Genomic DNA, 40446 nt, shown 5'->3' with positions numbered 1-40446 from the left:
CGCCGGCGGATGCGGGTAACCACTTGGCATTGCAACTCCTAAGATCCATGTTGTTGCAATGACCGTATGAATTTGCCCGCCGAATTCCGCCCTGCGATCACGCTCGGCGCGCGGGGTCAGACCGCGAAGGCGCGTCGCAGCGTCTGAGCATGCAATGCCCGGTTCTCCTGCGAGACAACCCAATCCGGTACCACAGAGTCGAAGCCGTTGAAGGTGGCGGCGATGACGTGCAGGCTGGCCGGGACGTAGGCGTGCAGCAACCGGTTCGCGTAGTCGATGGCCTCGTCGCGGCAGGGGTCGACGTCGGAGCAGCTGACGAACGCGGGCGGCAGTCCCTCCAGGTTCGCGCGGTGCGCGGGGACAAGTTGACCGGTGGCCGTGGCATGGCCGAGGTAGTGGCTCCACGCCCGGCTGACGGCCGGACCGTTGAGCCCGGGGGTGCGCTGAAATTCCCGCCGCGACGGGGTCGCGTCAGAGTCGAGCATCGGCTGATGCAGGATTTGCACGGCGATCCGCGGCCCCTCGGCGTCGAACACGCGTTGGGCCACCCCGGCGACCAGCGCGGCGCCGGCATCCCGGCCCATCACGGCCAGGCGAGCGGCGTCGATGCCCAGTTCGGCCGCGTGCTCGATCGCCCACCAGAGTGCCGCATCGACATCGTCGAGCGCGGCCGGGCAGGGGTTCTCCGGCGCAAGGCGGTAGTCGACAGAGACGAGCAGGCAATCGGCGTCGCGGGCCAACTCCACACAGTGCGCGTGGTCGGTGTCCAGGTTGCCGGTGACGAATGCGCCGCCGTGGGCATAGATCAGCAGCGGCGCGCCGGTAGCGGTTGCACCCCGGTAGAGCCGTAGCTGTAATTCGCCGCCGTCCGGGCCCGGGATCGATCGCGACTCCACGCTGACTCCGGTGGTGTCGACGGCGGCCGCACGCTCGGCGGCGGTGCGATCGGCACGTTCCCGCTCGGCCGGCAGGCTGTCGGCGCTGAACTCGACCATGTCCAGGGTCGCGGCGGCGTCCCTGAGCTCGGGATCAATCCGGCCCAGGCCCTGCGGCCGCGTGAGATTCGTTTGTGTCATGCCCTCTGATCTTCCGGCTCGACCTGTGACGGACTTGTACGGCTAATCGAGAACCGTACCGCCGTCGACACCCTCGCCGGGCAGGGCCTTGACGGTAGCGGGCAGGCCATACAGCGCGGTCGCGTTGCCGCGCATGATCCGCTCCCGCTGCTCGCGCGGGAACCGGTTGATCGCATACAGCGGGGAGTCGTAGCTCCAGTGGGGGTAGTCCGTCGAGAACATCAGGTTGTCGCCGAGGTCCATCATCTCCAGATACTCGCGGAACTGCACCGTGTCGGCGTCTTCGAGCGGTTGGGTGGTGAACCGCACGTGTTCGCGCACATACTCCGACGGACGCCGGCGTACGTGCGGCAGGTCACCGCGGCGAGCCTCCCAGATCCGGTCCATGCGGGTCATCACCGGCATGGCCCAGGTGAAGCCGCCCTCGATGAACACCATCCGCAGCTCGGGATGACGGTCGAACGCGCCGTCGAACACCAGGCTCATCAGATGCGAGACATACAGCAGCGGCCAGGACGCGAAGAAGTCGTGCCAGTGCGCGGGGTTGCCCACCGGGTAGAGCGGAATGAGCTCGAACGGCGTCTGCCCCATCAGATGGGTGGCCACCGGTAGGCCGTTGCGCGCCGCCGCCGCGTACAGCGGGTCGAAATGCGGGCTGCCGAACGGGATTCCGCGAGTCTGAGGGGTCATCAGCACCTGATGCAGGTACGGGTGGCCCGCCCACCGTTCGACCTCACGCGCCGCCTGCTCGGGCGTCTGTGCGCTGACGCTGATCGACCCGCGCCAGCGGCCGTGCCAGTTGTGCCGATCCAGCCAGACATCGGCCAGCCAGTCGTTGTAGGTCGACTTCAGCACATGCTCGGCCTGCGGCAGCTGCGCGTCACACATCGGCTCCAGCGACGCGATGCTCACACCGGCGTCGACCAGCAACTGCTTGGCGGCATAGTCGGGGTCGCTGCCGGCGAATCCGCCGCCAGGCGGGGCCGCGTCCAGCCGCATCGACATCGTCTTGTAGGAGTCCGGGGTGTCATAGAAATGCGGCACCGGCGTCACCGCATTGCCGGTCGGCCAGATCTTGTCCACCCAGTCGGTCGGGGCGTAGGACTTCAGCACATCGGCGGAGACCGGCAGTGGGTGCACGTCGGTGTCGACGACGGTGACCGCGACGTCCCGCGCGGTGTGCGCCTCGGACCGTTCCACGATCGTCATAATCCGCTTCCCTCACTCACCCTCAACCCGTACAGCTCACTTGCATTGCGCCACAACACTTTTTCCCGTTGTTCGGGATCCAGCCCGTCGACCACGTCGTCGGGGCCGGACGTCGACCAGTGCGGGTAGCTCGACCCGTACATCACCAGGTCGTCCTTCCCGGAGAAGTCCATCCATCGCCTCGCGTGCGTGGTTTGGGCCGGGCCGTCGAACGCCGACGAGCAGAACCGGACGTGGCCCGGCAGGTATTCGCTGGGATAGCGGTCCACCCACGGCGTCTGGTCGCGCATCGACAGCCAGAACGTGTCCAGCCGCCACATCAACGGGGTGAGGATGTCGTAACCGCCGTCGGCGAACACGAACTTGAGCCCCGGGTGCCGGCCGAAGGCACCCTCGACGATCAACGTGGCCAGGTGCACGAAGTAGTTGAGCGGCATGAAGGACGCGTAGCCCGGGTAGGTGTGGGCGTGCCCGGCGAACGTCGGCGGGTGGTCGACGCCGTTGCCGCCGTTGATGTGCACCGCTACCGGCAGCCCGTGCGCGGCGGCGGCCTCCCAGATGGGTTCGAACATCGGCTTGCCGTACGGCTCGCGAGACTGCAGCGGCACGCCGACCTGTACCAGCTTGGGATGCCCTGCCAAGCGTTCGATCTCGGCGACCGCGCCCCGGGGATCTTCCGGGTTGACCCGGATGGTCCCGCGGAATCGGTCGCTCACGTCCGGCTCGAGCCACCGGTCCAGCAGCCAGTCGTTGACTGCGGCGCAGATGCGGCTGTTCAGCAGGTAGTCGGCGATATTGCCCCGCGTCAGCGGGTTGAGGATGGCGTAGCTCGCCGGACCCTCGTCGAACAGGTGGCGGCTGAGGGTGTCGGGGTCCGATCCCGGGTAACCATCGCCGTACAGATCGGCGCGGTAGTCGCCGCCGGGCGCCTGATACCACTGCTGTTCGACGTCGGGGATGGACCGCAGCTTATGGGCTGCGGGGAGATACCGCCGGATCTCGGCGTTGTACCGGAAATGCGGTTGTACGTTGGTGTCGATGATCATGCGTTGAGATACACCTGTCCGTCGGTCACGTCGACCTGGTAGGTCCGCACGCGCCGGCTCGGATCGGCCACATTGCGTCCGGTGGTGATGTCGAATTCCCAATTGTGCCAAGGGCATCGGATGATCTGGCCGTCGCGAACCCGGCGCACGCCGTCGGGTTCGTCCGGCGCGGGTTCGTTGGTGCCGCCGACCAGGCCCAGGCACAGGGGCGCGCCCTCGTGCGAGCAGTAGTTCACGATCGCATGCAGCGCGCCGCTCACGTTGTACACGCCCACCCCGAATTTTCCGACGTCGACCAGTTTCATCGCACCCGGCGGTAGCTCGTCGATGGAACACACGAATCGGCGTTGCGGCACTCCGGCACCACCGCCCTTCCGCCCCACGCATTGTCTAGGTTGCTATTTATATTATGATAGCGACATTCACTGTCCGGCCCGCGTGCACGGGCAAACTCGGTTGCTCAGGGAGGAGCGCTGATGACGCTCAGCACCGATCAAGAGGGCGCCCCCGTCGCGCTCGACTTCACCGGCGAGAACAGCCCGTACCCCTTCTTCGAATACATGCGCCGCACCGACCCGGTGTGGCACGGCGGACTGATGGACACCGAACAGGTGCCGGAGGAGTTGCGGCCCAGCGATGAGTGGGTGTTGTTCGGCTACGACGACGTGTTCCGCGGCTTCCGCGACGACGCGACGTTCACCTCGGCCAAATACGACGACACCATCGGATTGGTGATGGGACACACCATCCTGGCGATGGGCGGCAAGGAGCACCATGACCATCGCAGCCTGGTGGCCAAGGCGTTCCGGGCCACTGCTTTAGAGCGCTGGGAGCCGTCGGTCATCGGGCCGGTGTGTGACCAGCTGATCGACGAGATCAAGCAGGATGGTCACGCCGACCTGGTGAAGGCGTTGACCTTCGAGTTCCCGACCCGGATCATCTCCGAATTGCTCGGGCTGCCAAGGGAAGACCTCGACATGTTCCGTCGCCTTTCGATGGATCTCATCTCGATCTCCACCGACATCATGGCCGGGTTGACCGCGGCCGCTGAGTTGCACGGGTACTTCCTCAACCAGGTCGAGCAGCGCCGCCGCAAGCTCACCGACGACATCATCGGCGACCTGGTGGCGGCCGAGATCGACGGCGAGAAGCTGACCGACGAGGCCATCATCGCGTTTCTGCGCCTGCTCCTGCCGGCCGGGCTGGAGACCACCTACCGCTCGTCGGGAAACCTGCTGTATGCGCTGCTGACCAATCCCGAGCAGTTGGACATGGTCCGCCAGGACCGGTCGCTGATACCGGTGGCGATGGAAGAAGGTTTGCGTTACGAGACCCCGCTGACCATGGTCATGCGCACCACCACCCGCGAGATCGAATTGGGCGGCAAGACGATTCCGGCGGGCGCGCAGATCGACATGTGCATGGGCTCGGCGAACCGCGACGAAACCCGTTGGACCAACCCCAATATCTTCGACATCCGCCGCCCGCGCCAGGCCCACATCGCTTTCGCCGGCGGCATACACATGTGCCTGGGCATGCACCTGGCCCGACTGGAAACCCGGGTGATGCTCAACAGCCTGTTCGACAGGGTCGACGATCTGAGATTCGTCCCCGACGACGGCACCGGCGTCGAATCCAAGATCGTCGGACTCGTGTTCCGCTCCCCCAACAAGCTTCCCGTCACCTTTAGCCCCCTGAACAGTCGAGCATGAAAAGCCGCGCGGCGATCCTGCACGGTATCGGCGGCCCCTGGTCGGTCGAAGACTTCGAACTCGACGCACCGCGGGCCGGCGAGGCCCTGGTCGAAATGGCCGCGGCGGGACTGTGCCACTCCGACGACCACATCCTCAAGGGCGACATGTCGGCGCCCAACGAGGTGATGAAGGCCATGGGATTGCCGACCATGTTCCCGATGATCGGCGGTCATGAGGGTTCGGGCATCGTGCGCGAAGTCGGCCCTGGCGTCACCGAATTCGAGGTGGGCGACCACGTGGTGATGTCGTTCGTCGCCGTGTGCGGCCAGTGCCGCTGGTGCGCCACCGGCATGGAGTACCTCTGCGACACCGGGATGGGCACCATGGTCCCGGGAATGCCGACCGACGGCACCTTCCGTCATCACACCGCCGACGGTAAGCCGTTGGGCCACTTGGCGAAAGTCGGTGCATTCGCCAAACACACTGTGGTATCGGTGAATTCGCTGATCAAGATTGAGCGCGAGCTGCCGCTGGTGCCCAGCGCCCTGCTATCCTGCGCGATTCCGACCGGTTACGGCTCGGCCGCCAACCGGGCGGGGGTACGCGGCGGTGACACCGTCGTCGTCATCGGGGCCGGCGGCATCGGCACCGGAGCGATCCAGGGCGCCCGCATCAACGGCGCGGCGCAGATCATCGCCGTCGACCCGGTCGAGTTCAAACAGAAGTCGGCCCTGCAGTTCGGCGCCACCCACAGCGTCGCGTCGGTGGCCGAGGCCACCGACCTGGTCCGCGGTCTGACCTACGGGGTGATGGCCGACTCGGTGGTGGTCTCGCCGTCGCTGATCACCGCCGACGACGTGCGCGACGCCGTGGCACTGACCCGCAAGGGCGGCACCTGTGTGCTCACCGGCATGACCTCGCAGCTGACGCATTCGGTCAACATCAACCTGCAAGACTTCATCCTGATGAACAAGACGTTGGCAGGCACCATCTTCGGTTCCTGCAACGGCAAGGCCGACATCACCCGGCTGGCCCGGCTCTACCAGACCGGGCAGCTGCAACTCGACGAGATGATCACCCGGCGCTATCGCCTCGACGACATCAATCAGGCCTACGCCGACCTCTTGAACGGTGAAATTGTGCGGGGCGTCATCGATTACGGGCTTTCGTAGTTCCCTTTGCCGCCGAGTGGGAATCTCACGACGCGACGCGCCGGTGGGGCGTCGTGGCGTTCACCCTCGCGGACTAGGCGTCGGTCGCCTGCTGCTTCGCCTTGTGCAGTTCCTGCAGCTTCTTGAGCCGCATCAGCTTCTCGACCTGTCCGTAGGCGTCGATCGGGCTGTGCAGCGAGAGTCCGCCGTCGGCGTGCAGCACTTGTCCTGTCACCCAGGACATTTCGAGAACGCCGACGATCGCCTGCGCCACGTCACCGGGCTCCCCCAACCGGCGCAGCGCGGTCCGCTTCGACATGCCCTCGACCCAGGCGGGCCACTTCTCGGCATCGGGCAGCATCGGGGTTCGGGTGACGCCGGGCCCGACGGCGTTGACCCGGATGCCGTGCACACCCCACTCGACGGCCGCGACCTTCACCAGCATGTCCAGGCCGGCCTTGGATACGCAGTAGGCACCCATGTCCCGGTCCGCGACCGTCCCGCTGATGCTGGACACCACGACGATCGAGCCTTCCAGTTCGGCATCCACCATGGCCTGCGCGGCCGCCCGGATCGTGTGGAAGGTGCCGGTCAGATTGACGGCCAGCACCCGTTGCCATTCGGCGGGGTCGATGGCCAGCAGCAGACCGGACGAACCTATACCGGCCGACGCCACCACCCGGGTGGGCACCCCGTGCTCGCGCACGGTTTGCTCCATCGCCGCCGTCACGGCATCGAGATCGCTGATATCGCAATCGATGTCGCCGCCGGCGACATCCCACACCACGACGTCATGGCCGGCGTCGCGCAGCATCACGGCGGTTTCCCGACCGATCCCGGACCCGCCGCCGGTCACCAGGGCCACCGAGGCGCTCACGCCGCGGGTCCGATCAACTCGACCAGCACACCGTCCGGCGCGGTGATCACCGCCATCGGTACGGTCTTGCCCGCCGGGGCGGGCATGGTGATCTGCCGGACGCCGTCGGTGAAGCCCAGGTCCGCCAGCGTGGACAGGGTCGAGGCCACCTCGCGCTGCAGGGACAGGAGGAAGAAGCCGTGCCGCGGCCCGGACGGCTCGCGGGGGGCCTCGTCGGCGCCGGGCAACTCCACCAACTCGACGATGCCGCCGTCGGGCGCCTGCGGGTCTCCCAGGAAGATCGATCTCAACTGATCGGTCTTGGCACCGAACAATTCCGGCCAGTCACCGGTGAAGGTGTGATCGAACAATTCGGTCAACCCCAGCCCGTCCCTCCAGAAGCGCAGCGAGCGCCCGACATCGGCGGTACAGATGGCGGCGTGATGAACACCCAGCACGAAATCCCCTTCCGGTAGCGCATCCAAGTATTACCGCCTCCGGCACGATCGCCGGACGGCGACCCTAACCCCGGGCCAGTGTGGCCAGGGTGCGATCCCAGAGTTGGCCGGCCAGCACCGGGTCGTAGGCCGCGCGGTTGGCCTTGCAGACCTTGTGCTTGGAGTAGTACTCACCTGACTGCCAGTCGACACCCGGGGTGCTTGACGCAAGCCACACCAGTTGTGCGGCGCCCTGGTCCGGGGTGGCGGTGAAGCGAGCCGTCACCGGGACCCGGTTCTTCATGAACAGCAGGAACCGCGATCCTGAGGCGTCACCGAAGTTGGAATTGACATACCCCGGGTGGAACGTCGCCGCCGACACCCCGCTGTCGTGGTAGCGGCGGTGTAATTCCTTGGTGAACAACACTATTGCCAATTTGGTGAGGGCATACGCCACGCTCGGACGCCGCGTCGCGGTGCGCTCCAGATCGCCGATAGTGACCCGGGGCAGCATCCGTTGCGAGGAGCTGGTGGTGTTGACGACGGTCGCGCGGGAGTCGACGAGCAGGTCCAGCAGCTGCGTGGTGAGCAGGAAGGGCGCCAGGTAGTTGACCTGGTAGGTCTTCTCGAGACCATCGGCGGTCATCGTGAGCTCCCGGCACATGCCGCCGGCGTTGTTGGCCAGCACGTCGATGCGGGAGTACTCGCAGCGGATCTTGTCCGCCAATGCCCGCACCTGGGACAGCTCCGCGAAGTCGGCCACGTAGCAATCCGCACCGAGTTCCTCGGCCACTCTGGTGGTCTTGCTCTGCGAGCGGCCCACCACGACGACGTGTGCGCCGCTGCGCGTGAGCTGCCGCGCGGCCGCGGCGCCGATACCGTCACTGGCGCCCGTGATCACAATCGTCCTGCGCGTCATATCGATCGCATCCTAGGACAGCGTGTACCGGACCGGCAGGTGCTTGAGACCTCCCACGAACGTCGCGGCCACGAGTTGCGGATCGCCGGCCAGCTCGATGGACTGCAGCCGGGGCAGCAACTCGGTGAAGAAGCTGGCCACCTCCATTCGGGCCAGCGCCGCTCCCATGCAGAAGTGCACGCCATATCCGAACGCCACATGTTTGTTGGGCTCGCGCCCGACGTCGAAGTGGAACGGCTCGTCGAACACGTCCTCGTCGCGGTTGGCCGACACGTAAGACAGCAGCACCGATTCGCCGGCCGCTATGGGCACCCCGCGCACCGCGGTGTCGTGGGCAGCGGTCCGCATGAAATGCCGGACGGGCGTGACCCAGCGGATCATTTCCTCGGTGGCCCGCGGCATCAGGTCGAGGTTCTCCCGCAGCCGGTGCAGCTGGTCGGGGTTTTCCAGAAGCGCATGCAGCCCACCGGAAATGGTGGCGCTGGTAGTGTCGTGACCGGCGGTGGCGACGATCAGGTAGTAGGACACCGTCTCGATATCCGACAGCGGTTCGCCGTCGATGCGCGCGTTGGCGATGGCGGACGCCAGATCTTCGGTGGGGTGTTCGCGGCGCGCGGCGGTGACACCGTTGAAGTAGGTAAACATGTCCAGCAGCGCCGGCAATTGGTCCTCGGCCGTGGCGCCGCGCTTGTATTCGCTGTCGTCGCTGCCGAACAGTTCCTGTGTCAGCTTGAGCATGCGCCGGAAGTCAGTCTCCGGTATCCCGAGCAGCGACATGATCACGTACAGCGGGAAATTGACCGCAACCTCCTGGACGAAGTCGCACTGCGGGCCGGCCGCCTGCATCTTGTCGACGTACATCCTGGCCAACTCGTCGACGCGAATCTTGAGCGCGCGCATGGCTTTCGGGCGAAACCAGTCCGAACCGATGGCACGCACCACCCGGTGTTGCGGGTCGTCGAGATGGATGAGGGTGCGCACGCCGGAGGCCGTCTGCAACTCGTCACCCTCGATGGTCGCCAGTACCGGCCGCGGCCAGTTGGTGAACAGCTCGTTGTTGCGCTCGATGTCCATGACGTCGGCGTACCTGGTGATCGCCCAGAAGGGGCGGTAGCCCGGTGCGTCGACGCGGCACACCGGCGCCTTGGCCCGCAGATGGGTGAGAGCCGCATGCAGCCGACGCTCGTCGGTGTAGGCCTGAGGATCCGCCAACAACTTCGCGGCCTCATTCATGGTGGGGGCGCTCACCGGCGAAACTCCTTCAGCGCCAGGCGGATACAGTCATTGGAGGCTGCGTAGAAGATCGGCAGCACCCGGTCCGCCACGCCCTCGCACCTGGCGCGCAGGGCGGAGCCGACCTCGTTGGCCTGGCTCACCACCGCGAACGTCGCGAGCATCTCGTCGTCGATCAGCGATCCCATGGTGTTCCACTCACCCTCCTTGGAAAGGCGGTGCAGCTCCTCATGCAGGTCACCCCACCCGTGCAGCTCGAGCACCTTGCGGTAGGCGGGGGTGGAGCCGTAGAACGCGATCTGTTTTCGGGTAGCCGCCATGGCGGTTCTCAGCTCGTCCTCGTTGGTGCCGGTGGCGACCATCACCTCGGCCGACACCTCGAAGTCGCTGCGGTCGCGACCGGAACGCTCGAGTCCGCGCCGCAGGATCGGGAGCGTCACGTCGGTGAGGTAGCGCTTGGACACCATCGGGTGACCGAGATGCCCGTCGGCGACCTCGCCGCACATTTCGGTCATCGCCTCGCCGACCGCGGCGAGAAAGACCTTCGGCAGCGGGTACGGGTTGGGCTCCGGGGTGAACATCGGGGTCATGATCTTGTGGGTGTAGAAGTCGCCCTCGAACCGGAGTTTGGTGCCGTCCTTCCAGGCCGACCAGATCGCCTGCATCGCGGCCACGAACTCGCGCATCCGCCGTGCCGGATGGCTCCACGGCATGCTGAACCGCTTCTCGATGTGAGCCTGAATCTGGGTGCCCAGCCCGAGGACGAACCGCCCCTGCGAGTAGGCCTGCAGGTCCCAGCCCAGGTTCGCGACGGTCATCGGGTTGCGGGCAAAGGCCACGGCGATGTTGGTGCCCAACTCGATCCGTGAGGTGTGCTCGGCGGCCAGCAGCAGCGGCAGAAACGGGTCGTGGCTCGTCTCGGCGGTCCACCCGCCGTCGTAGCCCTGCGCTTCCAGGGCACCGGCCGCCTCGACCACCTGATCCAGCCGGTTGGGTATGCCACCGTCGATCTTGAGGCCCCCACACACCATAGGGGGAAAGCTACAGTAAGCAATTCGGTAGGGTCAACGTCAACGCGGCGCTACAGTGAGCACTTCAGCAGACACCGAGCGCCCAGTAGCGAGTGAGGACCACAAGCATGGCCAACTCCCAAGACTGGCAGGAGACCCTCGACGACCTCGACCGTCGCCGCCGGCACTCGCGCGGCATGGGTGGGCCCGAGCGCCTCGACAAGCACCGCGGCAAAGGCAAACTGGACGCGCGGGCCCGTGTCGAGCGGCTCCTCGACCCCGGTACGTTCCGGGAAATCGGCACCCTGGTCGGTGGCGACGTCGCCGCCGACGCGATCGTCACCGGTTCGGGCCTGGTGCACGGAAAGCCGGTGCTGGTGGGCGCGGAGGACTTCACGACGCTGGCGGGAACCATCGGGCCCGGCGGCAATTCCAAGCGCTACCGGATTGCCGAACTGGCTGTGCGCGACCGGGTTCCGTTGGTGATGCTGCTCGACGGCGCGGGTTTCCGGCCCACCGGCGGCCACTACGGGCGCACACCCACCGACCTGCTGGCCCAGACGCAGTGTTCGGGGCGGGTCCCGACGGTTGCCGCGGTGCTGGGGCCCTCGGCCGGACACGGTGCCCTGGTGGCCCCGGTCTGCGACTTCCGCATCATGAGCCGGCACGGGACCATCTTCACCGCGGGGCCGCCGGTGGTGAAAGAGTCGACGGGAGAGGACATTTCGAAGGAGGATCTGGGTGGCCCGGACGTGGCCCTGCCCAGCGGAGTGATCCACAACGTCGCCGAGGACGACGAAACCGTGCTCGACGAGATTCGCCGCTACCTGTCCTATTTCCCGGCGAGCGCCTGGTCATACCCGGCCAGCCTGCCCCCCGACGACACAACGGCGCCGCGGCCGACTCCGGAGTTGCTCAACATCGTCTCCCGTGACAATCGCCGCGTCTACGACATCCGGGCGGTGCTCGACGTGGTCTTCGACCGGCCCGACTGGTTCGAAGTGCAACCGTCATTCGGTAAAGCGATCATCTGCGCACTGGCGCATCTGGGCGGGCACCCCGTCGCCGTCGTCGCCAACCAGCCGCAGGTGCTGGCCGGGTCGATCGACGCCGCTGCCGCAGACAAGGCCGCCCATTTCATCCTGGTGGCCGACTCTTTCCACCTGCCCATCGTCTTCATGGCCGACAACCCGGGAATGCTGCCCGGCAGCCGCTCCGAGCGCAGCGGCGTGCTGCGCGCCGGCGGGCGGATGTTCGCCGCACAAACCGCCGCCACGACGATCAAACTGCATCTCACGTTGCGCAAGGCCTACGGCTTCGGCTCGATGGTGATGTCTTTGCTCGGCTTCGACCACCAGTCGGCCACGTTCGCCTATCCCGGCGCCACGATGGGAGCCATGAGCGCGGCCGCACTCAGTCGTGCCTCGCACGCGGGTGAGGACCTGACCGCCAAGCTGCGCGACGCCGAGTTGCAGGCTTCGTTCCGCTCGGCCGAAGGCTTCGGGTTCGACGAGCTGATCGACCCGCGGGAGACCCGCGACGCGCTACTGGCCTCGCTGCAGCGCGCGCTCTCGTCCCGGCAGATCGCCGCGGAGCCAGTCTCCCGCACGGTGATCCTGCCCTAGCGTTCGGTTGCGCGAGCAGACGCAAAAGCCCCGGGGAGCGGCCGCTCCCGGGTGCTTTTGCGTCTGCTCGCGCCGCTACCCGCGGTAGGCCGCGACGACGGGCTGTAGCTCCTCGGGCGTGGCGCCGTGCAGGATCACCGCGTCGGCGCCGTAGTCGAATTCGCGGCGAATCCGCTGGGCGCACTGCTGCGCGGACCCCGTGGCCGAGGGCTCCAGCCATTCGTCGGGAATCAGCGTCGCGATGTGCTCGATCTGTTCCGACGTGGCCTTGTGATCGATCCCACCGGCAATCGACGTGACCACCGGGTCCTCGCGAAACCGCTGCAGCACCAGGGGATCCCAGTTGTTGGTCTGCACCAGCAGATCGCCGTAGCCCTGCAGGTAGGTCGCCAGCCGGGCGACGGTCTTCTTCAACCGCAGCGGCTCGGGCAGGTGATCACCGACGGTGGCGAAGCACGACCACACCCGCACGCTGTCCGGGTCGCGGCCCGCCTTCTCCGCCGCCGACTTCACCGTCGCCACACAGCGCTGCAGCGTCTCGGGCGTGAAGTAGGTATGCAGGATGACGTCGTCGAATGCCCGACCACCCAGCGCCAGCGTCTTGGGACCGAAAGCCACCAGCGCCAGCCGGATGTCCTCGTCGAAGTCCCGGTCCAGGAACAGGATCGGATACTTGCCCATCGGCCCGTCGTGGTTGAAAATCACCTCGCCGTGCCACAACCGGCGCATCACGTGAGCCCAGTCCTCCATCTGCGCCGTGGTGACCGCCGGAATGCCGAACGCCCCGTAGATCGCGGCGATGCCGCGCCCGATCCCCAACGTGAACCGGCCACCGGAGAGCCGGTGCATGGTAGTCGCCCACGATCCGGTGATCAGCGGATGGCGCGTGTTGTGATTCGTTGCGGCAGTGGCGATCTGCATGCGGGTGGTGACCGCGCACGCCGCTCCGACCAAAGACGACGCCTCCTTGACATTCCAGCGTTCCGAGATGAACGCGGTGCCGAAGCCGAGCTCTTCGCCGCGGCGCGCCTCGTCCATCAACGTCGCCGGCCCCTCACCACCCGCCCCGGCCAGCAGGTAGTAGCCCAGTTCGTCGAGCACCCGTTCAGTCACGTCCAAACCCCTTGCTGGTAGCCGCAATTCCAGACTTCGGCGATCCTGCCATCGACGACGCGGAACACCTCGATGCTGGCGACGTTGGTTTCCGCGTCGTTGGCCAAGATGGTCGAGTCGTAGACGATGGCGACGTGCTCGCCGTCATCACCGGCAACGACGATATTGAGGTCGAAGTGCAGCGAGTCACACACCTGCCACATGTCGGCGACGCGTTGCACCGCCTCGTCGTGGGTCAAACAGTGCGCCTCACTGACTCCGTGCCGGATCACGTTGTCAGCGAACAACTCTGCGGCTAGATCTAGATCGTGTTCGTTCCAGACCACCAGGTTGTAGAGCTCCACCACCTCGCGTGCGGTGCGCACCACGCCCATTAATCGGCCGTCCGCGCCGACACGTCGTCTCTGACCTCACGCAGAAACCGCTCGGAGATCATCTGCACGCGCCGGGAGAACACATGGCTGACGTGGCCGCCGTCATACCAGTGCAACTGGCCGCCCCACTTCTCCTGCAACACCAGCGCCGGCTCCAGCATCGCCATCCGGTCGTGCCGGGCGGCGACGATCAGCCTCCGTTCCGGCGGTGGCGCCGGATCGGCCATCAGCGGATCGATCACCGTGGTTAACTGAGCGACCACCTCGGACTGCAGCAGCCGCCGGTACTCGCTGTGTGACGAACCTGAGCGCCCGAGGTGTCGTGCGATCATCCCGTTGAGCCCCAGAATCGGGGTATACAGCGCCACCGCGTCCACGTTCCGCTCGAGGTGCGATACCAGCGCGGCGACCGGGCTGCCCATCGAAACCCCGGCCACCACAACGGCACTGGCCTGCCGTCGTGCCCACCGCACCACGGCGCGGATCTCCGACACCGACCGCATCATGCCCGCGACATTGCCCAGTGGATCCATGTCCGGATAGCTCGGCCAATAGCCGCGCCGGCTGCCATGTCCGGGCTGGATGGGCATCGCGACATTGAATCCCAGCCCGCGGTACACCCGGTCGATGCGCGACATCAACATGTCTTCGGCCCCGCCCTGGCCGGCACCGTGAATCCAGATCAACCAGGGCCGCGGGCCATCCGGGCCGGGTGAGCGATGCCGGCACAGGTGTACGGCCGCCCGGGACGGCCCCCCGAATCCTTCGTCGATCAACGTCTGCGGCAGCGCGGGTTCATGCTCGAAGGACATACGCTCGTAGGACAGTCCGGCGATCCGGCGGCGCTTGATGGCGCGCACCCGCAGCGGAGCCGGTTCGGCGTGGGCGCCGTCGAGGCCCAGCGCCGACAACTCTTCAGCCGCCGCAGCACATGCCTCCAAAGATCGGACGTTGCGTGGCACGCTGCCCCCGAGCACCGAAAATCCGGTCAGCACAAGCTCATCCAGGAACACCTCGCCGAACTGACGCACACCGCGCGGACCTGCCGGCTCCAACCGGGTCGACTCGGTGAAACCGGCCACCGTCCGCGGCAGCACCATGCCCAGTTCCCGGGTGATACCCAGCCCACGCATCGCCCATGACATGACTATTCACCTACCTCAACTTCAAGCCGGTGTCGCCGGTGGCCGCGATCTCGTCGCAGCGCCACCGCCGGCAACGGCTTCAGTCATCTCGCTCCTTGCGCCACCAGATGGTGGTGCCGAACTGCTGAAATCTATACTGTAACGAGTTTAGTATCAGACGGCGGGAGGTGTCGGGCATGTTGATTCCGTTCGCCGGGAAGGTCACCGGTTGGTTCACGATCAACTGGTCGCCGGAATTCCCGGTCGGTGAAGTCCGGCCGCTGCGACCCCCGACGAGCTGCTCAAGGTTGGGCTGAAGGGACTTTGGATGACGGACACAGCCAGCGAAATCCGGGGCGGCTTCCCCGACGTCAGGCCACTGGACGCGCCACCCGGGCTGGAGCGCTACATCACCGCGCTGCGTCGGCTGCAGGACCTGACCGTCTCCACCAAACCGGACGTCGCGGCCTGGGACGCCGCTACTGAGCACCTGGAAAGCGCCTGCGCCACATTGGAATCTCATCGGGTGCCCGATATCGAGGTGCCGGCCGGGCGCGTCCTGGAAATCCCCGGTCTGGGCCATCCGCTCATGCCGCCCTGGACCCTCACCGAGATGAGCTCCGACAAAGTCAGCATGCAAGGACACTTCACCGCCTCCCATGTCGGGGGCAACCACGCCGTGCACGGTGGCATGATTCCGTTGTTCTACGACTGGCTGTTCGGCATGGTGGTCACCGGCGCGGACATCCGCCCCACCCGCACGGCGTACCTGCATGTCGACTACCGCAAGATCACCCCGATCGACGCACCGCTGAGCGCCCACGGCCGCGTCGACCGAATCGAGGGCCGCAAGGTGTTCATCGCCGCGAGCATGACAAGCTCCGAGGGTGCGGTACTCACCGAAGCGAGCGGGCTGATGGTCCGCCTGCTCCCCCACCAGCCCTGACGTCGAAGGATCGTTGTGCCTGAATTCACTGTGCCTGCTGTCGCCGCGGCCGTCGCCGCCGCGATACCCGACCGCGAACTGGTGATCCAGGGTGACAAGCGCTTCACTTATGCGCAGATCGTCGAGCGCTCGAACCGACTGGCCGCCTACCTGCACGCGCAGGGACTCGGCTGCCACACCGAGCGATCGCAACTGCCCGGCCACGAAGCCGGCCAGGACCTGCTGGGCCTGTACGCCTACAACGGAAACGAGTTCGTCGAGGCCCTCTTCGGCAGCTTCGCGGCCCGGGTCGCCCCGTTCAACGTCAACTACCGCTATGTCAAGAGCGAGCTACAGTACCTGCTGGCGGATTCGGCGGCGAGCGCGTTGGTTTACCACGCGGCGTTCGCGCCGCGGGTGGCCGAGGTGCTGCCCGATCTGCCGAACCTGCGCGTGCTGATTCAGATCGCCGACCAGTCAGGCAACGAATTGCTGGACGGCGCAGTCGATTACGAGAGCATCGTGGCAAGCCCCGCGGAGCCGCCGCCGGTGCGGCACTCACCCGATGACCTCTATGTCCTCTACACCGGCGGCACGACCGGCATGCCCAAGGGTGTGCTGTGGCGCCAGCACGACATCTTCATGACCTCCTTCGGCGGCCGCGACCTGATGACCGGGCAGTTCGTGAGTTCCGTCGACGAGGTGGTGGCCCGGGTGACCGCCGGTCCGGGCACCAAGGTCATGGTGTTGCCGCCGTTGATTCACGGCGCCGCGCAGTGGACCGTGATGATGGCGGTGACCACCGGACAGACCATCGTCTTCCCCACGGTGGTGGACCATCTGGACGCCGAAGATGTGGTGCGCACCATCGAGCGCGAGGGCGTGGCGGTGGTGTCGGTGGTCGGTGACGCGATCGCCCGCCCGTTGGTCGCCGCGATCGAGAAGGGGATCGCCGATGTGTCGTCGCTGTTCGTCGTGGCCAACGGTGGCGCCCTGCTGACGCCGTACGTCAAGCAACGCCTGATCGATGTCCTGCCCAATGCGATGATCGTCGACGGAGTGGGGTCTTCTGAAACCGGCGCCCAGATGCACCACATGTCGACGTCGGGCGCGGTGTCGACCGGAACTTTCAACGCCGGCCCGGACACATTCGTTGCGGCGGAAGATCTTTCGTCGATTCTACCGCCGGGTCACGACGGCATCGGCTGGTTGGCGCAGCGCGGCTATGTTCCCCTGGGTTACAAGGGCGACGCCGCCAAGACCGCCGCGACCTTCCCGGTGATCGACGGTGTGCGGTATGCGGTTCCCGGCGACCGTGCCCGCCATCATCAGAGTGGACACATCGAATTGCTGGGCCGGGACTCGGTCACCATCAATTCCGGCGGCGAAAAGATCTTCGCCGAGGAGGTCGAGAGCGCGATCGCGTCGCATCCCGCGGTGGCCGACGTGGTGGTGGCCGGCCGGCCCAGCGAGCGCTGGGGCCAAGAGGTGGTCGCCGTCGTCGCCCTCGCCGAAGGCGCCCAGGCCGAACCGGAGGAACTGGTGGCCCACGCCGGTCAGTCGCTGGCCCGGTACAAGTTGCCCAAGGCCGTCGTATTCCGCAGCGTGATCGAGCGCAGTCCATCCGGCAAGGCCGACTACCGCTGGGCGAAGGCGCAGGCGCTGAACCCGTGACCGATCTGCGACACGCGTTGCCAGGTGGCTGGTTGTTGGAGTCGTTCGTGTCTCGTGATGACCGGAGCGCCACCGTACGGTACCCGTTCGGCGAGCACCCGTCCGGGCTCATCATCTACACCGACGACGGCCACATGTCCGCGCAGTTGACACCCGGCGCGGGCGGCGAATTCGTCTCCTACGGAGGCCGATTCGTGGTCGACGAAGCCGCAGCGACGGTCACCCACCACGTGCTGATCGCGACGATGCCGGAGTTGTTGGCACAGCCGCAGATTCGGCACGCGCGGGTCGACGGCGACCGGTTGACGCTGTCGGCGACCGTGACCTCTCATGGGTCCACCACGCACAGCACCCTGGTCTGGCGCCGAGGCGCCGGCCTTTAGCGCAGGACTCGGACCGGCACGTTGCTCCAGCCGGCCACGTTCTGCATGTTGACCCGCCTGCAGCCGGCCCAGTCGACCTCGTAGCGGGGCATGAGTATTGCGAATTCTGTGATTTCGACATTGTCCAGCCGGCCGATGGTGCCGTTGCCGCGGGGCGCCCGCGTTGCGGCCGCCACCATCGCCTGCCCCTGAGGGTGTGCGGCAGACGGCGGTTTACTCGCCGGAACGGGGGAAGTTCAGCCGTGCGAATAACCCGAGCGAGGCGGTGCGCGGCTCGATCCGGTCGGCTCTCCAGACCGTGGCCTCGTTGGCTGCACGCAACGGCAGTCCACTGACGTCCGTGGCTATCGGAGACTGCGGAGCTACCGCTCAGCGCCACTGCACAGGCCGGATGAGCCGCGGGCCGCGGGTCACCTGCATGAGATAGGCGCTACCCAGGGCCAGGCAGATAGCGGCGGGGATGAGCAGCGCGTAGCCGCCGAATCGCGCACCGGCCAGTATCCCGGCCACGCCACCGCCCAGGAACAGCAGCAACGTCACGGCGAGGATCGCGGCTTTCCATCCGTCGATGCCGTGCTTGCGGCTGCGGCCGATCATGAGGCCGAGATCGGTGATGGTGCCGGTGAAGTGGGTGGTGCGCACGGCCATACCGCGGAAGCTGGAGGTCAGGCCGTTCTGCAGACCGAGGGCCGCCGCAGCCAGCAGCGCCTGGATCCCAGTGGTGACCGCGCCTTCTTCCACACCTGCGGCGGCAAGCAACAGCAGTACCGCCTGGATCGTCAGCACGACGGCGTGGCGCACGCCCCGCGGCGCCCGGGTGGAGGACAACAGCGCACCCGCGACGGCCGCTCCCACCAGAAATCCGGCCAGGATGGCGATGAGCACGTGGCTCTCGTACCGCCAGGGGTTGGCCGTGTCCATGCCGAGCTGGGTGGTCACTCCCGTCAGGTTGCCCACCGGCACGGCCAGGATCATCAGCGCCACCGCGTTCACCCAACCGGCGTTGAATGCCAATGCCGCGCAATACCCGAGCAGGCGCCCCTGGGGCGTCACAGCCTGAGGGGCAAGTGCCTGACCTTCTCCGGTGATGTCGGTGCGCATTGGGTTCCTCCCCGTTGATCGGCTCCATCGGTGTGGCCGTGAGCCGATGTCGATGCTTGCGGAGCGGCCTTGAAGGATTCTTGGGCGGCTCTTGGCGAGGCAGGAAAATTGCCGCGGCGAGTGTGGACCGGCGCATTGGTGGGAACCGGAGGGTATGGCCCGTTCCGACACCGACGGCGCGCCGAGGACGGAGCGCAAACACGCGCCCGACCCCGACGACCCCAGCAAGCCGGACTCTCCCGACGACCTGACCAAGGCGTCCTGGTTGTTCGCGCTGCGCAAGACCGCCTACGAGTTCAACAAAGACCAGTGCCTCGACCTGGCCGCCGGGCTCACCTATTACGCCGTGCTGTCGCTGTTTCCAGCGCTTCTGGTGCTCGTCTCGCTGCTCGGCGTCGTCGGTCAGGGTCGCCGCACTACGGACGCCCTGCTCGAGGTGGTGGGCGGTGTCGCCCCCGCATCCGCGGTCGACATGTTGCGCCAGCCGATCCAGCAGGTGGTCGACAACCCTTCGGCCGGGCTCGCCCTGGTGTTCAGCGCCCTCGCCGCATTGTGGTCGGCGTCGGGGTATGTCGGCGCATTCGGGCGGGCGATGAACCGTGTCTACGAGATCGGTGAAGGGCGCCCGGTGTGGAAGTTGCGCCCGCTGCAGTTGGTGCTGACACTGGCCGGCCTGCTGCTGGCCGCCGCGGTGGCTTTCATGCTGGTGATCAGCGGTCCGGTGACCAAAGCGGTCGGGCATGTCGTCGGTTTGGACAGCGCCGCCCAAACCGTCTGGGCGATCGCCAAGTGGCCGGCGATATTGGCGATCATGGCGCTCGTGGTGGCGATCCTCTACTACGCCACGCCCAACGTGCAGCAGCCGAAATTTCGCTGGCTCAGCATCGGAGCGGCAGTGGCCATCGTGGTGTGGGCAGTGGCCTCAGCCGGATTCGGCTTCTACGTCAGCCACTTCGGCAGTTACAACAAGACCTACGGCGCCCTGAGCGGCGTCATCGTATTCCTGCTGTGGCTGTGGATCACCAATCTGGCGTTGTTGTTCGGCGCCGAACTCGACGCCGAACTCGAGCGGGGACGCCAACTGCAGGCCGGGATCGAGGCCGAACACGAATTGCAGCTGCCGCCCAAGGACACTCGCGTCCTCGAGAAGAGCGAGGCCGCGCAACGCAAAGACATCCGGCGCGGGCGGTGGCTGCGCCGCACCCGGGGCCGACGCGAATGACGGTGCTCAGAAGGCGTAGCGCACCCGGCAGGTCGGCAGTTTGACCGCAAGCAGATCGGTCAGCTCCTGCACCCAGCGCCCCTTCCACGGGGTCTTGTAGCGGACATTCCACTGGCCGCTCTGGCTTCGCTTGAGCTGCTGCAGGTCCGGCCGCCACAGCAGCTCCTCGCCTTTGGGATGCCAGCCGAGGTTGACGTCGTGCAGACCCTCGTTGTGGGTCAGGAAGATGATCTCGGCGGCGAGTTGCGCTTTGGTGCGGGCATTGGTGCCATCGGCCACCTGGTCGAACAGCTCGGCCCAGTCGTCCAGCCAGCCCTCATGCACAACCACCGGGCTGAGGTTCAGGTGGACCTCGTAACCGGCTTCGACGAAATCGTCGAGTGCGGCGATCCGGTCGGCCACCTTCGAAGTGCGGATATCGACGACGCGGGACGTCTGCTGCGGCATCAGGCTGAACCGCACCCGGGTGCCACCGCCGGGGTTGTAGTCCAGAAGTTGCCGGTTGACCAATTTGGTGGCAAAAGTGGCTTTGGCGTTCGGAATTCGGCTGAACAGCTCGACCAGGTCACGAACGTTGTCGGACACCAGAGCGTCGGCCGAGCAGTCGCTGTTCTCGCCGATGTCGTAGACCCAGTCGACGGGGTCGCACTGGTTGGGAACCGATTTCATCCCCTGGCGGGCGGCGTGGCGCTCCAGGTAGCCGGTGATCTTCTCGATGTTCGCGAACACCGTAATGGGGTTGGCATAACCCTTGCGGCGTGGGACATAGCAGTACGAGCAGGACATCGCGCACCCGTTGGAGGTCGACGGCGCGATCCAGTCACTGGAGCGCTCGTTGCGGCGCGCCGACAGGCTCTTTTTCTCCCCCAGGACCAGCACTTCGCGTTTGATCCGCACCCAGTCCTGCACGTTGCCCTCGTTGCCGTAGAGACCCGGAATCGATTGGTGGGTGGGGACCTCGATGCGTTCGGCGTCGGGGAAGCGGTGCAACACCTGACGGGCGCGGGCGAAGCGCTCGATGTCGGGCTCGTGGTAGATCCGGCGGATGTCCAGTAGGCGTTCGGCCAGAGCAGCCAAAGTCATCGCACGGTGCAACGCCGGTGCCACCGCCGCTGTTCCCGTCGTCTACCGTCGAAGGCATGGCCGAAATCTCCGGAAAAGATCGAATTGACGACGTCGCCGCCGGTGATGTCATCGCCGTCGACCGCGGATCGGGTGGAAAGCCGTACAAGGTCGTCTTCAAGGACCCCACCGACTCGGGCTACGTTGTCACGCTCGAAGGCGACAACGGTGAAACGTTCCAAATTGACCTCGCAGCCGGCACCGAGGTTGCCAGGTCACTGGGATCGAAATGGGAGTCCGCGCAAAGCCCGACGTCGCACGCCTGAGTTCCCCGCCGAGCAGACGCAAAGGCACCCGAAACGGCGCGGTTTTAGGGGCCTTGGTGTCTGCTCGCCACAGGTGGTGCGTAGTTCGGCTTGCCCAGGCCCAGCACGTGCTGGGCGATCATGTTGCGGAACACCTCCAGCGTGCCGCCGTAGATTCCGGCCAGCGGAGCGAAGCGATAGAGATATTCCGACGCCCCGTCGTCGGCGGCGCCGTCGGTTTCGACCGGAAGCACCGAGGCCGGTCCGGCGATATCCATCAGGTCCGGCCCGATGTCGCGCATGGTCTGCGCCTGGGCGACCCGGCCGAAGATGCTGGGCGTCGACAGCGCCGCCTCCAAGCGAGCCGCGCTGCGGCCCAACCGATATGCGACTGATCCGTCGTCGATCGGGCGTACACCGCCGGCATCGCGGTGTCCGGCCCGGGCGGCCACGGCGTCCAGCGCCGCCGACATGAACCCGGTCTGGTGCTGCATGATCGCGACGTCCTGCAAGCCGTCGGGCGCCGCGGATACGGCGCCGTGCTCGGCATCCAGCGGCCCGCGCAACACCGTCCACCCGCCATTGACTTCACCGAGCAGATATTTGTCGTCGACGCGGACATCGCTGTAGTACACGATGTTGGTCCGGTCGCCGTCGACGGTGCGGATCCCCTGGATCTGAATGCCGGGGAGATCGAGCGGAACCAGGAACATGGTCAGGCTCTTGTGCTTTCGCGCATCCGGGTCGGTGTTGGTGATCAGGAAGACGTACTGGCAGTTGTGTGCGCCGGTGGTGAACATCTTCGAGCCGTTGATGATCCAGCTCGACCCATCCGCCTCCCGCACCGCGCGCGTCTTGCACGTCGCGATATCCGAGCCACCCTCGGGTTCGGTGTAACCCAAGCACATTCGCACCTCACCGGTGAAGACCTTCGGCAGCACGTCCTCGACGAGTTCCGGTTTGCCGAAGGCCGCCACGGCCCGTGCCACCATTGCCGTGGTCCCCCAAGTCACCCACGGGGTATGCACGCGACGCTTCTCGAGTTCCCAGATACGGCGCCGGACCCGGGTGAAACCGCCGTCGTGCAACGGCTTCCACTCCTTCTCGAGATATCCGGCGGCGCCGATGGCCAGGTGTACGGCCTCGTCGAAGTTGTCACCGGTTTCGCGATCACGCCGCCGGACCTCGTCCGTCACATGTTCGGCAAGGAAGGCGCGGACCTCGGCAAGAAAGGCCTGGTCGTCGTCGCTGAGCTCGACGATGCTGAAATCCATTGCCGTTACCCGCTTTCCCGCTCGGCGACGATCCGGCCGACTTCTCTGGCCGCGATACCCGGGTCGCCCCCGGCCAGGGCCCAGCCCCGGGCCCGGACCAGATAGGCCGTCGCGGCGGCTTCCACCGAGACTCCCAGACCGCCCTGGATGTGTACCGCCATGGTTGCCGCCTTGGGCGCCTCTTCGGCCATGAACACGAAGGCGCACCCGGGCAATTCGGGTCGCTGGTCGGGTTCGTTGTCGAGAAACCAGGCGGCGCGCCGGGCCAGGTTGCGGCCGCCTTGCACGGCGATCGCCATGTTGGCCAGCGGATGCGAAATGGCTTGTAACGTAGAGATGGGCACTCCGAGCGTGTAGCGCGACTTGGCGAACTCGGCCGCGATGGTCATGGTCTGCTCGACCAGACCGGTCAGCGCGGCAGCGGTCAGCACCCGCCATTCGTCGACGGCGCGATGGTAGGCCGCAATGGCGTGCAGACCCGAACCCAGGACAGTCCGCGCATCGGCGGACCCGGGATCCACCCAGGCCATCGGGAGTTGGCCGAGATTGGGAACCCGCTGGGGGCGGGTGGCGAAACTCAGCATGAGTATCTCGTCACCGTCGCGCAGGACCACACCGTCGGCAGCGGCGGCCGACGGGATAAGGCGCCGGCCCACAACGGGTTCCGGGGCGATATCCAGGCCAAGGATTTTACTGCCTTCGACGGCATCGGATGTCATCGCGCCCAGTCGCTCGGCCAGCCGCGCCGCACACACGTGATCGATCCAGGGCACCGGCGCCAGCGCCCGCCCCAATTCCTCGGCGACCAACGCCAGATCCACCAGCGTCGCACCGTCCCCGCCGGCGTGCTCCCCCACCGCCATCGAGGTGGCCCCCGTGGCACACAACCGCTCCCAGAGGCTCTTGTCGAACCCCGTCTCCTGTGCCGCCCAGACGGTCTCTATCGGGCAATGCGCCTCCAGCAACTGGCGATACGCGCTCTGCAGAGCCTTGTGATCCTCAGTCAGGCTGTAGTCGATTCGGCGTAATTCGTAGCGATCCATCGGTTACCGCTCCTCGTCAGTATCGGTGCCGAAGAAGAACTTGTCGGCGTTGTGGTAGAGGTAGTTGTCGAGGACGTGCGCGGGGAGGTCCAGCGCATTGGCTTCGGGCACCACGCGATGCTGGCGCAGCACCGGCCAGTCCGAGGCGAAGATGACCTTGTCGGGTCCACGAGTACGCATGAAGTGAAGAAGGCTGTCCGGCAACCGCTTCGGTGACCACGCCGACGTCATCAAACGCAGGCTGCGGTATTTGATCAGCATCCGGATCGCGATGTCCCACCATGGGTCGGCGCCGTGGATCATGCACAGCTTCAGTTCCGGGAACCGCACGCACACCCGGTCCAGGTGGATCGGGTTCTGCACCTCACCGGGGATGGGCGGTCCGGGTAGACCGGTGTTGACGCACAGGGCCAGTTCGATTTCGGCGCATTTGGCGTACAGCGGGTAGTACACCGCGTCGCTCGGCGGGTACTGCCCGTCCGCCCAGAAACTCGGGCCCACCACTGCATAGGCCACCGGCAGGCCGGCCGCCACCGCGGTCAACTCCCGCATCGACTTCACCGGACGCAGCAGGTTCATCCCGCCCATGGCCAGGGCGAAGCGATCGGGTCGTTCGTCGGCGAATTTGCGGGCGGTGACCGAGGGTTTGGCGAGGTTGTCCATCAGGATGGCTTTGCGCACCCCGTGTTTGTCCATCTCGTCGAGCAGTTCGGCGAGGTCGACGGGATCGAACATCGACGGCGGGCCCTTGAAATAGTCGTCTCGCACCTTCGTCATGAAGTCAGGCTGGGTTTCGGTCTCGCCGAAATGCACGTTGACGAGACAGTCGATGACCGGCCGGGGGTCAGGTGGCGTCATTATGTTGTCCTTGCGGTGCTTGACGATTCGGCGAGGCAGGTGGCCCACCGGTAATCCGCCTTGCCGTTGCCGAGCCGGCGTACCCGATCCACCACGATAAACACCTTGGGCACCTTGAACCGCGCCAACTCGGCCGCGCAGTGTGCATGTAATGCGTCGGTGTCCGCTTCGGCGTGGTCGCGGGGTTGGACCAACGCGACCACTTCCTGTCCCCACCGCTCGCTGGCGCGCCCCACCACGAGGGCATCGGCCACCGCGGGGTGCGCTCGCAGCACCTCTTCGACCTCTTCGACGAAGACCTTCTCGCCGCCGGTGTTGACTACCAACGAATCCCGGCCGAACAGCCGGAGCCTGCCGTCGGCCTCCAACGAGGCTCGGTCACCGGAGATCACCACCCGCTGCCCGTCGACGACCGGGAACGTTTTGGCAGTGGCGGCCTCATCGGCGAAGTAGCCCAATGGGATACGTCCCTTGCGCGCCACCCAGCCGATCTCCGGGTCACCCGGTTCGAGGAACCTGCTGTAGTCGTACGCCAGCACCAGGCCGCCGGTCCGGATGGTGAAGGTCTCGGCCTGGACGCCCTGCCTGCTGTGCCCGAACCCCATGTTGCCGGTCTCCGACGAGCCGTAGCCGTTGATCACTGTGAGGTGGGGCAGGTACTTCAGCAGCGCCTGCTGGTACCGGACGTTCGTGGCCGCTCCGCCGGTGCCGATCGCGAACAAGGCGGACAGCTCGTAGTTGCGCCGCCCGAGTTCGTCGACGATGGGCGCCGCGTACGCGTCGCCCACCATCGTCATCAGGCCGACCTTCTCGCGTTCGGCGATCGCGAGCACCGCAGCCGGATCGAACTTCTGCCGCGTGTCATACAGGACGGCCGTCTGTCCGGACAGGATGGCCGAGAAAGCGGTCCACATACCGGCGGCGTGCATCAGCGGGGACACCGCGAACCAGGGCGCACCCGCGTGCTGCGCTCTGCGGTGGATCTCGCCCACGTCCGCGTGGTCGTCACCGTTCATCGATGCCACGTACATGTCGGCCTGCCGCCACAGCACGCCTTTAGGCCGGCCGCTGGTGCCACCGGTGCAGATCATCAACAGGTCGTCCGGCGACGGCGTGTTGGCATGGTCGCAATCACCCTGTGCCAGTGCCTCTTCGAGCTCGAACGCACCGTCGAGTTCGGGAGCCTCGCTGCCGTCGTCGACGCAGATGAGCAGTTCGACGCCCGCGTCGGCGATCTTGGCGCCCAGGGAGCGGTGGTAGATGACGCCGCGCGGCTTGACGTAGGCGAGCACTTCGGACACTTCGCGCGGGGTGTAGTAGTGGTTGACATTGACGGGCACCACCCGCGCCTTCACGCAGGCGATGACCATGTCGGGGTACAGGTCGTTGTGCATGACGAGCGCCACCCGGTCCTGACCACATTCCCAGTTGCCCAACGCGGTCCGCTCGGTGCGGGCGCCGAAACCTTTGGCGGCCAGAAAGTTAGCGAGTCGACGCGTGCGGTCCGCGGATTCGGCGAAGGTGCGGCGGCGGGCGCCGCAGACGGTCATCACCCGGTCGGGCACGGCGTCGGCCACCGCGTCCAGAACCGCTCCGATGGTCCATTCGCTCATGGGGCCGGCTACACCGACGCGCGCGACGTATGTGAATCCGGTGACGCCGCAGCGGCGTGTCGCGTCGGCGAATTCACATTCGCGCTCAAGGTGCTGACGCCCAACAGGTCAAGTGCGTTGTCGCGCATGACTTTCCGGGTATCTTCGGCACTGAACTCGGGGAATTGCGGAATTTCGGCGGTGAAGGACATCGGGTCGGCAAGCCCCTCGCCGTGCGGCCAGTCCGAACCGAACAGAATCTTGTCGACGCCGATGGTCTCGGCGAGGAGTTTCACGTCGTCCTCGTAGTACGGCGCGATCCAGACATTGTTCTTCAGCTGCTCTACCGGGTCCGCTTTGAAGTGGTGCGGCGCGGTGTTGGCCGCCTTCTTGAGCCGCTTGATCAAGCGGTAGACGAAGTACGAACCGTTCTCGATGCTGGCTACTTTCAGCCTTGGGTGACGGGTGAACACCTGGTGGACGATCATCGAGGCCATCGAGTCGTGGATCGCCCGGTCGTCGAGGAGCACCTGGTCAAGCGGATCCTTCTTGCCGAATCCCTCAAAGGTGGCCTTGCCGCCCCACAGGGCGTTGATGGCCAGATATCCGCTGTCGCTCAGATGAAATCCGACGGGAACACCCGCCTCCGCCAAGCTCGCCCATACCGGATCGTGCAACGGATCGCCCAGCGAGCGTGGCTTGACCCGGCCGGGAACCGGTGCCGGACGCACCAGCACCATCTTGGCGCCGCGGCCCAGCACGAACTCGACCTCGTGCACCGCCTGCTCCGGATCGGCCAGCGAGATGATCGGCGCCGAGATGATGCGGTGATCGGGCCGGTCGAATCCCCAGTCGTCATCAAGCCACTCGTTGAAGGCGTGCACCGAGGCCATCGTCGCGTCGATATCGTCCTTCAGCGCTTCCTCGACGCCACAGGCGAAGGTCGGCAGCATGAACACCGTCTCTAGGTTCTGGGTGTCCATCACCCGCACCCGGGCGTCGCGGTTCTGGTACTCGGGATGATTGCCCAGCCGGTCGACCTTCATCAACGACGCGGGGTCCACACCCTCGGGAATCTCGCCGCGGAAAAGCAGATCAAGACAGCCCGGCTCGATGATCGGGTCGAAGGTGGGGTTCGGGATGAACTGATTGATGCGTTCGCCGATCACCGCCCAGGTGCGCTTCTCGTCGCGCAGCATCCGTACCCCGCGCCGTTTGAACTCCTTCGGCAGGTAGCGGGTGAAGGAGTCGGTCGGTTCGTAGTAGTGATTGTCGACGTCGATCGCCCGGTAGCCCAGCGTTGCCATCGTGGACGTCCTCCCAAATCCCTCTCTTCGCGCGAGGCGCACCGCACGGCCCCCGGCCGGTGACCGCACAGTACATACTGTATACCTATCGGTACCGCTTTCTGCAATGTCCTAGAGCCCGCCGACGACGGACAGAATGCCTGCTCAAAGCGCCTGTCGGTGAGCGCTTTCGGCGGCCTGCCCGGGCCGATGAGTTCAGCAAAACCCGCGGGCCTTCCTACTGTGGTAATTACAGTAGGGGACTTGGGTGACCGCGAAACGAAAGCAGGCCGGTAGATGATCAAAGTGATGGAGGGCATTCGGGTCCTCGAGGTTGCGCAGTTCACCTTCGTTCCCGCAGCGGGTGCCATCCTCGCCGACTGGGGAGCCGACGTCGTCAAAGTCGAACACCCCACGCGCGGAGACACCCAGCGCGGCTTCCTCAACATGGGCGGCATCCAGATCAATCCCGATCGCCATCCGCTGATGGAACATCCCAACCGGGGTAAGCGCAGCGTCGGTATCGATGTGTCCACGCCCGGCGGCCAGGAAGTGCTCTATGAACTGGCCAAGGTTTCCGACGTCTTCCTCACCAACTACCTGCCCTCCCACCGGCAGAAAAACAAGTTCGACGTCGAGCACATCCGGGCGGCGAACCCTGACATCGTCTACGCGCGCGGCTCGGCCTACGGCGACAAGGGCCCCGAGCGCGGCACCGGCGGGTACGACGGAACGGCGTTCTGGACCCGCAGCGGCGTGGGCTACGCCCTGACCCCGGCGGAACTGGGCGGCGCACTGGGACAAGGCATTCCCGCGTTTGGCGACTCCATCGGCGGCATGTTCATCGCGGGAGGCATATCGGCGGCCCTGCTGCACCGCGAACGCACCGGTGAGGCCATCGAACTCGACGTGTCGCTGCTGAGCACCGCCTGGTGGGCGGCGGGCGCGAGCGTCACCCAGGGCATGGAGACCGGCGAGGTGATGCGGACTCCCATGCCCGGCTCGCTGGCGCCCTCGGTGAATCCGTTCATGGGCAACTACCTGACCTCCGACGGCGGCACCATCAATCTCTGCATCATCAGCCCGACCGGGTTGATCCGGGATACCTTCGAGCACCTGGGAATCCCCGCGGCCGCCGACGATCCCCGCTTCTCCGAGGTGCTGCCGTTGATCCAGAACGCGGACGCGGCCGCCAAGCTCATCGCTGATGCGTTCGCCGGCAAACCTTTTGCCTACTGGCGACAACACTTGAAGACCATGAAGGGGCAGTGGGCCCCGTTCCAGAGCCTGCTCGACCTGGCGCAGGACGAGCAGGCGATCGCCAACGACATGATCACCGAAGTCGAAGTGGCAAGTGGCGGCGCACCATTCAAGGTCGTGCGCGGGCCGGTTCAGTTCAACCATGAACCGCTGGAGACCATTCGGGCACCTCAGGCCTCCGAGCACACCGAGATCGTCCTAATGGAAATCGGGATGGACTGGGACCGAATCGCCGCACTGAAAGACGCCGGCGCCATCGCCTGAGCGGACGGTCAGGCGCTGGCGGCCGCCTTACGCTGGGCGATCTGGGCGCGCACCGCGTTCATGTCCAGGCCTTTGACCTTGGTGACCAGATCCTCCAGGACTGCGGGCGGCATTGCCCCGGCCTGGCTGTAGACCAAAATCCCGTCGCGGAACGCCATGATCGTCGGGACCGAGCGGATACCGATCGTCGCGGCGAGTTCTCGCTCGGTGTCGGTGTCCACCTTGGCGTGAACGACGTCGGCGTGGTTCTGCGCGGACCGCTCGAAGACCGGTGCAAATCCTCGGCACGGACCACACCACGGGGCCCAGAAGTCGACCAGCACAGTCGGATTGGCCAGAATCGTTGCTTCGAAATCGGCGGCGGTAAGGGTCTTGACGGTCATTGCTGTTCCTTTTCTCTCGTAGTGAACCGATCACTCGGCGAAGCGCCCGGATGGTCGGTCACCAACTACAACGCAATACCCCCCCAGGTATTCCCACTAGCGTCGCGGCGTTGTCCTAGTCCACACGATTGAGGCCATTCGACCCTAGAAAAGCCAGTCCCGGAAGGTCATTCTGAATGACGCAGGGGTGATTTACGACCGCGCCTCTCATACCCGAGAGGTGCCCTTTAAGGGCAGGCCCCGGCCTCTCGGCGGACCCAGACAGAGGGAGCAATGATGGCAAGAGTCGTCATCCTCGGTGCAGGCATCGCGGGTCACACCGCCGCGTTGCATTTGCGACGGTGGCTGGACCGCGCCCACGAAGTCGTCGTCGTCTCTCCGAACCCCGATTGGAACTGGATCCCATCCAATATCTGGGTCGGAGTGGGCCGCATGGACGCGTCGAAGGTGCTCATTCCGCTCAGGCCGATTTATCGGCGCAAAGGCATCACTTTTCATCAGGGGCGCGCGACGGCGATCCACCCGCAGGGAAAGGGTGAACAGCCCGCGCCGTCGGTGGACTTCGTCTATACCGAGAAGGTTCGGGAGGGCGAAACCGCCAATCTCACCTACGACTACCTCATCAACGCCACGGGTCCTCAGTTGAACTTCGCGGCCACGCCCGGTCTCGGGCCCGCGGGGCATTCCTACTCCGTCTGTACCGCAGAGCATGCCACCGAGGCAGCCAGGGCGCTGGGTGAGGTCATAGCCAAACTGAAGGCCGGCCACCGGCAGCGACTGGTTATCGGCGTCGGGCACGGCACCTGCACATGCGAAGGTGCGGCCTTCGAATACGCGTTCAATGTGGAGCACACGCTGCGCGCCGCGGGCGTTCGCGACCTCGCCGAAATCATCTACTTGACAAACGAATACGAGCTTGGAGACTTCGGCGTCGGGGGTATGAGCTTCGTTGAGAACGGTTTCGTGCAGTCCAGTCGAATGTGGACCGAATCGCTGTTCCGTGAGCGTGGTGTCAAAGCCATCACCGAGGCCGCTGTCCATGAGGTGATGGACGGCAAGTTGCGGTATGAGCAACTCGACGGCAAAGAGCACGACCTCGACTTCGACTTCGCCATGCTGTTGCCCCCATTCAAGGGCGCCACGCTGGCCGCATACGACCGGGACGGCAACGACATCACGTCAGTCCTGTTCGCCCCGTCCGGATTCCTCAAGGTGGACGCCGACTACTCCGGCAAGCCGTACGACGAGTGGACTGCCGAGGACTGGCCACATACGTACGAGTCCGTCACCTATCCGAACATTTTCGCGCCGGGGATCGCTTTTGCGCCTCCGCACCCGATCTCCAAACCGCGCAAGAGTCCGAACGGCACTGTCATCACCCCCAGCCCGCCGCGAACCGGCATGCCATCGGGTGTCATGGCAAAGACCGTCGCCGAAACTATCAGAGATCGTATTAAAAAGGGGCCCGACGCTCCTGCCCACCGCGCCTCGATGGCGAGCATGGGCGCGGCTTGTGTCGCGTCGGCAGGCACCGGGCTCCGCGAAGGCTCTGCGGCCGCAATGACGATGTTTCCGGTGGTGCCCGATCCGGCGAAGTATCCCCAGACCGGACGTGACATCGCCGGCACCTCGGGCGAACTGGGCCTGGCAGGACACTGGATCAAGGCGCTGTTGCACTACCTTTTCATCTATAAAGCAAAAGCGCGGCCATTCTGGTGGCTGATACCTGAGTGAAAGGCACTTCCGTGAATGACATGGACTCGCAGGTCAACGCGCTGACGGCCGAGCGCATCTCCGGTGCTCCACTGCCGACCGAGGCGACATTAAGGAAGCGTCACAACGTCTTTGTGCAACTGTGGCGTTTCGCCCGTATCAATCTCAGGATGCTGAGGATCATCCGCGCTCACTGACCTTTGTGGCCCAATCGTTGGTTCTTCCCGACCTTTCGGCTAAACCTTCCGGCTAAACGTTCATCGGAACCGGTTGTTCACGGTGCGCGGGCTTCGCCGCATCGGCCTGTTCGCCCAGCAGCAGCGAGCGCACCAGCCGGCGCGGTCCGAACGGCCGGAGCATCGAGCTGGCCGGGCGGGGCCGCACCTTGAGCGGCCACCAGAACCACCTGCCGAGCAGGGCGGCGATCGAGGGTGTCATCAAGGAGCGCACGATCAGCGTGTCGAACAACAGCCCGAGCCCGATCGTGCTGCCCGCCTGGCCGATTGAGCTCAGGTCACTGGCCGCCATCGACATCATGGTGAAGGCGAAGACCAGCCCCGCGGCGGTCACGACGCCACCGGTCTCACCCATCGAACGGATGATCCCGGTCCGCAGGCCCGCGCCGATCTCCTCCTGGAATCGCGAGACGAGCAACAGGTTGTAGTCCGACCCGACGGCCAACAGGATGATCAGGCCGAAGACCGGCGCGATCCAGTTGAGATCCAGTCCGAGGATGTGCTGCCACACCAGAACCGACAACCCGAATGCCGCACCCAGCGAGAGCAGCACCGTGCCGACGATCACCAGCGACGCGACCAGGGCCCGGGTGATGACCAGCATCACGACGAATATCAGTGTCAGCGCGGCGATTCCGACGATCAGGAGATCAAATTGGGACCCGGTCTGGATGTCGTTGTACACCGCGGCCGTGCCGGTGAGATAGAACTTTGCGTTGGCCAGCGGCGTGCCCTTCACGGCTTCGTGTGCGGCGTTGAGTTCCGGCTTCACGGACGCAATACCTTTGGGCGTGGCCGGGTCGGAGTCGTGGGTGATGATGAACCGCGCCGCCTTGCCGTCCGACGACAGGAAGAGCTTCAGGCCCCGCTGAAAGTCGGGGTTGTCGAAGGCCTCCGGCGGCAGATAGAAGTAGTCGTCGGCCTTGGAGGAGTCGAACGCCTGACCCATCGCGCTTGCGGTATCGGTCATCCGCGACATCTGCGTGACCAGACCGGAAAAACTGCTGTGCAGGGTCAGCAATGTCCCCTGCATGGACTGCGCGACCGCGATGATTGGCGGGAATTCGGCGAGCATCTTGGGCAGCAGAGCGTCGATGTTGTTCATGTCGCCGATCAGCGTGGTCATGTCCGCGCTGAACTTGTCCACCCCGTCGATCGCTTCGAACACCGACTTCGCCGCCCAGCAGGCCGGAATGTCGAAACAGTGCTGCTCCCAATACAAATAGCTGCGGAACGGCCGGGCGAAATCGTCGAAATCCGCGAGGTGATCCCGCATTTCATCCAGCGTGGCCTTCATCGCACCCATGTCCCCGACCATGTGGTGGGTGGTGCCACTCATCTGCTTCATCAGTCCCTGCATGCGCTGCATCGAACCGATCATGACGCCGAGATCGTCGCTCATGGTGAGCATGTCGGCCATTCGGTCCTTCATGAATTGCAGGTTCTGTTGGATCGGCAGCGACTGCATGCTGACCTGAAACGGGATCGAGCTGTGCTCGATCGGCCCACCCAAAGGTCGGGTGATGCTTTGCACGCGTGCGATTCCGGGCGTCCGGAAGATGTCCTTGGCGATCCGGTCGAGGATGATCATGTCGCTCGAATTACGCATGTCATGGTCGGCCTCGACCATGAGGATGTCGGGATTGAGCCGGGCCGCGCTGAAATGCTTTTCGGCGGCGTCGTATCCGACATTCGACGGCAGATTCGACGGGATGTAATAGCGGTCGTTGTAGCTGATCGACATGGTCGGCACGATCAGCAGGCCGACCAGCGCGATGAGCAGCGACGCGACGAAAATCGGCCCAGGCCAGCGAACGGTCGCCGTACCCATCCGTCGCCATCCCCGCGTCTTGATCATTCGCTTGGGATCGAGCAAGCCGAATCGAGTCGCCACCGCGACGATTGCCGGCGCCGCGGTCAGCGCTCCCGCGATCACGACCAGCAATCCCAGCGCGGACGGGATGCCGAGGGCCTTGAAGTAGGACAGGCGCGCGAAATGCAGGCAGAAGGACGCACCGGCGATCGTCAGACCGGACCCCAGAATGACGTGATAGGTGCCACGAAACATGGTGTAATAGGCGGTTTCCCGGTCCTGGCCGTTCTGACGCGCCTCCTGGTAGCGCCCGATCAGAAATATCGCATAGTCCGTGCCGGCCGCGATGGCCAGCGACGACAGCATGGCGACGACAAACGTCGAGAAGCCTAACAGGTCATAACGTCCCAGGAGCGCGATCAATCCTCTGGCCGTGCCCATTTCGAAGCCGACCATGACAAGGACCAGGAGCACCGTGGCCACCGAGCGATAGACCACGAAAAGCATGATCATGATGACCACGCCGGTCACACCCATCATCTTGAACATGCTCTTGTCGGCGGCCTCGTTCATGTCCGTCGTCAGCGCGGCCGGCCCGGTCACGTAGGTCTTGAGCCCGGGCGGCGGCTTCGACCCGTCGACGATCTTGCGGACCGCGTCCACCGACTCGTTTCCCAGCGTGCTGCCCTGGTTGCCGGCAACGTTGAGCTGGACGTAGGCCGCCTTGCCGTCACCGCTCTGAGAACCGGCGGCGGTGATCCGGTCGCCCCACAGGTTCTGCACGTGCTGGACGTGTTTGGTATCGGCGGCCAGCTTTTTGATCAACCCGTCGTAGTAGGCGTGCGCCTGATCGCCCAGGTCTTTGTCGCTTTCCAGGACCACCATCACGATGCTGTCCGAGTCGGACTCGTGGAACGTGGCGCCGATTCGCTTGGCCGCGATCATCGCGGGCGCGTCCTGCGGCGACATCGTCACCGCGTGGGTGCGGGCGACCGATTCGATCGGCGGCACAAGCAGATTGACGGCAAGCGTCAGCAGCAGCCATAACAGGATGATCGGAATGGCGAAGGCGCGGACAAAGCGCATGAAGCGCGGACGGCTGTCGGTGTCGGTGTTCATGCGGCTTTCACCAAACAGAACGTCTGGGCATGATGCCCCGAGGATGACTGCTCGTCCCGGATTTCGCCGTTGACGGTGATGCGACAGCCGATGCGGTCACTGTTACCCTGCGCCACCACGTTGGCGATCACCGCGGGGTTGGTCGTCGAAATCGTATATGTCCAAGGCAGGCTGCTGAACTTGGCTTGCTCGGCCACCGCATCCTTGTTCAGATAGCTCAGGCTTCCCGTCGTGTCACTGGGTCCAAAAACTTCATAAGTCACGGTCTTTGGATTGAAGGGCACGATCGTCTCGACGGCACTCCCGGTCGTCGAGAACAGCTTGTCAGAGCCGAACACACCGCGCAGTCGCTGAACGGCGATGCCGCCCAGGGCCACGGCGACCACGACGACAAGCGGTATCCAAGCCCGCTTGATAAAGGTGAGCATGATGGTCCCCTTGGTCTGTCGCTTCAGTGAGTCTCGCGCCCGCGCGGGCGCGCCGGAAGGGTCGTTTGACCTTCGTTCTGACGGACTTCGGTCTTTCGGAGGGAAACCTCCATGCTCATCTCAACCTCCTCATCTGGCGCGGCGTCTTTCAGTTCCGCCGCTACTATACCCTACCGGGTATGGCATATCTACGACTCCCGCCGGCGCCGCGAGCCATCGAGGTGAGCCTCCCAACCGGCCCGGCGCCGCCCGTGCTGGACCAAAATGATTCAGCGGCACACTTTTCCGCGGGTAGCGGTCTCTGACCTGCCCAAGCATGGAGGTATTCTCTTGGCATGAATGTCCGCGACGCCGTTATGGCAGGCATCGCCAAGCAACTCGGTCACCCCAGCGGCCTGCGGGGCCGGTTCGTCGGCGTGGCGCTCAATCGCGGCAACCGGCGCTTCGTGAACGCAGCGGCGCAGGCGCTCGAGCCGCGGGAAACAGACGAAGTCGCCGACGTCGGCTTCGGCGGTGGCGTGGGACTGAAGTTTCTGCTCGCACGGGCCGGCCGGTCGGGCCGGGTACACGGTGTCGAGATATCCGACACGATGCTGGCGGCCGCCGCGCGCCGATACCGCCGAGACATCGCGGACGGACGGCTCACGCTGCACGAAGGGTCGTTGACACAACTGCCCTTCGCCGATGGCCAATTGAGTGGAGTTATTACCGTCAACACCATCTACTTCGTCCCGGAACTGGATCGTGCCTGCGCCGAACTCGTTCGGGTGGTGAACACTTCGGGCCGAATCGTCATCGGGCTCGTCGATCCGGATGCGATGGCGAAGATGCCACCCACCAGACACGGTTTCTGCATTCGCCCGGTGGCCGAGGTGATTGACACGCTGCGGGCCGCCGGACTCACCGTCGAACACCGCCGAATCGATCAGGGATTCCCGCCATTCCATTTACTGATCGGCACGCCCGACGCTAAGCGTCAGTGAGCGAAGGGAATTGGGGCGGCCGCTTCTGCAAGAAGCTGACAATTCCCTCCAGCACATCGGGGCGCGGCAGCGCCTCCCACATCAGAGCTTCGGCGTCCGCGGTCGCGGTGACGACGTCGCGCGTGGCGTCACCGTACGCCTGGCGCTTGATCACCGCCATCGCCGTCGGGGAACAGTACCCGGCGATGTCCTCGGCGTATTCCAGGACGCGCCCCAGGAGGTCTTCCGGCGGTACAACTTCCTTCACGAGACCCAGACGGGCCGCCTCGTCGGCCAGGAAAGTGCGGCCGCTCAACAGCAGATCGAGTGCGACGCCCCAACCAACCAGTCGCGGCAGAATCCAGGAGACGCCGAACTCGGCGATCAAGCCGCGCCGGGCGAAGACGGCGCCCAATTTGGCGCCGGCCGCGGCGAATCGAACATCGCACATCAACGCCTGAGTGAATCCGATTCCGACACAAGGTCCATTGATGGCCGCAATCACCGGCTTGCGCAACTCGGTCACGAAATGCGGCGGCCGCTCCCCCACCAGATCCGCCACACTCTTGCCGCCCGCGCTTTCCAGCGATTCGCCGACGCGGCCCGCCGATCCCGGTGCGCCCAGATGGGCGCCGGCACAGAACGCGCGACCCCGGCCGGTTATCACGATGACCTTGATCGCCGGGTCCTGCTCGGCGCGGTCTATCGCCGCATAGAACGGGCCCGCCATGTCGGGTCCCCAGGCGTTGAGCCGGTCAGGGCGATTGAGCGTGACGATCGCGACGCCGCTGGGGGTGACTTCATACAGCACCGCGTCGTCGGCGTCCGCTGCGCTCATCAGTGACTCCTCGTGGGATACCGGCGGATTGTTCACCCATACCGTATACCTATCGGTAGTTCATTCCACGAGCGGTGACGGGCGCCCTGACGTCGCTGTGAGCAGGCTGCTCCGGTGCTATCGGGACACTCGCCGCCCGGTGACGAGCTTGACGATTGCCAGCAGGATGACCGCCCCCAGCAGACAGGTGAGAAATGAGAACACCAGGCCACCGCCGGCCACGTCGACGCCGAAGCCCCGCAACAAAAAGCCGCCCAGTAGCCCGCCTACGATCCCGACCACGACGTTCAGCACCAGGCCCATCTGCCCGTCGGTCTTCATGATCTTGCTGCCAATCCACCCGGCCAGACCTCCGATGACGATCCAGCCGATAACACCCAAAGTAAGCATTTCCAGTCCTTTCGACAGCGACGCGGACGCCGCTACTGACTCCGCTCGGGTATGCCCGGCATTCCCGGGTGGTAATCCGTGGGTTTGGGAGCACGACTGGGCGGGTTACCGATAGCTCGCGCCAACTCACTCGGCCTACCGGAGGACCCATGACCACCACCAAAGCAGTTGCTCATCGCGTAGGACAGGCGCGCGGATTGGCTCTACGCGCCCAATTCGCCTGGATGATCACCCAATTCCTGTTCTGGCTGTCCCTGATCGCTGCGGTGGTTGGCTTGGCGCTGTGGGCGCGCCGCCGCCTCACCGCCGGCGCGCAGACGGGTGCCGCCGCCCCGCCCCCTTCCGCACCGCCGGCGGACGCCGTGACGAGCGACACATCGCCATCCAGTTTGCGCTGACCCTGCAACTGGGAAAAGTCCCAGCAGCGTCAACAAACGAAAAGGAGAGCGCAATGGCGAACGAGAACAGCGGTCCGGCCGAGGCAGTCAAGGGCGTCGTGGAGGACGTCAAGGGCAAGGCCAAGGAGGTCATCGGTACGGTGACCGGCCGCAACGACCTCGTCGACGAGGGCAAGGCCCAGCAGGACAAGGCCGAGGCTCAGCGTGACGCCGCGAAGTACGAGGCCCAGGCCGAGGCGGCCCGCGGTGAGGCCAAGGTTCAAGAGGCACGCCAGGAAGCCAACCAGTAGGTAGCGGAGGCTAATACGGAAGGCCCGGTCAGCTGGCCGGGCCTCCTGCATGTAAAGGCCTGCGACGCAAGGTGTTCGAAGTTAACCGATCAGTCCCAGCCGACGGTATGCGGCCTCGATCTGAGATTTGGCCTCGGCGGGCAACTCCGCCTGCGGTGGGCGTGAATGTGGGTACGACCCGATCGGCAGTCCCAATAGTGACGCCGCGTACTTGAACGCCCCAGCCCAATGGGTGAAATAGTCCGGGCGGCCCGGATAGCACGTCCACCAAGAGCCGATGTCCAGGTCGAACTGATCCAGGCCCGACTCCCGACCGAAATCCATCGCCTCGAGCAGTTTGTCCGCCATCACCAGATCCCAGTATTCGGAGAACAACCGGCGCTGCGGCGTTTCGAGAAGATAGCCGGCGGTGCCCAATTGTGCCGGACACACAATGCCCGCACGCAACCATCCGGCCCGGTACACCGTCCGATCGCATTCCCACAGCACCAGACCCGGCGCCAGTTCATGCAACCGCCGACTGCTCTCCGGACGGAACGCGCCCTCCTTGGTGGCGCACACCGCCGGGATTTCGTCGTAGATGCGCGCACTCTCGGCCGCCGTCAGTACATAGCCCGACGACGGCGAATTGAACATGCCCAGTGCGATATCCGTGCGCGCAGCGATGTAGGAGAAGAACCGCAGCACGCCCTCGCCGCCATGTGCCTCCATCATCGGGGTCTGGATGTAGGCGATGTCGGCACCCGCCTGCTGAGCGTGCAGCGTCAGTTCCAGACAGTCTTTGGCGCTCGTGGCTGCTGTGCAGGCCTGCACGACAACGTCGGGGTTCGCCCGGCGACCCTCGTCAATCGCCACCTCCAACAAGCGCTTTCGTTCGTCGAGTGTCAAGGCCCAGAACTCGGCGAGCCCGCTGGTGCACCACAGCATCGGATGCCCGAGATCGCCGACGCAGTAGCGCACCAGCGTCCGGTAGGCCTCCCAGTCGATATCGTCGCCATCGGCGCCGCAGAAAGGTGTGTACAGCGAGTCACCGATTCCGCGCAAAGCGCCGCGCGCCCATGCCCGTGCCTCACTGGCCGTCGCCATGACCGCCCCTTTCAGCAGGGGCTGCCTGGCGCGGCATTCGCCTCGCTCGACTCCATGACCTAGCCTGTGGCTGATTCGATGGCTGCAGCACGTCCCTGTCCGCCTGCCCGGCGATCTATACCAAAAAGCCTACGATAGGTATTACAGTAGCAGACAGACAACCCCCACGCGGGGTGGATATTAGTGGAGGTACCCGGGAGTGGCAAAGCAGGCGACTGCGGAGAAGCGGCAGCGGCGCGAACGCGGGTCCATCAATCCTGATGACATCATCAGTGGCGCTTTCGAACTGGCAGAACAGGTTTCGATCGACAATCTGAGCATGCCCCTGCTCGGCAAACACTTGGGCGTCGGAGTCACCAGCATCTACTGGTACTTCCGCAAGAAGGACGATCTGCTCAACGCGATGACCGATCGCGCGCTGAGCAAGTATGTGTTCGCCACCCCGTACGTCGAGGCCAAGGACTGGCGCGAGACGCTGCGCAACCACGCGCGCCTGATGCGCAAAACGTTCATGGGCAACCCGATTCTCTGCGACCTGATTCTGATTCGGGCGGCGCTGAGCCCCAAGGCGGCCCGCGTCGGCGCTCAGGAGATGGAGAAGGCCATCGCCAACCTGGTGGAGGCCGGGCTGTCACCCGAGGATGCGTTCGACACCTACTCCGCGATGTCGCTGCACGTCCGCGGGTCTGTGGTGCTGCATCGACTGCACGAGAAGAACCAGTCATCGCAGGACGGCACGCGGTCCATCGAGGAGGCGGTGGCCGTCGACCCGCAGACCACGCCGCTGATCGCTCAGGTCAGCGGTAAGGGCCACCGTATTGCCGCTCCCGACGAGACGAACTTCGAATACGGTCTCGAGTGCATTCTCGACCACGCCGGTCAGTTGATCGAGGCGGGTAAGTCCTCGTCGAAGGCGGTCAAATCCGCGCCCCGCAAGGCCGCCGCACGCAAGACCGTTCGATAAAACTGGTTGCTAGGCTTCGGGTTCGGGAACGTGGAAGCGTTGGTCGCGTAACCGGAACGCCTCCTTGCTGCCGTGCTGCGCGCGCGTCTTGACGAAGTTGAACTTCCCCGGTGCGAATTGGAGGTTCGTGCCGAAGGCATGGAACAGATAACTCGCGACTTCCTCGCCCTGGTAGGCCTGGCTCTGTTCGACAAGCCGGAAGGCCTCCTTGGCGATGCCGACACCGTCGGCCGGCATCTTGGCCGCCTTCTCCGGCCAATATCTCGCACGGGCCGTCACCGACCCGGAATCGCATGTCTCGGTGAAGATTCCGAAGTGTGCGACGTCACCGGCATCGATGATGTCGCCGGTGAGCAGCAGACGCCGGGCCAGCACCGGGCCCAACCGGTGAAAGAACATGTGCAGGCTGCCCAGCGCGGGGCCGAGGAAGCGTGTCGCGGGCATGCCGATCTTGGTGTCGTGCGCAATCACCGAGATATCGGTCATCAGCGCTATTTCGAATCCGCCGCCGAGCGCGAAGCCCGCGATCTCTCCCACCGTGACCTTCGGGAAGCCCATCAGGTTGTGGTAGAAGCCGAATGACTTGCGGTCCACGGTGAGCCGGCGCCGCTGGCTGGGCCTCTTGCGCCCGCCGGGGTCGTCACCGGGCCCACGCTGGCCGTACAGCCATAGGCGTTGTCCATGTCCGCCCCCGTGCTGAATGTGCCGCC

At 65.4% G+C, this 40446-nt stretch carries 41 protein-coding genes and 1 pseudogene (1 of these 42 only partly in view); 15 read left to right on the top strand and 27 right to left on the bottom strand.

Annotated elements, in window-relative coordinates:
* Positions 1-116 precede the first annotated feature (116 nt).
* From AWC08_RS13050 to AWC08_RS13035, 4 genes are read right to left on the bottom strand one after another with little or no spacing between them, the layout of a single operon-like run.
* Positions 117-1076: an alpha/beta hydrolase gene (locus AWC08_RS13050; protein ID WP_069433143.1), complete on the bottom strand. Its 960-nt coding sequence runs from the start codon at positions 1074-1076 to the stop codon at positions 117-119.
* Positions 1077-1118: 42 nt separating this feature from the next.
* On the bottom strand, positions 1119-2285 hold the full coding sequence (locus tag AWC08_RS13045; RefSeq protein WP_065134509.1) for an amidohydrolase family protein: 1167 nt from the start codon (positions 2283-2285) through the stop codon (positions 1119-1121).
* A complete protein-coding gene (locus tag AWC08_RS13040; protein WP_069433144.1) occupies positions 2282-3331 on the bottom strand; it encodes an amidohydrolase family protein in 1050 nt (349 codons plus the stop codon). The genes AWC08_RS13045 and AWC08_RS13040 overlap by 4 nt, the downstream gene beginning before the upstream one ends.
* Positions 3328-3714 (bottom strand): Rieske (2Fe-2S) protein, encoded by a 387-nt coding sequence (locus tag AWC08_RS13035; RefSeq protein ID WP_069433145.1) that lies wholly within the window; start codon positions 3712-3714, stop codon positions 3328-3330. Before AWC08_RS13035 ends, AWC08_RS13040 begins: the two co-directional genes overlap by 4 nt.
* 93 nt (positions 3715-3807) lie before the next feature.
* On the opposite strand from AWC08_RS13035, the gene AWC08_RS13030 reads away from it, so the two are divergent.
* Positions 3808-5043: a cytochrome P450 gene (locus tag AWC08_RS13030; RefSeq protein WP_069433146.1), complete on the top strand. Its 1236-nt coding sequence runs from the start codon at positions 3808-3810 to the stop codon at positions 5041-5043.
* Positions 5040-6197, top strand: a complete 1158-nt coding sequence (locus AWC08_RS13025; protein WP_065134514.1) for a Zn-dependent alcohol dehydrogenase — start codon at positions 5040-5042, stop codon at positions 6195-6197. Before AWC08_RS13030 ends, AWC08_RS13025 begins: the two co-directional genes overlap by 4 nt.
* Positions 6198-6270: 73 nt before the next feature.
* On the opposite strand, the gene AWC08_RS13020 is transcribed toward AWC08_RS13025, so the two are convergent.
* From AWC08_RS13020 to AWC08_RS13000, 5 genes are all read right to left on the bottom strand, one after another.
* Positions 6271-7053: an SDR family NAD(P)-dependent oxidoreductase gene (locus tag AWC08_RS13020; RefSeq protein WP_069433147.1), complete on the bottom strand. Its 783-nt coding sequence runs from the start codon at positions 7051-7053 to the stop codon at positions 6271-6273.
* Complete coding sequence (locus AWC08_RS13015) at positions 7050-7490, bottom strand: VOC family protein (protein ID WP_159459989.1); 441 nt, start codon at positions 7488-7490, stop codon at positions 7050-7052. The genes AWC08_RS13020 and AWC08_RS13015 overlap by 4 nt, the downstream gene beginning before the upstream one ends.
* Positions 7491-7554: 64 nt before the next feature.
* A complete protein-coding gene (locus AWC08_RS13010; protein ID WP_069433148.1) occupies positions 7555-8388 on the bottom strand; it encodes an SDR family NAD(P)-dependent oxidoreductase in 834 nt (277 codons plus the stop codon).
* A gap of 12 nt (positions 8389-8400) precedes the next feature.
* Positions 8401-9621 carry a cytochrome P450 gene (locus AWC08_RS13005; RefSeq protein WP_069433149.1) on the bottom strand — a complete coding sequence of 407 codons (1221 nt, stop codon included), beginning with the start codon at positions 9619-9621 and terminating at the stop codon, positions 8401-8403.
* Positions 9622-9632: 11 nt separating this feature from the next.
* On the bottom strand, positions 9633-10652 hold the full coding sequence (locus AWC08_RS13000; protein ID WP_069433150.1) for an LLM class F420-dependent oxidoreductase: 1020 nt from the start codon (positions 10650-10652) through the stop codon (positions 9633-9635).
* A 107-nt stretch (positions 10653-10759) separates the two neighbouring features.
* On the opposite strand from AWC08_RS13000, the gene AWC08_RS12995 reads away from it, so the two are divergent.
* Positions 10760-12256, top strand: a complete 1497-nt coding sequence (locus AWC08_RS12995) for an acyl-CoA carboxylase subunit beta (RefSeq protein ID WP_065134521.1) — start codon at positions 10760-10762, stop codon at positions 12254-12256.
* A 75-nt stretch (positions 12257-12331) separates the two neighbouring features.
* Here AWC08_RS12995 and AWC08_RS12990 read toward each other — a convergent pair whose 3' ends face one another.
* Genes AWC08_RS12990 through AWC08_RS12980 form a run of 3 tightly spaced genes read right to left on the bottom strand, consistent with a single transcriptional unit; the run spans position 12332 to position 14888 of the window.
* Positions 12332-13369 (bottom strand): TIGR03857 family LLM class F420-dependent oxidoreductase, encoded by a 1038-nt coding sequence (locus AWC08_RS12990; protein WP_174900768.1) that lies wholly within the window; start codon positions 13367-13369, stop codon positions 12332-12334.
* Positions 13366-13743 carry a nuclear transport factor 2 family protein gene (locus tag AWC08_RS12985; RefSeq protein ID WP_069433152.1) on the bottom strand — a complete coding sequence of 126 codons (378 nt, stop codon included), beginning with the start codon at positions 13741-13743 and terminating at the stop codon, positions 13366-13368. The genes AWC08_RS12990 and AWC08_RS12985 overlap by 4 nt, the downstream gene beginning before the upstream one ends.
* Positions 13743-14888, bottom strand: coding sequence for an alpha/beta fold hydrolase (locus AWC08_RS12980; protein WP_069433153.1), 1146 nt, complete (start codon positions 14886-14888; stop codon positions 13743-13745). The genes AWC08_RS12985 and AWC08_RS12980 overlap by 1 nt, the downstream gene beginning before the upstream one ends.
* A gap of 307 nt (positions 14889-15195) precedes the next feature.
* Here AWC08_RS12980 and AWC08_RS12975 point away from each other — a divergent pair, with 307 nt between their 5' ends.
* The 3 genes from AWC08_RS12975 to AWC08_RS12965 are packed head-to-tail and all read left to right on the top strand — an operon-like array spanning position 15196 to position 17849.
* Positions 15196-15813, top strand: coding sequence for a PaaI family thioesterase (locus tag AWC08_RS12975; protein WP_065134525.1), 618 nt, complete (start codon positions 15196-15198; stop codon positions 15811-15813).
* A 15-nt stretch (positions 15814-15828) separates the two neighbouring features.
* On the top strand, positions 15829-17466 hold the full coding sequence (locus AWC08_RS12970; RefSeq protein ID WP_372511547.1) for an acyl-CoA synthetase: 1638 nt from the start codon (positions 15829-15831) through the stop codon (positions 17464-17466).
* Positions 17463-17849, top strand: coding sequence for a lipocalin-like domain-containing protein (locus tag AWC08_RS12965; RefSeq protein ID WP_069433155.1), 387 nt, complete (start codon positions 17463-17465; stop codon positions 17847-17849). Before AWC08_RS12970 ends, AWC08_RS12965 begins: the two co-directional genes overlap by 4 nt.
* On the opposite strand, the gene AWC08_RS12960 is transcribed toward AWC08_RS12965, so the two are convergent.
* Positions 17846-18028, bottom strand: a complete 183-nt coding sequence (locus AWC08_RS12960) for a hypothetical protein (protein WP_069433156.1) — start codon at positions 18026-18028, stop codon at positions 17846-17848. The two genes, AWC08_RS12965 and AWC08_RS12960, sit on opposite strands and share 4 nt — an antisense overlap.
* A gap of 190 nt (positions 18029-18218) precedes the next feature.
* A complete protein-coding gene (locus tag AWC08_RS12955; RefSeq protein ID WP_069433157.1) occupies positions 18219-18950 on the bottom strand; it encodes a YoaK family protein in 732 nt (243 codons plus the stop codon).
* Between the two features lie 154 nt (positions 18951-19104).
* Here AWC08_RS12955 and AWC08_RS12950 point away from each other — a divergent pair, with 154 nt between their 5' ends.
* Complete coding sequence (locus AWC08_RS12950) at positions 19105-20172, top strand: YihY/virulence factor BrkB family protein (RefSeq protein WP_065135100.1); 1068 nt, start codon at positions 19105-19107, stop codon at positions 20170-20172.
* 6 nt (positions 20173-20178) lie between these two features.
* Here AWC08_RS12950 and AWC08_RS12945 read toward each other — a convergent pair whose 3' ends face one another.
* Positions 20179-21255, bottom strand: coding sequence for a spore photoproduct lyase family protein (locus tag AWC08_RS12945; protein ID WP_069433172.1), 1077 nt, complete (start codon positions 21253-21255; stop codon positions 20179-20181).
* Between the two features lie 56 nt (positions 21256-21311).
* Between AWC08_RS12945 and AWC08_RS12940 the strand changes: the two genes are divergently transcribed.
* Positions 21312-21560, top strand: a complete 249-nt coding sequence (locus AWC08_RS12940; protein ID WP_065135101.1) for a hypothetical protein — start codon at positions 21312-21314, stop codon at positions 21558-21560.
* A 44-nt stretch (positions 21561-21604) separates the two neighbouring features.
* Here AWC08_RS12940 and AWC08_RS12935 read toward each other — a convergent pair whose 3' ends face one another.
* The 5 genes from AWC08_RS12935 to AWC08_RS12915 are packed head-to-tail and all read right to left on the bottom strand — an operon-like array spanning position 21605 to position 27613.
* On the bottom strand, positions 21605-22813 hold the full coding sequence (locus AWC08_RS12935) for an acyl-CoA dehydrogenase family protein (protein WP_069433158.1): 1209 nt from the start codon (positions 22811-22813) through the stop codon (positions 21605-21607).
* A 5-nt stretch (positions 22814-22818) separates the two neighbouring features.
* Positions 22819-23856 carry an acyl-CoA dehydrogenase family protein gene (locus AWC08_RS12930; RefSeq protein ID WP_069433159.1) on the bottom strand — a complete coding sequence of 346 codons (1038 nt, stop codon included), beginning with the start codon at positions 23854-23856 and terminating at the stop codon, positions 22819-22821.
* A gap of 3 nt (positions 23857-23859) precedes the next feature.
* The gene (locus tag AWC08_RS12925; protein WP_069433160.1) at positions 23860-24714 is read right to left on the bottom strand and encodes an amidohydrolase family protein; all 855 of its coding nucleotides are present in this window, start codon (positions 24712-24714) and stop codon (positions 23860-23862) included.
* Positions 24714-26327, bottom strand: coding sequence for an acyl-CoA synthetase (locus tag AWC08_RS12920; RefSeq protein WP_069433161.1), 1614 nt, complete (start codon positions 26325-26327; stop codon positions 24714-24716). The genes AWC08_RS12925 and AWC08_RS12920 overlap by 1 nt, the downstream gene beginning before the upstream one ends.
* Before the next feature lie 8 nt (positions 26328-26335).
* Entirely contained in the window at positions 26336-27613 is a 1278-nt protein-coding gene (locus AWC08_RS12915; protein WP_069433162.1) for an amidohydrolase family protein, read from the bottom strand.
* 288 nt (positions 27614-27901) lie between these two features.
* On the opposite strand from AWC08_RS12915, the gene AWC08_RS12910 reads away from it, so the two are divergent.
* Positions 27902-29116, top strand: a complete 1215-nt coding sequence (locus AWC08_RS12910) for a CaiB/BaiF CoA transferase family protein (RefSeq protein WP_069433173.1) — start codon at positions 27902-27904, stop codon at positions 29114-29116.
* An 8-nt stretch (positions 29117-29124) separates the two neighbouring features.
* Here AWC08_RS12910 and trxA read toward each other — a convergent pair whose 3' ends face one another.
* Positions 29125-29499 (bottom strand): thioredoxin, encoded by a 375-nt coding sequence (gene trxA, locus AWC08_RS12905; protein WP_069433163.1) that lies wholly within the window; start codon positions 29497-29499, stop codon positions 29125-29127.
* Between the two features lie 276 nt (positions 29500-29775).
* On the opposite strand from trxA, the gene AWC08_RS12900 reads away from it, so the two are divergent.
* Together AWC08_RS12900 and AWC08_RS36485 are read left to right on the top strand one after the other, a co-directional pair.
* Entirely contained in the window at positions 29776-31233 is a 1458-nt protein-coding gene (locus tag AWC08_RS12900; protein ID WP_069433174.1) for an NAD(P)/FAD-dependent oxidoreductase, read from the top strand.
* Between the two features lie 11 nt (positions 31234-31244).
* Complete coding sequence (locus AWC08_RS36485) at positions 31245-31409, top strand: hypothetical protein (protein WP_156803061.1); 165 nt, start codon at positions 31245-31247, stop codon at positions 31407-31409.
* 52 nt (positions 31410-31461) lie between these two features.
* On the opposite strand, the gene AWC08_RS12890 is transcribed toward AWC08_RS36485, so the two are convergent.
* Both AWC08_RS12890 and AWC08_RS12885 read right to left on the bottom strand, forming a co-directional pair.
* Positions 31462-34380, bottom strand: a complete 2919-nt coding sequence (locus AWC08_RS12890) for an MMPL/RND family transporter (RefSeq protein ID WP_069433165.1) — start codon at positions 34378-34380, stop codon at positions 31462-31464.
* On the bottom strand, positions 34377-34808 hold the full coding sequence (locus tag AWC08_RS12885) for an MmpS family transport accessory protein (protein WP_065135108.1): 432 nt from the start codon (positions 34806-34808) through the stop codon (positions 34377-34379). The genes AWC08_RS12890 and AWC08_RS12885 overlap by 4 nt, the downstream gene beginning before the upstream one ends.
* Before the next feature lie 335 nt (positions 34809-35143).
* Here AWC08_RS12885 and AWC08_RS12880 point away from each other — a divergent pair, with 335 nt between their 5' ends.
* Positions 35144-35791, top strand: a complete 648-nt coding sequence (locus AWC08_RS12880) for a class I SAM-dependent methyltransferase (RefSeq protein WP_069433166.1) — start codon at positions 35144-35146, stop codon at positions 35789-35791.
* Here the strand turns inward: AWC08_RS12880 and AWC08_RS12875 are convergent.
* Together AWC08_RS12875 and AWC08_RS12870 are read right to left on the bottom strand one after the other, a co-directional pair.
* On the bottom strand, positions 35778-36608 hold the full coding sequence (locus tag AWC08_RS12875) for an enoyl-CoA hydratase (RefSeq protein ID WP_069433175.1): 831 nt from the start codon (positions 36606-36608) through the stop codon (positions 35778-35780). The two genes, AWC08_RS12880 and AWC08_RS12875, sit on opposite strands and share 14 nt — an antisense overlap.
* A gap of 117 nt (positions 36609-36725) precedes the next feature.
* Entirely contained in the window at positions 36726-36998 is a 273-nt protein-coding gene (locus AWC08_RS12870) for a GlsB/YeaQ/YmgE family stress response membrane protein (protein ID WP_065135110.1), read from the bottom strand.
* Between the two features lie 149 nt (positions 36999-37147).
* Here AWC08_RS12870 and AWC08_RS35270 point away from each other — a divergent pair, with 149 nt between their 5' ends.
* Positions 37148-37396 carry a hypothetical protein gene (locus AWC08_RS35270; RefSeq protein ID WP_142283550.1) on the top strand — a complete coding sequence of 83 codons (249 nt, stop codon included), beginning with the start codon at positions 37148-37150 and terminating at the stop codon, positions 37394-37396.
* A gap of 53 nt (positions 37397-37449) precedes the next feature.
* Positions 37450-37686, top strand: coding sequence for a microaggregate-binding protein 1 (mbp1, locus tag AWC08_RS12865; protein ID WP_065135111.1), 237 nt, complete (start codon positions 37450-37452; stop codon positions 37684-37686).
* Positions 37687-37767: 81 nt separating this feature from the next.
* Here mbp1 and AWC08_RS12860 read toward each other — a convergent pair whose 3' ends face one another.
* Entirely contained in the window at positions 37768-38772 is a 1005-nt protein-coding gene (locus AWC08_RS12860; protein WP_065135112.1) for a dihydrodipicolinate synthase family protein, read from the bottom strand.
* A gap of 199 nt (positions 38773-38971) precedes the next feature.
* Here AWC08_RS12860 and AWC08_RS12855 point away from each other — a divergent pair, with 199 nt between their 5' ends.
* On the top strand, positions 38972-39736 hold the full coding sequence (locus AWC08_RS12855) for a TetR/AcrR family transcriptional regulator (RefSeq protein WP_065135113.1): 765 nt from the start codon (positions 38972-38974) through the stop codon (positions 39734-39736).
* Positions 39737-39745: 9 nt separating this feature from the next.
* On the opposite strand, the pseudogene AWC08_RS12850 reads toward AWC08_RS12855, so the two are convergent.
* A pseudogene (locus AWC08_RS12850) lies at positions 39746-40446 on the bottom strand (enoyl-CoA hydratase/isomerase family protein); it runs 117 nt beyond the window's last position.

The sequence above is a fragment of the Mycobacterium gordonae genome (assembly GCF_002101675.1).
Classification (GTDB): domain Bacteria; phylum Actinomycetota; class Actinomycetes; order Mycobacteriales; family Mycobacteriaceae; genus Mycobacterium; species Mycobacterium gordonae.
The sequence above is the reverse complement of the archived record's forward strand: the minus strand, read 5'-3'. Positions and strand labels throughout refer to the sequence as shown.

Bases quoted from the DNA above. Each gene is read 5' to 3' on its own strand.
- AWC08_RS12940 (WP_065135101.1), top strand. From the start codon at position 21,312: ATGGCCGAAATCTCCGGAAAAGATCGAATTGACGACGTCGCCGCCGGT.
- mbp1 (WP_065135111.1), top strand. From the start codon at position 37,450: ATGGCGAACGAGAACAGCGGTCCGGCCGAGGCAGTCAAGGGCGTCGTG.
- AWC08_RS12985 (WP_069433152.1), bottom strand. From the start codon at position 13,743: ATGGGCGTGGTGCGCACCGCACGCGAGGTGGTGGAGCTCTACAACCTG.
- AWC08_RS13010 (WP_069433148.1), bottom strand. From the start codon at position 8,388: ATGACGCGCAGGACGATTGTGATCACGGGCGCCAGTGACGGTATCGGC.
- AWC08_RS12885 (WP_065135108.1), bottom strand. From the start codon at position 34,808: ATGCTCACCTTTATCAAGCGGGCTTGGATACCGCTTGTCGTCGTGGTC.
- AWC08_RS13030 (WP_069433146.1), top strand. From the start codon at position 3,808: ATGACGCTCAGCACCGATCAAGAGGGCGCCCCCGTCGCGCTCGACTTC.
- AWC08_RS13025 (WP_065134514.1), top strand. From the start codon at position 5,040: ATGAAAAGCCGCGCGGCGATCCTGCACGGTATCGGCGGCCCCTGGTCG.
- AWC08_RS13000 (WP_069433150.1), bottom strand. From the start codon at position 10,652: ATGGTGTGTGGGGGCCTCAAGATCGACGGTGGCATACCCAACCGGCTG.
- AWC08_RS12945 (WP_069433172.1), bottom strand. From the start codon at position 21,255: ATGACTTTGGCTGCTCTGGCCGAACGCCTACTGGACATCCGCCGGATC.
- AWC08_RS13045 (WP_065134509.1), bottom strand. From the start codon at position 2,285: ATGACGATCGTGGAACGGTCCGAGGCGCACACCGCGCGGGACGTCGCG.
- AWC08_RS12900 (WP_069433174.1), top strand. From the start codon at position 29,776: ATGGCAAGAGTCGTCATCCTCGGTGCAGGCATCGCGGGTCACACCGCC.
- AWC08_RS12880 (WP_069433166.1), top strand. From the start codon at position 35,144: ATGAATGTCCGCGACGCCGTTATGGCAGGCATCGCCAAGCAACTCGGT.
- AWC08_RS12950 (WP_065135100.1), top strand. From the start codon at position 19,105: ATGGCCCGTTCCGACACCGACGGCGCGCCGAGGACGGAGCGCAAACAC.
- trxA (WP_069433163.1), bottom strand. From the start codon at position 29,499: ATGACCGTCAAGACCCTTACCGCCGCCGATTTCGAAGCAACGATTCTG.
- AWC08_RS13040 (WP_069433144.1), bottom strand. From the start codon at position 3,331: ATGATCATCGACACCAACGTACAACCGCATTTCCGGTACAACGCCGAG.
- AWC08_RS12955 (WP_069433157.1), bottom strand. From the start codon at position 18,950: ATGCGCACCGACATCACCGGAGAAGGTCAGGCACTTGCCCCTCAGGCT.
- AWC08_RS12875 (WP_069433175.1), bottom strand. From the start codon at position 36,608: ATGAGCGCAGCGGACGCCGACGACGCGGTGCTGTATGAAGTCACCCCC.
- AWC08_RS12930 (WP_069433159.1), bottom strand. From the start codon at position 23,856: ATGGATCGCTACGAATTACGCCGAATCGACTACAGCCTGACTGAGGAT.
- AWC08_RS12920 (WP_069433161.1), bottom strand. From the start codon at position 26,327: ATGAGCGAATGGACCATCGGAGCGGTTCTGGACGCGGTGGCCGACGCC.
- AWC08_RS12910 (WP_069433173.1), top strand. From the start codon at position 27,902: ATGGAGGGCATTCGGGTCCTCGAGGTTGCGCAGTTCACCTTCGTTCCC.
- AWC08_RS12960 (WP_069433156.1), bottom strand. From the start codon at position 18,028: ATGGTGGCGGCCGCAACGCGGGCGCCCCGCGGCAACGGCACCATCGGC.
- AWC08_RS13005 (WP_069433149.1), bottom strand. From the start codon at position 9,621: ATGAATGAGGCCGCGAAGTTGTTGGCGGATCCTCAGGCCTACACCGAC.
- AWC08_RS12975 (WP_065134525.1), top strand. From the start codon at position 15,196: ATGACGGACACAGCCAGCGAAATCCGGGGCGGCTTCCCCGACGTCAGG.
- AWC08_RS12935 (WP_069433158.1), bottom strand. From the start codon at position 22,813: ATGGATTTCAGCATCGTCGAGCTCAGCGACGACGACCAGGCCTTTCTT.
- AWC08_RS12870 (WP_065135110.1), bottom strand. From the start codon at position 36,998: ATGCTTACTTTGGGTGTTATCGGCTGGATCGTCATCGGAGGTCTGGCC.
- AWC08_RS12890 (WP_069433165.1), bottom strand. From the start codon at position 34,380: ATGAACACCGACACCGACAGCCGTCCGCGCTTCATGCGCTTTGTCCGC.
- AWC08_RS12980 (WP_069433153.1), bottom strand. From the start codon at position 14,888: ATGTCATGGGCGATGCGTGGGCTGGGTATCACCCGGGAACTGGGCATG.
- AWC08_RS12995 (WP_065134521.1), top strand. From the start codon at position 10,760: ATGGCCAACTCCCAAGACTGGCAGGAGACCCTCGACGACCTCGACCGT.
- AWC08_RS13050 (WP_069433143.1), bottom strand. From the start codon at position 1,076: ATGACACAAACGAATCTCACGCGGCCGCAGGGCCTGGGCCGGATTGAT.
- AWC08_RS35270 (WP_142283550.1), top strand. From the start codon at position 37,148: ATGACCACCACCAAAGCAGTTGCTCATCGCGTAGGACAGGCGCGCGGA.
- AWC08_RS12915 (WP_069433162.1), bottom strand. From the start codon at position 27,613: ATGGCAACGCTGGGCTACCGGGCGATCGACGTCGACAATCACTACTAC.
- AWC08_RS12860 (WP_065135112.1), bottom strand. From the start codon at position 38,772: ATGGCGACGGCCAGTGAGGCACGGGCATGGGCGCGCGGCGCTTTGCGC.
- AWC08_RS12925 (WP_069433160.1), bottom strand. From the start codon at position 24,714: ATGACGCCACCTGACCCCCGGCCGGTCATCGACTGTCTCGTCAACGTG.